The sequence below is a fragment of the Streptomyces sp. NPDC093097 genome (assembly GCF_044754325.1).
In the GTDB taxonomy this organism is placed as follows: Bacteria; Actinomycetota; Actinomycetes; order Streptomycetales; family Streptomycetaceae; genus Streptomyces.
Genome location: NZ_JBIVOW010000011.1, coordinates 57,672 through 115,342, shown reverse-complemented (window position 1 = coordinate 115,342; position 57,671 = coordinate 57,672). Strand labels below are relative to the sequence as shown.

Here is a 57,671-nt window from a genome sequence, read left to right as displayed (position 1 = left end):
CTCGCCAAGTCCCTGCGGGACGTGTCCGATCCGGACGGCGCGTTCTCCCTCTACGAGGCGTGCCGTCGCCCGCGCGTGGAGTACAACACCGCCGTCAGCGGGCAGATCTCCCGCGGTGCCCGCAATCCGGCGCGCACCGGGCAGGCTCCGTCCTCCCAACGCCCCGGCGACGACACGCTGGTTGCCCAGTTGGCATGGGACACCGACATGCGCGCGGTCTCCGGTGGCGCGAACTGACCCCGTCCGAACGCGGTCGGTGCCGGTTCGTCCGCCACATTCGGAACGGCTCAAAAGCGATGCCACCAGCGGTCATTACCAATCCATGGTTGTCACATGACCATTCCTTTTCCTAATCTGCTGGTGCGGAGCTCGGCAGCCGCGCTCCGCACGAGCCGGCCCAGACAGCACAAGACCGGGGGCACGCCACTCAGGCATGCCCCCGGTCGGTTCGGCCCGTGACGCATCGCACCGACCACCAGCTCTGGCAGGCAACGGGTCGGCCGCGACGCGCAGTCCACGCGACCACGCATCGGAGGGTACCGTGAACCACCCCAACCGGTTAAGAGCCGCGATACAGGCGGACGGAACCACCCCGCTGATCGGCGTCTTCGACATGTTCTCCGCGTCCCTGGCGGCGCGTCACTACGACGGGATGTTCATCTCCGGCTTCGGCTTCGCCGCCTCCCACTACGGCCTGCCGGACATCGGTTTCATCGCCTGGCCCGACATCGTCTCCTTCGTACAGCGGCTCCGACTGGCCTTCCCCCAGCAGCACTTGCTGGTGGACATCGACGACGGCTACGTCGATCCGGAGACCGCATGCCACGTCGTCCAGCAGTTGGAGGCCGCCGGCGCCTCCGGGGTGATCCTGGAGGACCAGCAGCGTCCCCGGCGCTGCGGCCACGTCGACGGCAAACAGGTCCTGCCGCTGGAGGAGTACCTGGCAAAACTCGACCTGGTCCTCCGGTCCCGCCGGGACCTGGTCGTCGTCGCCCGCACCGACGCCACCGAAGAGGAGGAGATCCTGCGCCGGGCCAAGGCACTGGCCGCGACCGACGCCGATGTGATCCTGGTGGACGGCGTCCGCAGCGTCGACTGGATCCACAAGGTGCGCCGCGTCATCGACGACAAGCCGCTGCTGTTCAACCAGATCGCCGGCGGCAAGTCACCCCGGCTGTCCCTGACCGAACTGCACCGGCTCGGCGTGGACGTCGCGATCTACAGCACCCCCTGCCTCTTCGCCGCCCAGTCCGCCATCGACCAGGCGCTGGGCGCGCTGAAGGAGGCTGACGGGCGCCTGCCGGAGCACCGTTCCGGCGCGATCGGCGTCACCGAGTGCCTGGCTCTGCTGGAGCAGAACATCAGCCGCCACCACGACCGCGTCCCGGCCGACGCCGCACACTGACACCCGGCCGCAGCACCCGCGCAGGGGCCGCGCCGCCCTCCCCGACCGGAGACCGTCACACGGCGCGGTCCCTGCCCCGGCCGCTGCGCCCACCGTCCTCGCACCGCTCCCCTCCCGCTCCGACGGAGGAATCCGTGCCGCACCCCTCTCCCGGCGCCGCCCGCCGGGTCCTGCGCCGCGTCGACTGGTACATCGTCGCCCTCTTCTGCGTCATCGGACTGGCCGCGCTCGTCCCGGCCCGCGGCGCCGCGGCCGACGGCGTCTCGCTCACCGCCCGCGTGGCGGTCGGGCTGCTCTTCTTCCTCTACGGCGCCCGCCTCTCCCCCCAGGCCGCCCTCGACGGCGTACGGCACTGGCGGCTGCACCTCCCCGTCCTGGCCCTCACCTTCCTCGCCTTCCCGGCCGCCGGCCTGGCGGCGGGGCTGCTGCCGCACGGCGTGCTCAGTCCCGAACTGGCCGCCGGTGTCCTCTTCTTGACCGTGCTCCCCTCCACCGTCCAGTCCTCCATCGCCTTCACCTCCATGGCCCGCGGCAATGTGGCCGCCGCCATCTGCTCGGCGTCCTTCTCCACCGTCCTCGGCGTCGTCCTGACCCCACTGCTGGCCGTCACCCTGCTGCGGCAGACCGGAGCCGGCGCCGCCGACGCCCCCCTCACCCCGTCCCAGCTCACCGACATCGCGATCCAGCTTCTGCTGCCCTTCCTGGCCGGCCAGGCAGTGCGCCGCTGGATCGCCGACTGGCTGGGCCGGCACCGGGCCCTGACCACCCTCTGCGACCGCGGCTCGATCCTGCTCGTGGTCTACTCCGCGTTCAGCCGGGGTGTGACCGCCGGCATCTGGCACCGCGTCCCGCCCGCCCGGCTGCTGCTCCTGGCGGCGGTCTGCGCGCTGCTGCTCGCCTTCGCGCTGTCCGCCGCGCACGGCACCGCCCGCCTCATCGGCCTGCCCCGCGCCGACCGGGTCACGGCCGTCTTCTGCGGCTCCAACAAGAGCCTGGCCAGCGGACTTCCGATGGCCACCGTGCTGTTCCCGCCCGACCGGATCGGCATCACGGTGCTGCCGCTGATGCTTTACCACACCCTCCAACTCGTGGTCTGCGCCTACCTGGCCCGCCGCTGGCCCGCACCACCGACGCCTCTGGCCACCCCTGCCTCACCACCACCCCTGCGTCTCGTTCGCGTACAGGAACCGGAGCAGGTCGACGAGAAGAACGCGCGATGAGGGGGCGATGAGAGGCGATGGGCGGGCGCAGCGCACGTCCGCGGGCCGGTCAAGCCGGCCGATCCGCCGTGCCGGCGGGGGCCGTTCCTCTTCCGGTTCCCCTCGCCGCCCCCTCCCCCTGCTGCCGCTGGAGTTTCTCCACGACGCGGTCGCGGAGAAGCTCGTACTCCTCCCGGAGCCTGCGCAGCACGGGCGGGCGAGGTATGACGATCCCCTCGGTGACGATCTCCTCAGGCCCGAACTGCTCGCGCGTGAGGTCGATTTCGACGCCCGCGCCCAGGCGGTTCCACCAGTGGTAGTCCACCCGCTCACCGTCGACATGGACCTCGCCCCGGAGGAGCTCGCCCCCCAGCAGGTCGTTGAGCACCATGGCGGTCACCCCGCACTGGTCGCGGGCCGGGTTGTCCGCGCTCCACTGGGAGCGGAACTCGGGGGTGCACGTCTCGGCACTCCAACTGCTGCGAACGGCTCGTTCGACGTCGGTGAGCAAAAGCGGCTTCGTCATACCGACCATCCTGCCGGCGACCACTGACAACGCCCCGCAGACGACCGGCGATGCCCCGCGGTCGCGGTGCGGCGCGCGATGCGGAGATCCGCCTCTGGACCGCCCGCTGTCACGAACTGGCACAGATCGCACTCGCCCGCCGGGACGACTGGGTGCCGACGCACGGCGAGCCGCACCATGCCAACCAGGTCATCGGTCTCTTCGGCCTGCGGCTGGTCGACTGGGAATCACTGGCGCTCGCACCGCGCGAACGCGACTACGCCGACCTGCTCGCTGCGGGCGCTACGGTGCGCCACGATCCGGCGTTGGTGGAGTTGTTCGCCCTCGACTGGCGGCTGTCGGAGATCGCGGAGTATGGCAGGTGGTTCGCCGCGCCCCACACCGACAGCGACGACGACCGCACGGCGCTCGGCGGGCTGTACGAGGAGTTGAACGGGTAGCAGCCGGTCCGGGGCCGCGGCCCGGTCAGGCGGGCACCGCCTCCACCATGGACAGCACCGTGGGCGTGGGCAGCACGCGGGACAGCCGGAGGCCCGCGGCCTCGAAGAGCGCGGCGAAGTCCGCCTCGGTGCGCTCCCGGCCGGGGAGCACCCCCATCAGCATCAGGTCCACCACCTTGGCCTGGTGCGGTGCGTTGCCCGGGGGCACCACCGCGTCCAGGACCAGGATCCGGCCGCCGGGGCGCAGCGCGCGGCGGCAGTGGCCGAGGATGACCGCGCTGCGCTCGTCGTCCCAGTCGTGCAGGATCCGCTTGATCAGGAGGACGTCGCCGGAGGGTACGGAGGCGAAGAAGTCGCCGTTCGCCAGCGTCCACCGGCCGGCGATCGCCGCATCGCCGTTCAGGCGGTGTCCGGCCAGGACGTGCGGTTGGTCGAAGAGGACGCCGTCCAGGCCCGGGTGGTGGCGCAGCACCTCGGTGAGCAGGCCGCCGTGGCCGCCGCCGACGTCGACGACGGTGCCGGTCGCCGGGAAGTCGTAGGCGGTGGCGAGCGGGGCGTTCTCCGGGTCGGACGTCGCGGCCATGCCGACGTGGAAGACGGCGGCGGTGCGCTCGTCCTGAGCGAAGTGGTCGAAGAAGGGCATGCCGAAGATGTCGTCGAAGGCGGGGGTGCCTTCGGTGAGGCAGTGGCTCATCGCGTGGGCGGGCAGCCACATCGTGCGGTCGGTGAGCATCAGGACGGCGGTGCGGACGGAGTGCGGGGCGTCGCTGCGGAGTGCCTGCCCGGACTCGGTCAGTGCGAACCTGCCCTGCTCGTCCTCCGCCACCACGCCCCGGGTGGCGAGCAGGCGCAGCAGCCGGTGGAGGTTGCGGGCGTCGGTGCCGGTCGCGGTGGCGAGGTCGGCGGGAGCGCGGGGGCCGTCGACGAGGTGGTCGGCGATTCCCAAGTCGGCGGCCGCGCGGAGGGCTGCGGGGTAGAGGAAGCCGAGTGCCTCGTCGACGAGGAAGCCGGCGGAGCGCCGGAGGCGGGTGTCTGCGTCGTCCGAGGCGGCGCCGCCTTCGGTATCGGGGGCGGTCGGGCTCGCGGTGGCCTGGCGGGCCTCCTCGTCCGACGCCGGCGCTCGGCCGTCCGCACCGCTGCCGTTGATGTTGCCCGCGTCCTGCCGCACGCCGTCCTCCTCCTCGATCCGCCCGGCACGGGCGGGATCTGCGACGAAACCTGGTCCCGCTTCACCGGGCGGCGCCGCGCGGGTCGCCGCCCGCCCGTGAGGATGCCCCGCCGCGGCTCTCCGATGCATCACCCTCACCCGCAGGGACGGTAGATGACGATGCGTTCGGGCCAAATCGGCCCGAACGGCGGCCGGTGTTGATGCCGGTGGGCACACGGCCGGGCGGCGTGGGCGGGGCGGATATCGTGCGTCGTGCGGTGCTTCTTCGCCCGGGTCAGGAAGGCGGCTGCTCCGGTGTCCGGCGGGTCGGCGTCTCCTCGCGGCGTACGGCGATCAGGTGCAGCAGGGCCGCCACCTGCCGGTAGGGGTCGGTGCGGCCGGCGCGTTCCTCGGCGCGGAGAATGGCCTGGAGCGTCTCCTCGTCCGGCAGCTCCGTGCTCGACGCCACGGTGTCGGTGAAGACCCGGACCCCGTACCACTCGCGCACGTCCATCTCCCGCCGGGCCAGCGCCGCGGTGAGGTCCGCGCGGCGGTCGGCGCGGGCGTGCACACCGATCCGGTTGCGGTAGGAGTCCTCCCCGAACGCCTTCTCGGCCTCGTCCCAGTCGCCCAGCAGGCCGGGGCGCATCGCCAGGGCGTCGCCGTTGCGCACGAGCACGGAGGCGATCCCGCCCGGCGCGAGGAGGTGTCCGATGGCGTCCAGCAGCGGCCCGGGGTCGGGGAAGTACATCAACACGCCCTGGCACAGCACCACATCGAAACTCGACGCCGCGAACAGGTCAGTCAGTTGCCCGGCGTCGCCCTGGACCAGCCGTACGCGGTCGCCGACCTCCGCCGGTTCCGCGGCCATCGCGGCGCGGAAGTCGTCAAGGAGCCGGGTCGAGGCGTCCACTCCGGTGACCTGGTGTCCGCGTCGGGCCAGGCGCAGCGCCTGGGTGCCCTGGCCGCAACCGACGTCGAGCACGCGTCGGGGCGGCAGATCCGGCAGATGGGCCGCCAGCTGTCGCGACACCAAGTCCTGGCGGACGACTTCCCGCAACGTCCCCAGGCGAGCCCGCCATTGCTCCTCCCCCGCCGAGAATCCGGTGTCCACGCTGTCCACATCGTCTCCTTGCCGCTCGATCGACGTCGCGGAGCTTAGACGAACGACGGCCGGGGTGGGGGTGGGTTGGCGTGTGCTTCGGGCGTTCAGGGGGCGGGCGGTACGGGCAGGAGCTCCGCGCCGGCGCCCGCGGCGAGTCCGCCGGGCGGGATCACCGCGAGGGCGTCCGCGGTGGCCAGTCCGCGCAGCATCGCGGGGCCGTCGTAGGCGACCGGCACCGCGCCGTCCTCGGTGAGTCGGACCGGCAGCAGGCGGGTGTCCCGCGGGTGTCCGGGCAGGGCCGAGGCGAGGGTGGCGCGGCGTGTCGTCCCGTCGCGGTGTCCGCCCAGGCGTCGCAGCAGCGGTGCGACCAGGGTGACGGTGCCGGCCACGGCGGCCAGCGGGTTGCCGGGCAGGCCCGCGAGGAGTGTGGGCGGGGTGTTGGCGGTGGCGGGCAGTTCGGCGAGGAGCATGGGGTGGCCGGGCCGGACGGCGACCGAGTCGACGTGGAGGCGGGCGCCCGACTCGGCGAGCGCCCGGTGCAGGAAGTCCGCCGGTCCGGCGGCGGTGCTGCCCGTGGTGACCACGAGGTCGGCGGGCGAGCGGCGCACCGCGTCCCGGAGCGGCCCGAGGGCGTCGGGCACCCGGTGGACGGCGGTCACTTCGGCGCCGTTGTGGCGGAGCCAGGGCGGCAGCAGCGGGCCCAGTGCGTCGCGGACGTGCCCCGCGCGTGGCAGGCCGTGGTCCAGCAACTCGTCGCCCAGGAGCAGCAGTTCGACGGTCGGGCGGCGGTGTACGGCCAGGCGGTCGTGGCCGGCCGCTGCCGCCAGGCCCAGTACGGCCGGTGTGACGGTGGTGCCGGCCGGCAGGAGGGGTGCCCCGGAGCGGCATTCCTGACCGCGGGGCCGGATGTCGCGGCCCGGGGCCGGCGGGCCCGGCGCGCGGTGGTGCAGGGTGCCGTCCGGGGGCCGTATCTCCCCGTGCTCGCGGCGCAGTACGGCGGTTGCGCCGGGTGGCAGCGGGGCGCCGGTGGCGAGGGAGACGGCGGTGCCCGGGGCCAGTGGCCCGGGCTGCGCGCCGGCCAGGACACGGCCGCCGTGCAGCCGCCACGGCCCCGGTCCGGCCACGGCCCAGCCGTCCATCGCGGCGGTGTCGAACGGCGGCAGGTCGGTGTGGGCCGTCAGCGGTTCGGCCAGGGCGTGGCCGAGGGCCTCGGGGAGTTCGCGGTGGACGGGCGGCAAGGGCATTGCGGCGCTCTCGCGTGCGACCGCTCGTGCCTGCTCCCAGGCCATGGCCGGGGTCGGGCCCGTGCTCGGAGCCGGGGTGCCAGGGGACGGTGTGCCGGGGGTCGGGCTTCCGGGCGTCGGGGTGTCGACGCGGCATGCCGTGCTGTTCATGCGGCCTCCGTTCGGTCCGGCCGCTCGCTCGCCCAGCGTTCGGCCGGCGCTGCCGCGCGGCGGCCGGCCTCGGTGACCGCCGCCGGGCCGCCACCGGCCCGCGCGGCGCCGTAGCCGACGAGGGACGAGGTCAACGGGGCCGCGGGGCACGCCACTTCGTGCGCGACGGTCTTGGTCATGTCGAGCGGCTCTGCGATGTCGACCTCCAGGTCGATGCCGAGTTCGGCCGGCGGCGCCGGTCGGTCGGGGACTGTGGCACCGGCTCGCCTTTTCGTCTGCCCGGGGGTGGTGTCCACGTGGTTATCGCGTATCGAATTCCCTTCGGCCGTCATCATCGAAGCAATAGACGGCGGATGTCAAAAAGGAATTGCGGATCGCCGGACAAGGGGGATCTATCGCGTCGCCGGGCGACCTCTTCCGCCTCTCCCGCCCCGTTCGGCCTCCGCGGCCACGGCCGCTCACCCGCGTCACTGCCCTCTCCAATTCCCCGCCGCACCACCTCCGTTGCCCGCCTCCCGACGCCTCAGACCGACGCGATAAGCGGCGATATCCCCACAGAACGCATGCCCCGGAAGGGTTGATAGGCGCGCTTTATCAGTTCACAAGAAACACCTCTTTGACTTCTTCCGTGAGCGAATGGAGACTCGTCTTCGGTCGACCGGAAAACGTCTCGGAGCGAAATTCAGGCGCACCCTCCACATGCACGACCCGCGGGCGACGACCTGCGGGAGAATCCGAACCTCAGCCGCACTTCGGCGATATCGACCGACCCGGCACGGCGTACCCGCACAGCGACATGCGGACGCGTGCCTCACAGCAGCAGAAGGGGACGGAGCACACCATGAGCACCATCGAGGGCCCGATCGAGGACCCGGTCGACGACCTGTCGGTGACTCCGCCCAAGACGTGGGCGACCGGTGTGCCCGCGGTCGCCCATGCGCTGGAGTACTCGCTGTCCCAGACCTCGGTGCGGCGCACCGCGCTGACGCTGCTGAACATCAACCAGACCAAGGGCTTCGACTGTCCGGGCTGTGCCTGGCCGGAGCCGGCACCGGGGAAGCGTCATCGCAACGAGTACTGCGAGAACGGCGCCAAGCACATCAACGACGAGGCGACCTCGCGGCGGGTCACCACCGACTTCTTCCGTGCGCACTCGATCGCCGAGCTGGGCCGTGCGTCGGACTACTGGCTCAACCAGCAGGGCCGCCTGACCGAACCCATGGTCAAGCGGCCGGGTGCGAGCCACTACGAGCCGATCGGCTGGGACGAGGCGCTCGGCCTGATCGCCGACGAACTGCGCCGGCTCGACTCCCCCGACGAGGCGTTGTTCTACACCTCGGGGCGGCTCAACAACGAAGCCGCCTTCCTGCTGCAGTTGTTCGCCCGTGCCTACGGCACCAACAATCTGCCCGACTGCTCCAACATGTGTCACGAGTCCAGTGGGGTCGCGCTCCAGGAGACGTTGGGCATCGGCAAGGGCAGTGTCTCGCTGGACGACATCCACACCGCCGACCTGATCTTCGTCGTGGGGCAGAACCCCGGTACCAACCACCCGCGGATGCTCACCGCGTTGGAGGAGACCAAGCGCAACGGCGGGCGGGTGATCGCGGTCAACACGCTGCCCGAGGCCGGTCTGATCCGTTTCAAGCACCCGCAGAAGGCGCGCGGTGTGGTCGGTCGGGGCACGCCGATCGCCGACCAGTTCCTGCACATCCGTGCCGGTGGAGACCTGGCTCTGTTCCAGGCACTGAACCGCTTGCTGCTGGAGGCGGAGGACGCGGCCCCGGGCACCGTTGTGGACCATGCCTTCGTCGACGCCCACACCACCGGTTTCGCGGACTTCGCCGCACGGGCGCGGGAGGTCTGCTGGGACGATGTCCGCGCCGCCACCGGGCTGTCCCGCGAGGAGATCGAGGAGGTCCGCGACCGGGTCCTGGCCAGCGAGAAGGTCATCGTGTGCTGGGCGATGGGCCTGACCCAGCACAAGCACGGCGTGCCCACCATCCGTGAGATCGTCAACTTCCTGCTGCTGCGCGGCAACGTCGGCCGGCCCGGCGCGGGGGTGTGCCCGGTCCGCGGCCACAGCAACGTCCAGGGCGACCGCACCATGGGCGTGTGGGAGCAGATGCCGGAGGAGTTCCTGGACGCCCTGGGGCGGGAGTTCGACTTCACCCCGCCCGCGCGCCACGGGCTGGATTCGGTGAACGCCATCCGGGCCATGCGCGACGGCGACGCCTCGGTCTTCCTCGGCGTCGCCGGCAACTTCGTGCGGGCCACCCCGGACAGCGACGTGACAGAGGAGGCGATGCGGCGGTGCCGGCTCACCGCGCATATCTCCACCAAGCTCAACCGCTCGCACGCCGTGTGCGGTGAGACCGCGCTGATCCTGCCCACGCTGGGCCGCAGCGACCGGGACGTCCAGGCCGGCGGCGAGCAGTTCTACACGGTCGAGGACTCCATGAGCGAGGTGCACGCCTCCCGTGGCAAGCTGCCGCCCGCCTCCCCGCACCTGCTCAGCGAGGTCGCCATCATCGCGCGGTTGGCGCGCCGGACCCTGGGGTCGGATCCGGCCATCCCCTGGGAGGAGTTCGAGGCCGACTACGGCACCGTCCGCGACCGGATCGCCCGTGTCGTCCCGGGCTTCGAGGACTTCAACGCCCGGGTGGCCCGGCCCGGTGGGTTCCGCCTGCCCAACCCCGTCAACCAGGGGGTCTTCCGCACCCAGAGCGGGAAGGCGGTCTTCTCCCGCAACGCGTTCACGATGCCGGACATCCCCGAGGGGCATCTGCTGCTCCAGACACTGCGCTCCCACGACCAGTGGAACACCGTCCCGTACGCGATGAACGACCGCTACCGCGGCATCCACAACGCCCGCCGGGTCGTGCTCGTCAACCCCGACGACCTGGAGGCGCTGGGGCTCGCCGACCGTGCGGTGGTGGACCTGGTGAGCGTGTGGCGCGACGGGGTGGAGCGCCGCGCGGAGCGGTTCGTGGCGGTCGCCTATCCCGCCACGCGCGGCTCGGCTGCCGCATACTACCCGGAGACCAACGTCCTGGTCCCCCTGGACAGCGTGGCCGACTTCAGCAACACGCCCACCTCGAAGAGCGTACTGGTCCGCCTGGAACCCGCCCGGGCCGCCTGAGCTTCCGGCACCGGTTCCGGCCCCGCCCACCGGCGTGGTCGCGGCCCGGCCTCCGTAAGCTTGCGGTGTCCCAGGCATGAGCAACGTCCCGCCGCCGGCATGTCCCTCTCCCCGGACGGTCCGCGGCACCGGACGGGGAGCCGCGCGGCAGCGCACCGAACGAGTAGGAGAAGGAGCCGACCATGGGTCGAGTGACCGTACGGCGGCGCGTGCTGCGCATCCGGGAGGGCGCGTCCGCGCCGCGCCCGGACACCCTCGCCGCCGAGGAGCCGATGGAGATCCGGGTCGGTGGGCGGCCGCTGACCGTGACCATGCGCACTCCCGGCGACGACTTCGACCTGGCGGCCGGATTCCTGGTGAGCGAGGGCGTGCTGCACGGCGCCGACGACGTGGCCGGTATCCGGTACTGCGCCGGCGCGACCGGTGGGGGCGCCTCCCGGTCGAGCGAAGCCGAGACTGGGGGAGGCGGCAACAGCTACAACGTGGTGGACGTCGTCCTCTCCCCCGGTGTCGCCGCGCCCGACGCCTCGTTGGAGCGCAACTTCTACACCACCTCCTCGTGCGGGCTGTGCGGCAAGGCCAGTCTGGACGCGGTGCGCACCACGGCCGCCTGGACCGTCGACGAGGATCCCCTGCGCGTCTCGCCGGAGGTGCTGGCGGTCCTTCCCGACCGGCTGCGCGCGGCCCAGCGGGTGTTCGAGCGGACCGGGGGTCTGCATGCCGCCGGGCTGTTCGACGCCGACGGCACGTTGCTGTGCCTGCGCGAGGACGTGGGTCGGCACAACGCGGTGGACAAGGTCGTCGGCCACGCCCTGCGGGCGGGCCTGCTCCCGCTGCGCGAGACCGTGTTGATGGTGAGCGGGCGGGCCTCCTTCGAACTGGTCCAGAAGGCCGTGATGGCGGGGATTCCCCTGCTGGCCGCCGTCTCGGCGCCCTCCTCGCTCGCCGCCGACCTCGCCGAGGAGAGCGGCCTGACTCTCGTCGGTTTCCTCCGCGGCCACTCGATGAACGTCTACACGGGCGCCGAACGGCTCCGGTGACCCGGGGAGAACGCGATGTTGTTCCGTCAACTTGAGTACCTGGTGGCACTGGCCCGGGAGCGGCACTTCGCCCGGGCCGCCCAGTCCTGCTACGTCTCCCAGCCGGCCCTGTCCGAGGCGCTGCGCAAGCTGGAGGAGGAGTTGGACGTGCTGCTGGTCCGGCGGGGGCGGACCTATGAGGGCCTCACCCCCGAGGGCGAGCGCATCGTGGTGTGGGCGCAGCGCATCCTGGCCGACCGCGACGCCCTCAAGGACGAGGTCGACGCCCTGCGCACGGGCTTGAGCGGGCGCATCCGGATCGGCTCGGTCCCGACCGCCTCGGGTGCCGTCTCCCTGCTCACCGCGCCGTTCTGCACGGCGCATCCGCTGGCCACCGTCGAGGTGCGGGCGGATCTGCGCGCGGAGGAGATCCTGCGGCAGTTGCAGAACTTCGAGATCGACGCCGGGATCACGTATGTGACCGGGGAGATGTCCGAGCAGTTCCAGACGGTCGCGCTCTACGAGGAGCGGTATGTGCTGCTGACCGGTGTGGCCGACGACCTCGCCCGCCGTCCGACCGCGACCTGGACCGAGGCGTCACGGCTGCCCCTGTGCCTGCTGACCACGCGGATGCAGGGGCGGCGGGTGCTGGACGAGGTGTTCGCCGGTGGCGGTCTGCAACCGGTGCCCCGGGTCGAGACCGATTCGGTGGCCTCGCTGTTCGCGCACGTCAGGACCGGTCAGTGGGCCAGTATCGTGCCGCATGCCTGGTTGCACGTCTTCGGTGTGCCGCACGGGATGCGGGCGGTGCCGTTGGTGGAGCCGGTCCACACGACTCCCATCGGGCTGGTGATCACCGCGCGGGAGCCGGGCTCGGTGATGGCCCGCGCGCTGCTGGAGACCGCGCGGCGCACCGACCTCGCCGCGGCCCTGGAGACCCTGCCCGGACGCCCGCCCCTGTGAACGTCCCTTCTGAACGCCCTTTCTGCACGCCCCCCTGAGAACGCCCCCTGATCAGCAACGCCTCGTGCAGGCCCCGACCTCGTATTCCGCCGCGTCGTCCGCGACGCGCAACGGCTCCGCCGCCCCGGTGGCGTTCGCGGACAGGCAGGCCTCCGGCCTCGCGTATCCCGTTCCTGACGGATGCCCACATGGTTGGGTGAGCACGGAATGTCCCGGTGAGCCACCGTGTGATCGGCCCCCTGCGTGGTCGGCCCGAGAAGAAACAGATGAGTACCTCCATGACGTCCGTTCCCTCCCTCCCCTTGCTGCCGTGACCGGGAGTCGCCGGTGCTCGCCGGCCCGCGCGGCCCGAGCGCTGTCCCCGCGCGGCGCGCTCACCCTCCACCGGGTGGACGGCGCCCTGTCGTTCGCGCTGCGCGCCGCGCTCGCCATGGCGCTGCCGGCCGTGCCGCTGGCGCTGGCCGGGCAGCCCGGGCAGGCCGGCTACGCGATGCTGGGCTCCTTCACCACGACGTTCGGCCGCAATCTGCCCTATGCGCACCGGGCGCGCAGCCTGGCGCTGGTCGCGGTGGCCATGACGGCGTGTGTGGGCGGGGGTTCGGCCCTCGCCATGTGGGCGCAGCCGCGGCAGAGCACGGCCGGTGCGGCGTTGACGGTCGCGGCCATGGCGGTGGTGGCCGGGGTGGCGAAGCTGGCCTGTGACGCGGCGCGGCTGAGCGGATTGGGCGCGATCCTGCTGCTGTTCTCGTTCGCGGTGGCGGCCAACGGCGCGCCCGCGCCGGCCGATGTGCTTCCCCAGACCGCCCTGGCGGCGGTGGGCGCGGCGGTGGCGTGGCTGCTGGCCGTGTCGGGCTGGCTGGTGCACCCGGACCGGCCGCAGCGGCTCGCGGTGGCGGCGGCGCTGCGTGCCCTCGCGGAGTTGTGGGAGGCCCCGGGCGACGGGGGTGCCGAGTGGCGGCTGCGGCATCGGGCGACCGCCGCCACATTGCGGGCGTACCGGTGCCTGGGGCTCGCGCCCCCGACGGCCGCCGGGCGGCACGGCCGGGACGAGGTGTGCGTGCGCCTCGCCGATCTGTCCTGGTCGCTGCTGATCAGCTCCGCCCCCCGGCCGCCGGAGGTGCCCGCTGACCTGACGCACCATCTGCGCCGCCAGGTCCGTCTGCTCGTGATGCGGCGGCACCGGGTCCCGCCGCTGCTGCCGGAGTTGTCCCTGCCGTCCCTCGTCACGCCGACCGGGGAAGCCGCCGCCTCCCCGTACGTCGCCGAACTGCGCGCCGCCGCACTGGTGGTGGGGCGGCGCCCCCGGGGTCCCGGTCACCGGGCGGCGCTGCTGGTGCCCGCCGTGCGGATCGTCCTGGGCACCGGGCTCGCGGGTGGGCTGGGCCTGCTGCTGGGTCTGGGCCACGGCTACTGGGCGGCGATCACCGCGGCCGCGGTGCTGCACTCGATCAATGTGCGGACGGCGGTGCAGCGGGCCGTGCAGCGCACCCTGGGAACCGGCGCCGGGCTCGTGCTCGCCCTCGGGGTGCTGGCCGCGCGGCCGGACCCGGTCGTGCTCGTGGTCGTGATCGTGCTCCTGGAGTTCCTGTTGGAGTACGTGGTGGCGCGCAATTACGGGCTGGGCGTCGTCTTCCTCACCCCGCTGGCGCTGCTGATGGCCGATCTCGCCGCTCCGATGCCCGCCGGGACGCTCGTCCAGGACCGGGCGCTGGCCAGTCTGCTGGGGATCGCCGTCGGGCTGGTCTGCGGTCTCCTGGTGGTGCACGGCCGGGCCGCGGTACGGGCGCAGCACGCCCTGGTGGCGTGTACGGAGGCCGCGGAGCGGGCGGAGCGGGCGCTGGCCGCGCGGGCGGAGCCGTCCCTCCCGGTGGTCCAGGCGCAACTGGCCGCGGCGGTGGTGGAGTTGCGGGTGGCCGACGACGCCGCGGCGGGCGAGCTGTGGCAGGCGGAGGTCGACCCCACCGAGCTCGCCGCCGCGGAGCGGCGCGCCTACGTGCTGCTGGAGCGGCTCGCCCGCCGGGGGTGATCCCTGCCGCGGGTCCGTGCGCCGAGCGGGCCCGCTCCCCCGGTCAACCGGCGGGGTCGATGATGACCTTGAGGTGCTTCATGATCGGCTGGTCGCTCTGCCGGCTGTAGTCGCCGATCGCGCACAGCACGTTCATCTCGGGCATGTACCCGGCCGCGCAGCCGCGGGGCAGGTCGTAGGGGATGGCGAGATAGCCGTTGAGGTGGCGTCGGCTGCCGTCCTTGGCGGTGCTGGTGATGTCGACCGGGTCGAACGGTGAGATCCCGCGTTCGCGCATGTCCGCCTGGTTCATGAAGACGAGGGTGCGCAGGTGGCTGATGCCGCGGTAGCGGTCGTTGTCGGAGTAGATGGTGGTGTTCCACTGGTCGTGGGAGCGCATCGTGCCCAGGGCGAGGGTGCCTGGCGCCGGGACGACGTCGGGCAGCGGGGCGGTGGAGAACTCTGCCCGGCCGGACGGGGTGTGGAAGACCAGTTCGCGGGCGGGCTGCTTGATGCGGAAGCCCAGGGGCAGGCGGACGCGCCGGTTGAAGTCCTCGAAGCCGTCGAGGACTTTCGCCATGGTGTCGCGGATGCGGTCGTAGTCCTCGACGTACCACTCCCAGGGGGTGTCGCTGTCGGGCAGGGCGGCGCGGGCCATGCCGGCGATGATCGCGGGCTCGGAGAGGAGGTGCGGTGAGGCGGGCCGCTTCATGCCGACGGAGCGGTGGACCATGCTCATCGAGTCCTCGACGGAGGTGCTCTGGATGCCTGTGCGCTGGTGGTCCTTCTCGGTGCGTCCCAAGCAGGGCAGGATGAGTGCCCGGCGGCCGTGCACGAGGTGGCTGCGGTTGAGCTTGGTGCTGACCTGGACCGTGAGGTCGCAGTTGCGCAGTGCCGTGAAGGTGTAGGGGGTGTCGGGTGCGGCGAGGGCGAAGTTGCCGCCCATGCCGACGAAGACCTTCACCTCGCCGCGGTGCATTGCCTGGACGGTGCCGACGGTGTCCAGGCCGTGTTCCCGCGGGGGTTGGATGCCGCAGACCTGCGCGAGGCGGTCCAGGAACTCCGCACCGGGGCGGTGGTCGATACCGCAGGTGCGGTTGCCCTGGACGTTGCTGTGGCCGCGGACCGGGGAGGGGCCGGCCCCTTCGCGGCCCAGGTTCCCGCGCAGGAGAAGGAGGTTGACGATCTCCCGGACGGTGTCGACGCCGTGTTCGTGCTGGCTGATGCCCAGGCACCAGCTGACGATGCTGCGGTCGGCGTCGCGGTAGATGCGTGCTGCCTTGAGGATGCCGGCGCGGTCGATCCCGGACTGGCGCTCCAGCTCTTCCCAGGGCGTGGCCTCGCACAGGGCGCGGTAGTCGGCGAAGCCGGTGGTGTGGCGGTCGATGAACTCCTGGTCCAGTGCCTTGGTGTCGGTGCCGGCCTGCTCCAGGATCGCCTTGGCGATGCCGCGCAGCAGCGCCAGGTCGCCGCCGATGCGCGGTTGCAGATTCAGGGTGCCGGTCCGGGTCGCCTGGAAGGTCGCCATGTCGGTGAACTCGTGCGGGATGATGGTGCGGGTGGCGGCCGCCTCGACCAGCGGATTGATGTGCACGATCTGGGCGCCGCGCCGGTATGCCTCGGCGAGGGAGGTCAGCATCCGCGGCGCGTTGGAGGCCGCGTTGACGCCGAGGATGAACAGCGCGTCGGTGGCCTCCCAGTCCTTGAGGTCGACGGTGCCCTTGCCCGTGCCGAGCGCTGCCTGGAGCGCGCGTCCACTGGCCTCGTGGCACATGTTGGAGCAGTCGGGCAGGTTGTTGGTGCCCAGTTCGCGGGCCATCAGTTGATAGAGGAAGGTGGCTTCGTTGCCCAGCCGCCCCGACGTGTAGAAGGACGCCTGGTGCGGGCTGTCCAGCTCCCGCAGCGCACGTCCGACCGTCGCGAAGGCGTCCTTCCAGCTGACCGGGACGTAGTGGTCCGACTCGGGGTCGTAGGCCATCGGTTCGGTCAGGCGCCCCTGGTTCTCCAGTGCGTGGTCGCTCCATCCGGACAGCTCGGTCACCGAGTGCGCGGCGAAGAACTCCCGCCCGACCCGTTTGCGGGTCATCTCCCAGGTGACGTGCTTGATCCCGTTCTCGCAGATGTCGAGGTGGAGTCCCTTGGTGTCGTCCGGCCAGGCACATCCCGGGCAGTCGAAGCCGCCGTTCTCGTGGTTCATCCGCATGATCGCCCGGGGGCCGTCCCTCAGCGCGCCCTCGCGCACCATGAACCGGGTGACGCTCTTGGCGGCGCCCCAGCCCGCGGCGGGGTGGCGATACGGCTGGAAGTGCGGTTCGCCCTCGGGGACGGGACCCACTCGGGGCTCGGGCCGCCCCGGTTCGTCACGGGAGGCGCTCATGACACTCACCCTTCCGCCGCGCGGTGCGGTTTCGGCACACGACACCTCCGCTCAGGCTAGGCCCGCCAGTCACACCCCGCCAATGAGAGATCACGGAACGTAGCCGCAGTCCGAGGTGGCCCGGTCCGCACGTCGTCGGTCGGGAGGGCCCCCGCCCCGCCGGGGGAGGGCGCGGCGGCGGTGCGTACGATCAGCCGATCCGCCTCGTGAGGAGCCTGCCTGGTGTCCGCCGTCATCCCGCCGCCCCGCGCCGCCGCGCCCGTGCTGACCGTGCGGCAGCTGGCCCGCACCGAGGACGGCGAGCAGCTCAACGCCCTGTTGTGGGACGCCGGTCCGGGCTGGCGGATGATCAGCTCCGCGGTCCTCGGCGGCGGCATCGGCGCACGTGCCTGGGTGCTCAACGCCCAGGTCGCGCACGGCTATCGGCGCACCGACCCCGACCGGCACCTGGCCGAGCTGGCCCGTGACGCGGGCGTGCGGGGCAGCGGTGTGGGGCTGATGACGGCCGCCGACGTCACGCGACGCGGCCAGGCACACGACGACGGCGCCGAGGCCGTCGCCACCGCGGGCATCAGCGTGCGCGGTTGGGCCGCGGCGCCCGGAGCGGGCACGGGTCTGCCGACCGCGCCGGGCACGATCAACATTGTCGCCGCGCTCCCGGTGGCGCTGACCGATGCCGCGTTGGTGAACGCGGTGGCCACCGCCACCGAGGCCAAGGTGCAGGCCCTCCTCGACGTCGGATACGACTGCTCCGGAACCCCCACCGACGCGGTCTGCGTCGCCGCGCGCCAACCCGGGCCCGGCGACGAGGTGCACGCCTTCGCCGGCCCCCGTTCCCTGTGGGGTGCCCGACTGGCGCGGGCCGTCCACCAGGCCGTACGCGCCGCCACCCCCAGTCCGTGAGGGCCTGGGCAGTGTAGGGGCGGTGGCGCCCGCGTCAGCGGGCGAGGCGGGGGAAGAGGGCTTCGGCGTTGCCGCGGTTGATGGCCTGGGCCTGGCCGGGGGTGTAGTCGGGGTAGGTCTCCAGGAAGTGGTTGTAGTAACTGCCGGCTTCCTGGGGCGCGAAGGGCCAGTCGCTGCCGTAGAGGACGTGGCCGGGTTCGGCGAAGGCGAGGAGCGCGGGCAGGGCGCTGGGGCTGGCGGACAGAGCGGTGTCGAAGAAGAACCGCTTGAGGTCGGACAGGACGTCGTCGGCGTCCCGGTCGGGGTCGGTGGCCAGGGGCGTCAGGCCGGCGAAGCGGTAGGCGGCGTAGGGCAGGAAGCCGCCGCCGTGGGCGAGGATCACGCGGACGTCGCGGTGGCGGCGCAGGACTCCGTTGAGCACCAGGTTCAGTGCGGTGCGGGTGGTGTCGAAGACGAAGTCGGCCAGCGGGGCGGGGGTGCCTGGCAGCCGGGGCATCGGCGGCTGGTTGGGATGGACGAAGACGGTGGCCCGGCGGCGGTCGAGTTCGGCCCAGAGGGGTTCGAAGTCGGGGTCGCCCAGATAGCGGCCGTGGACGTTGGACATCAGCACCACGCCGTCGGCACCCAGGGTGTCCAGGGCGTGGACGGCCTCGGTGACGGCCGCGTCGACGTCGGGCAGGGGGATGCCGGCGAAGTGACCGAAGCGGTCGGGGCGGTCCTTGACGACCTCGGCGCCGTACTCGTTGACTGCGCGGGCGAGGGTGCGGGCAGCGGCGTCGGAACCGAGGTGGACGCCGGGGGCGGTGACCGAGAGCACGCCGGTGGCGATGGATTGCCGGTCCATCATGGCGATGGCGCTGCTCGGGCTCCAGGCCGGGACGGGCCAGCCGCCGGAGTCCAGGCCGCCGGCGGCGAGGGCGTCGGCCCAGACCGGCGGGACGATGTGCTGGTGGACGTCGATGCGGGCGGGGAGGTCCATGGCCCTTGCTCCGTTCCCTCTTCAGGAGTGCGCTTGTCGAGGAAGGTATTCCGCGAATCCGCGGCGGGACGCGTCTGACGGGACATCCCTGGCCGGGCACGGCGGCTCACGCCGAGGTGCCGGGCTCGTCGCTCAGGGCGTTTCGGAGGTCCGCCGCCGGGAACGGGGTCTGCTTGCTCCGGGTGAGCAGCCGGTGGTGGAAGTCGTCGAGGAGGAGCGCGGACCGGGCGTGCCGGTCGAGGAGAGCGGCGATCCGAGCCGGCACGTCCGGTCGGTGGCCCGTGGTCCAGGCGCGGAGGAACGCCTCGGGGGTGCTGCCCTCGCACAGGTCGGGGAGCGCATGGTGGCGTAGCAGATGCCAGAGAACGTAGCAGCGGTCGTAGACGAGGTGGTCCGTCAGGAAGTCGGCTTCCTGGGGCGAGAGGGCGAAGTCGCGGCTCAGGGCGAGGCCGAAGTCGGCGAAGTACACCTGCCGGCCGTCGGTCAGCAGGTTGGCGAAGTGCGCGTCGAAGTGCACCAGTCCACGGGAGCTCAGGAAGTCCGCCCCCTGGGCCACTTCTTCCGCCGCCCAGGAGAAGTGCGCGCCGGGTTCCGACGCGGGATCGGTCGCCGTACGGGCGTCGGCGAGCCAGGCGGCGAGGCTCTGGGGCACGTGCTCCAGGAAGAGCACCAGACTGGCGGGGGCGCGGCCGATCGCCTCCAGTCGGCGGCGTACGGCGGGCGCTCCTTCCCAGTGCGCGACAGCCCCGTCGATGCCGCCGAACGCGTCGGCGAACCCCTGCGGAGGGTCGTCGGGCAGCACCCGCCAGTGGTACAGCAGGGGGAAGCCGGTGTGGGCGCCCGTCAGGACCCATCCGGTGGTCAGCAGGTGTGCGGCCAGTTCGCGCCAGGCGCCGAACCCGGCGGAGCCGATCCCGTACTGGTACGAGAGCGGCAGGTCGAAGAGGTTGGCGGTCGACCGCAGGTGTTCCGGGCGCAGTTCGAGGTCGGTCAGCGGGACCCGTTTGACGAAGACGCGCACCCCCTCGACGTCCAGTTCCGCCGCGCGGCCGCCGATACCGGAGCCCCGCGACGGGGCCGCGGCCACCGCGTCGCGAAGCCGACGATCGCTGAGCAGCGACAGCCGCGTTCCCACCGTCGCATACGTCGACCGGCGCGCCGCGCGCACCGACTCGCTCTCCTCCATCGGCAGCTCCCAGGTGACCGCACCGCACAACCCTCGGCGTCGCATCATGCCAGAGGGGTGGTGCCCCGCCCCGGTAGACCGTCCTCACCAGGAGTACCGGGGCGGGAGTCCGGAAGAGCACCGTGCGGAGGGCGTCCGGCGGATCGTCACACGCCGAGGCTCCGGGAACCAGCCTGCAGGGGCGATTCCTCGCGCAGACACTCGGGGCAGTTCACGGCCCGGAGCCATTCGACGACGTCGTCGTCCGGGTCGGCGTCGCCGCAGCGGGGCCACAACGCGGCACCGGTGGAACGGAGTTCATGAACGGTCAAGACGTCCTTGCCGACGGTCCCCGCGGTCACCAACCGGCCCTCGCGGTGTGATAGGCGAGCAGCCACTGGCAGTCCCGGGCGCGCTGGTGCACCTCGGCGTCCGCGGACAGTATTCCCTTCCCCAGGGGGTCGGCCATGAGCTGCTCGATCCGGCCGACTCGATGCCGGTCCGGAAGGTAACGGCCGGCTGTTTCATGGAGATCGGCGAGCAGCACCGCGACGTGCCCCCGCAGCGCCTCGTCCGTGGCGGCCAGTTCCTCCCGGCTCGGCCGGATCGAGCCGAAGCGGAGCGCTCGGCGGATCGTCTCGCTGATGGTCTCGACGTCCACCGGGGGCGGGCCGCTTGCCGCCGCTACCGTAGAACCTTGTTCACGCTCAGTGCCCATGCCTTCACCATAGGAGCGTGTGACCTGCGCCTCAATGACACTTTGCGGCGGCCCTCAGGGTAAGTGACAAGTCTCAGACGGGAACTGACAGAGCGTCTGCCAGGTCACGCATCTGCGGTGTCAGCGTGCGTCGCCTGCCGATCACGTCAGCCAGGATGTCCTGCGCGTAGCGTTGGCTGGTCAACCACTCCGGTGCCTGTTCCTGGATACCGGAGAGCGTGTCCACCGCCTCGGTGTACTGCCGCAGCAGCGTGTGCGCCTTGGCCACGTCGAGCCGGTGACGCCAATACTCCGTGCTGGCCTTCTGGCTTCCCTTGCCCCGTCGCGCCATTGCGACTACGCGGTCCGGCTGGTCGAGCACCACGTAACGCTCCGCAGCCTTGTAGCCGACCGTGGCCGGGCCCCATGTCGTCAGCCGGTCCTGCCCGCGCGGTAGTTCACGCCCGGTGAGGATCGATACCGACTGGGCCAGTCGCATCATGTCTGCGGCCTCGCCGCGACGGTTGTCCCTGAGGCACGCGGCCGAGGCTTGCAGAAGCAGCCAGCCCCACGCGGCGAGTTCCTCCGGAGTCGCACGGGAGATGCGGGGTTCGGTGTCGTCGGCCCATCGGGTGGCCAGCGTTCGGGCTTCCGCCAGACGCCCCTGCCGCACGAGGAGCCAACTCCACGTCGTGACGACGGCCGCGCCGCGGATCCGGTCGGGAGCGTCGTCCAACGCCCGGCGCAGTGCGCTTTCCGCCGCGTCGAACTCCCGCACCTGCGTCAGCGCCGATCCGGCGATCTGGAGGAGGTGCGCCCTGAGCGTTCTGGCCGGCCGGGAGTCGCCGAGGGCATCGGCGTCGCGTAGCGCCGGCCCCAGCAGGGTGGACAGTTCGGCGAGTCGGTTGGCGAAGTAGCTCTTCCGGATTGCGGGGAGCAGCGCCTGGACCCCTGCGATCGTGGGTTCTTCATCCGGCTCGACGGCCGGCGCCTCGACCGCCTGCCGGAGAGGCAACCACGGTTCGGAAGGTTCCGGGTGCTGAACGTCGTCACGATCCAGGAGTTGGCTCGTGTGCACCCGCATCGCGCGAGCGAGTTTGTGCGCCGTTTCCATGCGTGTCGTGTGCAGCTGCCCCTGCTCCAACTTCCTGATGAGCGACAGGGATACGCCGGCTGCGCCCGAGAGGTCCGACTGTGAGAGACCTCGCCGCTTCCTGATTTCCCGCATGCGTGTCCCGATGTGCGTGTCAGCGTGCTCAGGCATCATTGCTCCGTTCTGACCTCGACACTCAGAACGGTACGCCCTGGCGGGCCCGCGGCGCAGGGATCGGCCCCTCACCACCCGGTGGGGGGCCGAGTCCTTGCCCGCAGCCCGCTTGCGGTCTCCGCCGCACGGCTGCGGAAGGCGATGCGTCAGCAGCCGGCTCCGGCCGCGTCAGGCGTCAGTTGCCGCGCCAGATGTTGTCGAAGGCCGCCTGCTCGATGGCGCGGCGCTGCCGCATGGCCTCCAGTTCCATCAGTGCGCCGTTGACCGCGGCGAGCACCGTGTCGATGCCGTTGTCGTCCACGCTCGGCGCGTTGGACGTGACCTGGTCGTATGCGCCGCCTTCGCCCTCTCCCCCGCCTTCACGCTCTCCCCGGCCTGCGCCGACGATCTCGATGGCCGCCGCGAGGGCCCGGAGCCCAGTGACGGGGCCGCGGCCACCGCGTCGCGGAGCCGACGATCACCGAGCAGCGACAGCCGCGTTCCCACCGCCGAGGCTCCGGGAACCAGGCCGCAGGGGCGATTCCTCGCGCAGACACTCGGGGCAGTTCACGGCCCGGAGCCATTCGACGACGTCGTCGTCCGGGTCGGCGTCGCCGCAGCGGGGCCACAACGCGGCACCGGTGGAACGGAGTTCATGAACGGTCAAGACGTCCTTGCCGACGGTCCCCGCGGTCACCAACCGGCCCTCGCGGTGTGATAGGCGAGCAGCCACTGGCAGTCCCGGGCGCGCTGGTGCACCTCCGCGTCCGCGGACAGTATTCCCTTCCCCAGGGGGTCGGCCATGAGCTGCTCGATCCGGCCGACTCGATGCCGGTCCGGAAGGTAACGGCCGGCTGTTTCATGGAGATCGGCGAGCAGCACCGCGACGTGCCCCCGCAGCGCCTCGTCCGTGGCGGCCAGTTCCTCCCGGCTCGGCCGGATCGAGCCGAAGCGGAGCGCTCGGCGGATCGTCTCGCTGATGGTCTCAGCATCGACCGGCACGCAGGGCACCGTCTCGGCGGGCGTGGGCGCGCCCCGTTGGGGCGAGTGCGTGTCTCGGTTCGTCGTTTGCGCGTGGGCGCGCATCGGTGGTGGGGGCGTCTGCATCATCAATCCCTGATAGGTGTGGCTTGCCTCACAACCCCAGAGTGCCGACATGCCAAGGCCCCAACTATCAAAGGTATTTGATAGTTGGGGCCAATGCTTGACGCGGCGCTACATCACATGCCGATCCAGTGCGCGAAGTTGCTGAAGGAATCCGGCACCGACCGGTGGTGCGACGTCAGATCCTCCATCGTCTGTCGCACCACCGGGCTGTAGCGAGTCTGCTGCGGCGCTGCCACCCGCGCTCGACGCAGCGACGTATAGGCGTCGTCCGGCCGCCCCGACCACAACTGCGCCCGAGCCACTTCGGCGTGATGATGCCCGACTCGCGATGGTGGCAGAGTGCTGAGGTCCACCCCGCGAGCGGCCAGCACTGCCTCGGCATACTGGTCCATCTCGGCCAGGGCTGACACCCGGTGCAGAGTCACGTTCGCCGGGCCGAAGCTGACCCACAGCGCCTGTTCCACTGGGCCGGTTCGCTCGGCGATGCGCTCTGCCTCGGCCAGGTGCCCGGTGACGTCACCTTCGCGCTGGTCCCGCGCCGCCAAGATCGCGGCGCCGAGGTGGAGTTGCCCCGTCACGACGTCCCGCAAGAGGCCGCCCTCGGCCTGCTCGACCGTGCGCAGGCCCATTCCGATCAACCGTTTGCCAGTGGCGTATTGCGCGGACCGTAGATATGCCAAGCCCCGGAGGTACTGCCGCAGCGACCCGAGCACGGCATCCGACGCGCGGCCGGCGGCCCAATCCAGGCGGTCGAGGGCGAGCGTGGCGAGATCGGTGTACCCCAGCTTGGTCGCCACGTCGTAAGCCGTGCGGTAGACGCTGGCCAGCGTCCGCCACATCTCGTCCGACGGGGACGCATAAGCGGCAGACGTCGCCTCGTGGATCAGCGCCGGCAGATCGGCGGCGGCGCCCTTGATGTTCGCCTCCCGGACCTGCGCGCAGAGCTGGTCGGCAGCTGCGCTCAGGGCGATGTGCGAGCGTGGTTGGATCTCCGGGTCCACGCCGAGGTCGTAAACGTCCAGGGCCTCGCGGATGGGTTGAATCAGGCTGTCGAGCTGGTCGGCCCGCAGCTCCTCTATGTACGGCTGGCCGGTGATGTCCGCGGTGGAGAGGCCCATTGCGCGGGCGACGGCGCCGATGAAAGCGGGCGAGGCCGGCGCCTTCCCCTGTTCGACCTTGCTGACCAAGGACGTGGAGACATGGGCGCGTTGGGCCAGCCCGGTCTGGGTGAGGTGGTGAATCTGCCGGAGACGCGCTACACGCGCGCCGGTGTGCTCAGACGGTGATGCAGGCATACTGGACTCCGTTCTGACTCGACACCAGAACGGTACCCTCGGCCGGCCGAGGTGTGCAGCGAGCGGCCCCGCAGGCACCTGCGGGGCCGCCGCTGCGCAGGCGTCAGTTGCCGCGCCAGATGTTGTCGAAGGCCGCCTGCTCGATGGCGCGGCGTTGCCGCATGGCCTCCAGTTCCATCAGTGCGCCGTTGACCGCGGCGAGCACCGTGTCGATGCCGTTGTCGTCCACGCTCGGCGCGTTGGACGTGACCTGGTCGTATGCGCCGCCTTCGCCCTCTCCCCCGCCTTCACGCTCTCCCCCGCCTGCGCCGACGATCTCGATGGCCGCCGCGAGGGCGGCGAGGACCGGCTCCCCCGATGCCAGGCGTTGCGCCGCCGCAGACCGCTCCGGCGACTCGGCGAGCACGATGCGGTCCTTCCGGAAGGAGACGCCCCGGCGTTCCCGTCTGAGCAGTCCTTCCGTTTCGAGGTGCGCCAGATAGGTCGTGGACAGAGCGCGCCCCCGGCGCCACAGCCAGTCGTCGATCGTCTCGTACGGGGCCTCGCGGACCAGCGACGACGCGGCCTGCTCCAGCAAGGGATCGGCCATGGTGGGGTGGTGGCCCGGCACGATGCGCTCGTCGTCCAGGGTGAGCGCGTCGGCGCTGAGCAGGTCGATCGCCTCGGCTCCGGCGAGGGCCAGCGACAGGTTGCCTTGGGGAACGGAGTGGCCGGCCGTCACATCCGTGGCGATGAACGTCAGGTCTCGTGCTGTGGTCATGGATCCGGATCGCCTCGCGCTGGTCGAAGGGTCGTTCTCCTGCTCCGCGGCCCCCGTGGCGTGTGGGGCGCCGCCTGTCGGCTGGAGCGGTGCGCCCGTTCCCGGGGTCCGGGAGCCCGATGCTATCCGGAGAGGCCGAAGGGGGTCGGGAGGTGGTTCTCCCAGATGCGATGGGAGTGCTGTTCGGGATAGGGGACGGTGGTGGACCTGGTGTCCAGGACGCGGGTGAGTCGGCGGTCGGGGCGGTGGGCGGCCCATCCGGGGGTGCCGGTGGTGGCGAAACGGATCCATGCCTGGTGGAGTTCCCGGGACACCGCGCGGGCCTCGGGGGCGGGTGGGTCGCCGAAGAGATCGCGGGCGGTGGGGCTGTCCCATGAGCTGAACGCCAAGGGGACGTCGAGGCTGTGGCAGGCGCCGAGGGCGCCGCCGAGAGCCGGTGCGGCCAGGCACAGCTCGAACAGGAACGAGGTACCGCCGGCCGCGGCGTTGGCCCGGGCCAGGTGCAGTGACGGCATCCGGAAGAGGGCGTCGGAGTACACCGTCTCCAGCAGTTCGCTCGGGGTGGCTTGTGGGGCGGCGGCGCGGTAGCGGCGTGGTCCGTCCGGTGCCGGGGCGAACAGGTCCAGGGCGGTGCGGGCCTCCTCGTCGGTGAACCCGCCCGCCCGTCCGGCCATCACGCTGAACAGGCGGAACTCATCGCGCGTATGGCCCACGAGGAGTTCGGTCCCGGTCGCGCGGCCGTGGGTCAGCGCGGCCCAGGGCGTTTCGGCAAGGACGTCACCGTCGAGGACGGGACAGACGGCGACACCGGTCTGGGCGAGCCGGCCCCAACGCGCGTACCGGGCGGGGAGATCGGCGCTGAGGGAGGTGAGCGCTTCGGCCAGGCGGGCGGGGGCGACCTCGGCGAGGGCGGCGGCGGTGGGTGCGGCGCCGAGCCGGTCGGCGAGGGCGGTGGCGACCTCTTCGGCCAGTGCGCGGGTGCAGAAGTTCCCCGGCACCGAGTGGGTGAGGGCGCGTCGGAACAGGCCGCGCGCCGGTGCCATCGTCAGCAGGGCGGCGATCGATCCCGCCCCGGCGGACTGTCCGGCGACGGTGACGTGCCGCGGATTCCCGCCGAACGAGGCGATGTTGCGCTGGACCCACTCCAGCGCCGCGAGCTGGTCGAGGAGTCCGCGGTTGGGCGGTGCACCGTCGAGGAGCGTGAATCCCTCGGCGCCGACACGGTAGTTGAGGCTCACCACGACGAGCCCCGCCGCGTTCAGGTGGGTCGGGTCGTACATGGGGTCGGCGGCGGTTCCGGCGAGGTAGCCGCCGCCGTGGATCCACACCAGGACCGGCAGCCCCGCGGAGCCGGGGTCCGGCGTGCTGACGTTGAGCGTCAGCCAGTCCGTGTTCTCCCCCGTGCTCGCGCGCACCGGCCCGGACTGCGGCACCGCGGGGCCGAACTCCGTCGCCTGCCGCGTCCCCGTCCAGGGGTGAGGGGGTACGGGCGCCGCGAACCGGAGTGCGCCGACGGGTGGTTGGGCGTAGGGGATGCCGCGGAACACCGCGTTCCTCTGGTCCCAGCGGCCCTGCACCGTACCGTCCGCGGTCCGTACCGTGGGCTGTTCAGGCATGTCGCTTCCTTTCGCAGGAGACCTCCAGCGTTATCGGCCATCCGTATTATGTCAACCGTATGGGAAAAAGGGAGGGTGCTCCGCGCGGGTCGGCGAACGGTGCGGGAAGGCGTGTGGGGGCGAGGACCAGCGGTCCCCGCCCCCACGCGGGGCTCATCCGGCTACGGTCAACTCGCCGTCGTACGGCGGTCGATGACGGTGCGCAGTTTGCCGCTGGTGCGGGTCCGCTCGAAGGCGGAGGTGGCGGCGATCTCGACCGTGCAGGTGAGCAGTTCCTCCGGGCCGACCGCCGAACCGAGTTCGGTGATGTGGGTCAGCAGTGCGGTGCGGGCCACGTCCGGATCCGGTGCGTAGGCGCCGTCCAGGCGGACGATGAGGTGCTCCCGGTCGGCCTGTGACGTCAGGAGGAGCTGCAACTCGCCGCGGTAGCCGAGGTGTTCCTCCGCGGCCTGGGTGAAGCGGCGGTAGTTGAAGTGGTACGAGCCCATGCGGAACACATCGCCGTACCGTCCCAGGAGTTCGATGCGCGGGGTGTGGCTGCCGCAGGGACACACGCCGTCGACGGCCCGGCCCATGTCGCCGATCTGGTAGCGCTCCAGGCGCTGTCCGGCCCGGGTGCGGGTGGTGAAGACCAGCCGGCCCGGCTGCCCGGCGGGCACCGGACGGTCCTGCTCCGGGTCGAGGATCTCCAGGGTGTGCAGGTCGGTCAGGACGTGGTGGACCGTGCCCTGGGCGTGGGTGCACTGGTAGCCGAGCGGGCCCAGGTCGGTGCTTCCGTAGGCGGCCGACCGGATGACCTCGACGCCGAAGTTCTCGGTGAGGATGCGGCGTTGTTCGGTGGTGAAGTGCTCTCCACCGTAGAACACCTTGCGGATGCCGCCGTAGGCGCGCAGCCGCTCGCCCTGTGAGTGGAAGAGCTGCCACAGGTAGGAGGGCATCCCGAAGACGGTGTTCACGCGGTAGGCGACCAGCGCCTTGGCTATCGCCTCGTAGTCGAGGCCGGCGGCGATGGGGATCTGGGTGGCCTCCAGGCGTTCGAGGATGGAGAAGAAGCTGATGAAGCTGCCGTACATCTCCCCGCAGTAGAAGAGGTTGGCGGCGCGGTCGCGGGACGGGTCGAAGCCCGCGGCGAGCAGCCCGTGCGCGGAGGCGCGCATCTGGGTGTCGTAGTCGTCGCAGGTGAAGACGGACAGGGCCGGGGCTCCGGTGGTCCCTCCGCTGTGGAAGTACAGCTGGGCGTTCCGGGGTGCGAGGGAACGCAGTTGCTCCTGGGCCTCCGCCTTGCCCATGAGCGGACCGGTGGGCGGTGCGGGCGTGACGGCCGGGGCGATCAGGTCGTCCAGGCACGGGGTGGTGGCGAAGACGTCCTCGGGGGCCTGCACGCTGACGCGTCGGCTGTAGCGCTGGAGGGCGTAGACACCGTCGTGGGGCTCGCCGTGGTAGCTGTCGAGCATGGCGCCGAGCGGGGTGACGCGCTCCACGCCCGCGGTGATGAGCGTCCTTGCGAGCTGCGCGACGTCCGCGCGGTCACCGGCGACCGAGGCGGTCTGGAGGTAGCGGCGCATCGGTCGCAGGGTGGCGACGATGTCCCGGCGGGGCAGCGGCTTGATCCAGACGGTGCGGTGCAGCGGGGAGGCGGTGAGGGCGGGGCGGGTGTCGGCGAAGACCCGCCAGCTCCCGTCGTCGGCGGTGATGACCTTGGTCAGGCCCAGATGTTGCTCGGCCCGGGTGACCAGCTCGGTGGTGGTGATCTCGGCCTGCTCGGCGGGGTCGGACCCGTCGGTGGGCGGGGCCGGGAAGGTGCCGGAGACCTCCTTGAGCACGATGGCGAACTCCTCGGCGAAGGCGAAGAGTTGTGAGGCCGTCGCGGCGGGCGCGTCCGGTTCGGTGTCGAGGTAGACGACCTGCGGGCTGGAGCATGCCTGCTGTTCGAATCGGCAGACGTCGGCGGCCAGCGCGGTGAGGGCGGAGCGGTCCGCCCAGGCATCGCGGGTCAGATAGGCGAACGAGATCTTGTGTCCCCAGGCGATGAGGCGGCAGCCGGGCGGGACGAGTTCCGCGACGCCTTCCACGGCGCCCTCGCCGCCCCAGACGGCCACGGCGTCCGCGGGCGCGCACAGCAGCCGCATCAGGTCCTGGCGGCTGGAGGGGAAGCGCAGGGCGACGATCCGGCGGGCGAGGGCGCCGGTGGGGTCGGCGGCGGCGAGTTCGGCGAGCAGGTGCTGGGCGAGCGCGGTGTCGCTGCTGCTGGTCTTGAGGACGTTGACGTTGCCCGCGAGGAGGCCCTCCACGACGCTCAGGGGGGCGACGCCGGCGGCGTTGCCGGGGGCGATGTGGACGAGCAGGCCCACCGGTGCCCATGCCTCGTAGACGGTCTCGCGGGCATCGGGGCGGGTGAGGCGTTCGGGGCGCAGCCCGCCGAGTTCGCGCCGCAGTTTGCGTTCCAGGGCGGGGCGGGTGAGGGCGTCGGCGAGTTCGGCGAGGGTGGCGGCGGCCTCCTCGCGGTCGGCGTCCGCCGCGCCGCCGGCGTCGGCGCCGGTCAGGTCGGCCATGAGCCGGGCGTACAGCTCGCCGTCCGGTTGCCGAAGGGCGTGGCTGACGGTGTCGCAGGCCACCAGGACCGTCTCGGTGGACAGCGGCTCGGCCAGGGCGGCTTCGACGAGGGCGGGCAGCTCCGCGAGCCGCCCTGCCACCTGGGCGTCTTCGATGAACGAGCCCTGCCAGTAGTGGAGTTCGCGGGTCATGACATTCCCTTCAGGAGTTCGGCGGCGGCCACCGCGCAGCTTCGGTTGCGGCTCACCCCGGCGCGGCCGTGGATGGTGAACCACGGGGTGTCCAGGGAGCAGTCGCAGGAGTCCCCGGGGTGGAGTGAGGCCAGGTCGCCCATCACGACGCTCTGCGCCGGGACCGAGGTGATGTACGGGGAGACCAGGTGGAGGTAGCCGGGCCGGTCGTACGGCAGGGGCTGCAGGGTCCGGGTGTCCCGGATGGCGACGCGGGACCAGACCGGTACGTGGAGGCGGTGGTGGGTGCACTCGATGTAGGGCACGCAGTGCTCGACGGAGCCGTAGGTGTCCCTGATCCGCTCCGGCGGGATGCCCAACTGCCGGGTGACCTCGGCGTAGAAGTCCTCCTTGGGGATCCTGCGGTCGGCGTGGCCCTTCCAGCCGCCGCCGAGGAGCACCAGGGAGCCGGGCGGGAGGTCCAGGGGCGGCATGCCGGCGGCGCGCATCCGCTCCAGGGTGAAGTGCAGGAACGCCGGGAAGCCCAGGATGCGTACCGGCAGGCCGTCCTCGGCGTAGCGGCGCAGGGCGTCGATGGTGCCGTGCACGTCGAACTCGTGGCCGGTTCCGGTGTGGCGCAGGGCGTGGGTGGTGTGCCGGGCCGGTGCGAAGTCGCACAGGTAGTTGTCGGTGAAGGAGGTGCCCACCCGCAGGTCCGGTGCGGGTTCGTAGCTGTAGAGGAGGTAGTTGACGGGCTGGTCGGGGGTGATCCATCCGTAGTGGTCGAAGATCCGGGCGACCATGCGCTGGGCGGAGCGGATGGTCCACCGGTCGTAGAACATCTGGGACTTCTGACCGGTGGTGCCGGACGAGGTGAGGTGCAGGAAGACCTCCTCGCGCGGGATGGAGAGCACCTCGTGCCGCTTGAAGAAGTTGGCGTGCAGCAGCGGGGTGCGGATCTGCGCGCCGACGGTCGGGGCCGGGGTCTTAGGGGTGTCCGCGAGGAGGGACCGGAAGAGGTCCGAGCGCCCGGCGTGCCAGGCGTGGGACTCGGCCATCGCGGCCTCGAACAGGGCGTCGGCCTCGGGGCCCGTGGTGTAGGGCGCCGGGAGGTCGCAGAGGCGTTGGACGTGGGCGAGGGCCTCGGTGTCGGGGACCTCGACGGGGGCGAGATGGGGGTTCATCGGGCAACCTCGTGCTGGGGCAGATAGGTCGACGCCCAGGCGGTCAGGTACGCGCTCAGGTAGGGCTGGATCAGCGGGCTGACGGCTGTGGTCCGGAAGTCGATCTGGCGGTCGGTACGGGAGAGGACGACGTGGTCCTGGAAGCGGTCGCCGACCCGGCGCATGGCCGGGTAGCAGGCGCTGGGGACGAACCCGGCGCTCAGGAACGCGTGCAGCCCCGCGGTGTCGGACAGCGGCACCAGCGTCTCGACGTAGTCGGCGCCGGCCCGACTGAGCGTGGCCATGAGCGAGTTGAGGGCTCCGGCGGCGGCCGACGGGTACGGGTGCACCGCGACGAGGGCGCAGCTGCCGGCCGCCGGGTCGAGGGCGGCGTAGATCTCGAAGGCGCCGTCCGGTGCCGTGAGGACGGTGTTCGGGCTGCACAGCGGGGTGTAGGCGCCGGCCGGGTCGGGGAAGAGCTCGCGGAAGCGGCGACGGACGAACCCGGGGGCGTTGATCACTTCCAGGGGTGTGTGGGTGCGGGTGGCCGCGGGGGCGGTCAGGGTCGCGGTGCCGGCCGCCGCGGTGGCGGTGGCGGTGGCGGTGCCGCCGGCCGGTGAGGACGCCGGCGGGGCCAGGTCCTCGGTGGCCGGCGCGTGGGCCGCGAGGTAGGGGACGCCGGTGCTCTCCTCGGCCGCTTGCAGCAGGGGCGCCACTGCCCGGGGGACGGCAGTCGCCTGTTCCCGGCGGTCCAGTACCCCTTCCGCGTAGCAGGCGAACAGGGCCAGGGTCTCGCAGCCCGACACGTCGGCGGCGTTGGGCAGCAGGCCCAGCGGGCGGTAGCCGTTGCGGGCGACGACGCGCTGGGGTGCCTGGGTGACCATGCGGACGGTGGTGTAGAGGGAGTCCAGGGCGCCGGTGGCGAAGGCGTCGGCGGTGACCGCGCCGGTCAGCCGGCCGGCCAGGCCGCCCTGGCGGTGGCACGGGTGGACGGCGAGGCCGACGAGCTTGCCGAGGCGGTTGCCGCGGTCGGTCTGGACGACCACGGAGCCGGCCAGTTCGCCGGTGTCGGTCCGGCGCGCGGTGAGCCAATGGCTGTGCGGATCGGTGATCAGGCGGTGCATCACGGCCGGATCGCTGCCCAGGGCCACCGGGTAGCCGTGGCCGTAGACGTCGAAGTAGAGCTGTCTGAGTTCGGCGATGTCCTGGGGCGTCGCCGGTTGGATGGTGCTGTTCACCGGGCCTCCCCCAGCGGTGCGTTGCCGGCCGCGGCCGCGGCGGGCACGGCCGGCTCGGGCGCCGGCGCTCCGGACACCGTCGTGGCGTCCTCGCCGTCGGCGTCCTGCGGGGCCGCACCGCGCCGGCCGTACCACCACAGCGCCGCGGCGAGCGGGATCAGCCCGGCGCCCTGCACCAGGCACAGGGTGCGCGGCGAGAGGTGGTCGCCGAGCGCGCCGAAGACGAGGGAGGACAGCGGGAAGGTGGCGCCGAGGAGCCCCTGCATCATGGCGAAGAACCCCGGCTTGTCGGCCGTCGGGACCAGTCGTTGGAACAGGGCGACGAACCGCACGCCGATGACTCCCACGCACCAGCCCGCCACCACCAGGGCCACGACCGCCGCCGGGCGGTCGGCGAGCACGCCGGGGGTGCCCAGGGCGACGGCCATCAGCGCCAGGCAGGCCCCGCCGATGGTGGTCGGGGATCCCGGCAGTCGTGCGCCGGTGAACGACCCGAGGAGGGTGCCCAGGCCCAGGGCCGTTTCCAACGCGGCCACGGTGGACCCCTGTGCGTGCAGCACGTTCCGCGTATACAGGGGCATGACGACGTAGACGGCGGTGGTGAAGACGTTCACCGCGGTGAAGCAGAGCAACACCCGCCGGATGAAGGGATGGTCGCCCAGGATCTGACGGAGCGTCCGCTGGGCGGGGGCGTCGCCGGACGGGGCGGTCTCCCCCGGTGCGGTGGCCTCCCGGGGGAAGCGGGTCAGGAACACCAGCACGGCGGCCAGGAGGTACGCGCCGCCGCAGCCGGCCACGATGCCCGTCAGGTCCCAGGCATCCACCACCAGCGGTCCGAGCAGTCCGCCGGCCAGGCCGGCCAGGGACTGGGTGGCGAGTTCGAAGCCGGTCGCGGCCTCGATGTCGGCGTCGTCGACGAGTTCGGGCACGGAGGTGGTCAGGCACGGGTCGAAGAGTGCCTGGCAGCCGGCCAGCAGCAGGGCGGCCGCGTACGCGAGGAACGCCGGGGGTGCGGCCAGCGAGGTCCATCCGGCGGTGACGGCCGCGACCAGGCCGGCCACGGCGGCCGCGGAGGCCATCACCGTGCGGTGCGGGCGGCGCGCGATGACGCGGGCCACCAGCGGGGCGAGCGCCACCGCGGGCAGTGTGCTCACCGCGAGGAACGCCCCGGAGGCCAGGCCGCGGCCGTCGCCACCGCCGGTGGCGTGCCCGACCAGCCACCACACCACACCGACCTGGAACATCCGGTTGGCCGCCTGGGTGAGCACCTGTGCCGCCCAGACGGTGCCGAAGGCCGGGTTGCGCAGGACGACCGGGAGTCGGCGCGGAGCCGGGTTCGCGGTCATGCGTGCGGCCGTTCGTCGATGACCCGCGTCAGCTTGCCGGTGCGCGGGTTGACGATCAGTTGGCCGTGCCCCACCCATTCCACCGCTATCGGGTGGATGCGTTCGGCGTCGACCTCGTCGGCGTACATCGGGCGGGCCGCGCCGATCTCCTTGACGATGGCGGCGGCCAGGTACGACAGTTCGCTCGGCTCGCCGTCCTCGCCGGTCGCCGCGCCCGCATCGAGCCCCGGACCGCCGTCGACGGCCAGCCGCAGCACCAGTCCGTCGCGGCCGTCCCAGCGGCGCACGACCAGCTGCATGCCGATCACCAGGCCGGCCGGGTCGGCGGCCCGCACCAGTTCGTGCACGTCCTGGGTGTACAGGGACACCGCGCCCATCCGTACGCCTTCCTCGGTCCGGCCGAGGATGCGGAAGTGTCCGGCGGCGATGTCGGTCCATTCGGCGCGGTCGCCGACGGGGTACCGGATGATGGGCATCAGGCGGCGGCGCAGGTCGGTGACGACGATGCGTCCCGCGACGCCCTCGCGGGTCAGCGGCTCGCCGGTGTTCTCGTCGAGGATCTCGACGGCGGTGTGGGGCGTGAACGCGCGGTGGAGGCGGGGGTCCGGGCCGGGGACGGCCTGGCCCAGGAGTCCGGAGTCGACGCCGGCGTAGCCGATGGAGCGGGCCTGTGCGTGCGGGAACGCCTTGCGCAGCAGCGGCCGTTGGTCCTCGAAGAGTCCCTCGCCGCCGAAGAACAGGATCTCCACCTTGGGGAGTTGGCGCCCCTCGCGCACGAGGTGGTCGGCCAGGCCGCAGAGCGTCGTGGTGGTGCCGGCGACGACGTCGACGTCGAACTCGTCCAGCGTGTGCACGGTCGATTCCAGGGGCGCGGCGCCGCCGATGGGCAGTCGCAGGTTGGCGACGGGTGCCCGGTGGAGGGAGTCCAGGATGAAGTTGAAGCTTGCGTAGAGTTCGCCGGCGTAGAAGAGGTCGGCGACGCGGTGGCCGGGGCGCAGGCCGGCCTCGACGAGTCCTTCACCGAACGCCGAGGTGAATTCTCGCCATTCATCGCGGGTATAGACGGAGAACTTCGGTGCCCCGGTCGTGCCACCGCTCTTGAAAACCACGGCCTCGTCGAGCGGGCCGGTCAGGAGGCGGTTGTCGCGGGGCGTATTGGCCCGCCAGAATGCGTCGTGCGGGATGACGGGGAGTTCGGTTAACTCCTCCACCCTGTCGGGTAGGCCCGCGTAGAGCTCACGGTAGAAGGGTGAGTTGGCGCGCACGAAACGTATGAGTTCCGTTAAATTTTGAACAGGCATTACTTTCCTGCTTTACGGCATTCGGAAGAACCGGAACCGCGGGGTGAGCGGCGCCAGTTCTTGATGTTCATCAGCTGCGAAACGGCATGGGGATGCCCGGTCGGGGTGCCCCAACTGCCACTTCACACGGGGGGTACTTCAGCGGTGATGTTATGCCATGAAAGTTGTTCCAACTAACACGCACTGTCCCCGTGGACGGTATTTTCCCCAACCGAGATCACGCCGGGTGCCGTGTACACGCATCAGGTTCCGCTATTCGCGGTGACGTACCTCACCATCAGGCTTTCGAAGTGAACGGCAGCGGCGGCGACTTCCACCCACCCCTCTCATTGAATCTCAGTCAATAGCCACCGGGGATAGTGCACGAACCGGCCACCGACAAGGCCGATAAGAGCTGTGCGGCCGGGCTGACCGAAATCAGATATCGCCCTGCACCAGGGCGTGCAGATGCTCGTCGTGCCAACCGTCCGCATGCAACAGGGCGCTGCGCAGGGTGCCTTCGAGGGCGTATCCGGCCTTGGTCGCGACCCGGCAGGACGCCTGGTTGGCCACCGAGTGGCACAGCCGCAACCGATGCAGACCGAGGTCGTCCAGGGCCCACCGGCTGACACGCTCGACCGCCTCGACCGCGATCCCGCCACCGCGGGCCGGCGGCAGAATCCAGTAGACGATCTCGGCACCGCCGTTCCTGAGGTCGATGTCGCCCCATCCGATGAGCCCGACGGCCTCGCCACCCGGCCGCGCGATGGCCCACATCGCACTGAGCTCGGCCCGCCAGCGTTCACGCATCGCCTCGATGCGCTTGCGGGCCTGGTCCGTTGCCTCCACCCCCAGGCGGTTCCACAGACGGATCGCCGGATCCTGGCCGGCGGCCACCAGGGCGTCGGCGTCGGAGAGCTCCCAGGGGCGCAGCTCCAGACCACACGGCAGACCGAGCACCGGCTGGGCGCGCCGGGCCATTTCGCCCTCGGGGACGACGGGGGCAGGGACGGGCGGAAGGTTCGTCATTGCGGCATCGTGCCACATGCCCAACTACACGGCCTCTGAGACTCGTTACGTTGTTTGACCAGGCATGCCCGGTCGAACACGCCCCGCCTTCCCTCGGCCGCCGGAGCGTCAGAGACCCGAGCCCGGAAGCCCGGCACCGGGCCTCCCCCACGCCGCCGGGCGACCGACCGCCTCGCACGAACCCACCCACCGCATGCGGCCGTTGCGGAATCAATGGCTCCGCTGGACACCGTCTGGCCGACCGGCTAATTTTTTGGCCATGCGGTTAGAAAATGGTCCGAGCGGCCAACTCGGCGACGGGAACAGCGGGAAGACGGAGCCGGAGCGCTCGCTCATCGAGAAGGTGCGTCGGGCCCAGATCATCGAAGCCGCCATCGAGGTCATTGCGGAACGGGGGTTCGCAAAGGCCTCGATGGCTCAGATCGCGGCACGGGCCGGTGTCAGCAAGGGCGTGATCTCGTATCACTTCGCGGGCAAGAACGAGCTGGTCGAGCGGACCGTCGAGCAGGTCTACGACGGTCTCGGCTCCTTCGTCGCCGCCCGGCTCGCGGGGCAGACCGGCACGGCCGCCTGGCTGCGCGTCTACATCGGCTCGATCGCCACGTACATGGCCGATCACCGCTCCCAACTCACCGCCCTCGGCGAGATCTTCGTCAACTTTCGCGCCGAGGACGGTGGGCTGAGGTACGGCCCCGATTCCAGCGAGCCGCTCTACGCCCACGTCGAGAGCGTGTTCCGCGAGGGCCAACAGCGCGGGGAGCTCCGGGCGTTCGACGCCCGCGTCATGGCCGTCACGCTGCAGGGCGGGATCGACGACATGTTCGCGTACTGGAGCGCCCATCCCGAGCACGACCTGATGGCGCACGCCCACGAGCTCACCGACCTCTTCTGGCACGCCACCCGAGCGGACAGCCGGGCGGCGGGCCAGGCAGCCGACCAGGCGGAGCGCCGGGTCGAATCCTGAACAGACCACCGAACGGGGGAGACAACCGATGGCACACGACCTCGGGCGGGCGATAGCGCCCGCCGGGACACCCGATCCCAGGCCACCGCGCCTGTACTACATCGACAACCTGCGCATCGCGCTGACGGCACTGGTGGTGCTGCACCACACCGCCGTCACCTACGGCAACATCCCCGCCTGGTACTACACCGAGCCCGCCAAGGACTGGACCGGACTGGCGCTGGACGCCTTCGTCGTCCTCAACCAGGCGTTCTTCATGGGCTTCTTCTTCATGATCGCCGGGTACTTCACCCCGGCGTCGTACGACCGCAAGGGTCCGCGGCCGTTCCTCCGGGACCGGCTCAGGCGGCTCGGCATCCCGCTGCTCGTCTTCCTGGTGCTGATCCGTCCGGTCACGGACTTCGGCGGCTTCCTCCATCTGCGGACCGTCTTCGCCGCGCGCGGTGACGCCCTCCCCTACTGGATCTACTACCTCGTGAGCTGGGACCCGGGCCCCCTGTGGTTCGCGGAGGTGCTCCTGGCGTTCGCCCTGCTCTACGTCCTCGTCCGCCGTCGGGCCTCCCGGCGCCACGGGCTCGGGGCCGCGGCCGGCGGGCCCGCGGCCGGCGGGCCCGCGGCCGGCCCGCCGACGATCGACCGGCCGATGCCGCGGCCGCTGCGGCCGCGCGCCGTCGTCCTCTTCACGATCGGGTTGGCCCTCGCCACGTACGGCTGGCGCGTCCTCGTGCCGAACGGCGTGTCCGTCCCCTTCCTGGGCCTGCCCACCCCCGGCTACGCGGTGCAGTACGCGAGTTTCTTCGTGCTTGGCGTCCTCGCGCAGCGGCGCGGCTGGCCGCAGTCCCTCTCCCGCCGGACCGGCCGCCTCGGCTTCGCCGTCGCGACCGTTGCGACCCTCGCCTACCTGCCCGTCCTCGTCACCGCGAAGGACAGCAGGGCGTTCGACGGCCACGGCACCTGGCAGTCACTGGCCGCGGCCGCCTGGGAGTCCGCCTTCGCGGTGGGCGTCGTCCTCGGCCTGACCGTGCTCTTCCGCGAACGCCTCAACCGCCAGGGCCGGTCGGCCGCCTTCCTCTCCCGTCACGCCTTCGCGGTGTACGTCCTGCACGCACCGGTGCTCGTGGCGCTCGGGCATGCCTTCGGCCGGCTGCACGCCCCGGCCGTCGCCAAGTTCGCCGTCGTCGCGGTGCTCGCCCTGCCGTTGTGCTGGGCCCTGGCATACCTCGTCCGGCGCCTGCCGCGGGCGGATCGGGTGCTGTAGCGCGGAAATGCAGGAGCGGGCCCGCGTGCGGCGCCGCCGCACTCGTGCCATGGGTGTCGGTTTCCGGGTGCGGCGCGCCGGGCCTCGCGCGGTTGCTGCGCACGGCCCGGCGCATTCGATCCTCGCGGCGGACGAGGAACTGCCGTGCTGGGCAGGCCGGTTGGGCTCATCGCGGTGGGGCGGCTGCGGCCTGCCGTTCGGCCTGGGCCCGGTACAGGCGGCGCAGCCGTACCACGCCGAGGTCGTGTTGGTAGAGGTTCTCGTGCCGGTCGGCGTCGGCGGGCAGGGCCTCCAGCATGATCCGGTCCTGTTCCAGGACTTCCCAGTGGCGTTCCTCGATGAGCGTCTTGTAGAGGAAGCGCCAGGTGTCGCGCTGCCAGCCCTGGACGCGGCGGTAGCGCCAGAAGAAGACGCCGGTGCGTTCGGCGTCGACCGGGCAGAGCATGCCGACGATGCCGAAGGGGCCGCCGGGGCCCGCGGAGGGCGGGTACGGGATGGAGAGGTCCACCCAGTCGACGCCGGTGCGGCACAGCTCGACCCAGTCGAAGTTGACGCCCCGCTGGTCGGTCTTCTCGAAGACGTAGCCGCGGTCGGTCCCGCGGACGCGGAACGTGGCGGTGGTGTCGCCGTCGTACAGGGAGTGGGACTCGCGGTGCAGGAACGCGCCGTGCATGGGGTCGAGGAGGTTCTCCATGATGAAGCGCCAGGGGGCGTTCCACTGCGCGTGGCAGAGGATCGGTTCGATGCCGGGGTCGTCGAGGGGGTCGGGGACGGTCAGTTCGACCGGTTCGGGGTGGGCGTCGTCGCCGAAGTAGGCGAGGATCGCGCCGGCGACCTCGCGGACCGGGAGCGAGGGGACGAGTTTCCGGCCTTCGAGGTGGCAGCCGGGGAGGCCGGGGACGGACGAGACGGTGCCGTCGGTCGCGACTTCGATGCCGTGGTAGCCGCAGGCGACGCGGTCCCCGAGGTGCTTGCCCAGGGACAGCGGGGCGCCGCGGTGCGGGCAGCGGTCGGCGAGCAGGGCGGGGGTGCCGTCGGCGCGGCGGAACAGCAGCCACTGTTCGCCGAGTGCGGTCACCGTGCGCATGGCGCCGGGGGCGACGGCGGACGAGGGGAGGACCGGGTGCCATTGGTTGCGCAGGCCGGTGGCGTAGATGTGGTCGACGGTGTCGCTGGTGGACAGGGGCATGGTCAGGCTCCCAGGCGGTGCATCTCGGCGCGGAAGGACTCCTCGGTCCACGGGGTGCCGTCGGGGGCAGGGATCTGACGTGCGTTCAATCCCGTGATGACATAGGCGAGTTCGTGGCCGTCGTGGGTGAAGATCTGTTCCAGGGTGGCGGCCAGTCTGCGTTCGTAGGGGGTGGGTTCGCGGGTGCGGGACTGGTGGGGGTCGAGGTGGGGCCGGGGGGTGGTGGTCATCGGGGCCTCCGGGTGGGGTCAGGGAGCGAGGACGAGGCGGGTGGACGCACAGCGCGGGACGCAGCTCTTCACAGTGGCGTTCGCGGGGTGTCCGGCGGCGCTGAACAAGAGGTCGCGGTGGGCGGGGGTACCGGCCGGCACCCGGGTCTCGCAGCTGGCGCAGATGCCGTCCCGGCAGGAGCTGTTGGGTATCTGTTCCCAGTGTCTCCGCAACCTCTCTGCTCGCGGAAGGAATCTCCATGGTGACTATGGCCGGCCGGCCCGGCGTGGGATCAGCGGGATCGATCGCCGCGAGGCTCGAACGACTGCCGCACTCACGCTGGCACATCAAGGTCCGTTTCCTGATCGGGGCCGTCACCTTCTTCGAGGCGTTCGACCAGTTGATGGCCGCCTCCGCGCTTCCCGTCCTGAGCCGGGAGTGGCATCTGACGACCGCGCAGGCCACGTTCGCGGTGACCGCCGGCTCGGTCGGCATGCTGCTGGGCGCGCTGGGGGCCGGTTCGCTCGGCAACCGGATCGGCCGGGTGCGGACCGTGGCGCTCGGGGTCGCGGTCACCGCGCTGGCCAGCCTGGCCGTCGCTCTCGCCGGTGGCATCGCGTGGTTCGCGTTCTTCCGGTTCGTCCAGGGCCTGGGCATCGGCGGCGTCGTCCCGGTCGCCGCCGCCTATATCGGCGAGATCGCGCGCTCGGACCGCCGCGGCCGCTTCGTCCTCCTCTACGAGATGGTCTTCCCGGCCGGGTTGACCGCCGCGAGCCTGCTCGCCGTCTGGGTGGTGCCGCACCTCGGCTGGCGGGCGATGTTCGTGGCCGGTGCGCTTCCCGTACTGCTCGCCGCGGCGCTCCCCCGGTACGTCGTCGAGTCACCGCGCTGGCTGCTGGCGCGCGGCCGGGCCGAGGAGGCCGAGCGCGCCCTGGCCAGGATCGAGGAGGAGGTGGCGCGCAGCACCGCCGCACCGCTTCCGGAGCCGGCCCCCGGCGCCGCGGCCGAGGAGGGCACGCGGGGACGCCTGCGGGAGCTGTTCGCCGGGCGGTATCTCCGGCGCACCGCGGTCGTTTCCGGCCTGTGGTTCGTGGCGTACTACGTCAACTACGGCATCGCCACCTGGCTGCCGTCGCTCTACACCAAGAACTTCGGGCTGGATCTGACCACCGCGCTGGTCTACACGCTGCTCGGGAATCTCGCCGGGCTGCTCGGCACGCTGGTGGTGGCGCTGGTGATCGACCGGATCGGCCGCCGTCCGGCGCTGGTCGTCGCGTTCGCCGGCACCGCGCTGGCACTGCTGCTCCTCACGCTGGTCGGAGCCGCCTCCGGCGGTCGGGTCGCGGTGTTCGCGTCCTGCACGGCGTTCTTCGTGTTCGCCGTCAACGCGGGGCTCTACCTCTACTCCCCCGAGCTGTACCCGACGCGCAACCGGGCCCGGGGCGCGGCCTTCGGTGGGCTGTGGAACCGGGCGGGCGTCATCCTCGGACCGGTTTCGGTGGGCGCGATCCTGGGGGCGGGCGGCGGTCTGGGCCTGGTCTTCGCCCAGTTGGCGGGCGCGGCGGCGGTGGGTGCGGTCATCGCGCTGTTCGCCGTCGAGACCAAGGGCAGGACGCTGGAGGAGCTCAACTCCTGACGCCGCGTCCGAATCAAGGCGTAGGTTCGCCCCAATCCTTGGGAGCGGAACTGGTCAAGTCGAGATCCCCGTGCTGGCATGCACCCGTCACCCACTCCTGGTGTGCCCGCGCCGCGGGTCCAGGACGACCGGAAGGAAGAGCCCATGCTCAGCACGCTCAGTGCTGGTGCCGCTGCGGCAGCCTTGCTCCTCGGTTCGGCATCCCCCACCGCACCGGTCCGATTCGGCGACGACCCGCCGACCGGGAAGATCACCATCGACGTCGCCACGGTCAACGGATCGGGCTGCCGCCCCGGCAGCGCCGCCGTGGCGGTCGCCCCCGACAACACCGCCTTCACCGTCACCTACAGCGAGTACCTCGCGCAGGTGGGCGGCGCCAGCAAACCGACCGACGCCCGCAAGAACTGCCAGATCGCCCTCAACGTGCATGTCCCGCAAGGCTTCACCTACGCCATCGCGCAGGCCGACTACCGCGGCTACGCCTCGCTCGCCTCGGGCGTGAAGGGCCTGGAGCAGGCGAACTACTACTTCCAGGGCCAGCCGGAAACGGCCCGCAAGGGCCACTCGTTCACCGGCCCCTACGACACCGACTGGCAGACCTCCGACCAGACCGACCTCGACGCGCTGGTCTACGCGCCCTGCGGCGAGGAGCGCTACTTCAACATCAACACCGAAATGCGGCTGGACGGTACCGGAGCGGACCCCAAGACCACCAGCTTCATGGCCATGGACTCCACCGACGGCAGCATCAACACCCTGTACCACTTCGCCTGGAAGGAGTGCCCCGCGCGCACGTAGCGGGGCGGCGTGAACGGCCGGTGTGGTGACCGGTCTTGGGCCCGCACGCGGCGGCGTGCGGGCCCTGCCCGTCGATGCGCCGTCGGGCCGCCGTCGGCACCCGCGGGCGGCGGGGCTGTCAGACCTGGATGACCTTGGGCCCCATGAGGTGGTAGCGGTGAGCCTCCGCGCAGGGGAGGCCGGTGCCGGTGACGATCGCCTCCAGGTCGCCCACCTCTCCGAAGCGGCAGAAGCTCGACGCCCCGAACTTGGTGTGCACCCCGGCGAAGACCCGGCGGCGCGCGACGCGGATGGCCTGCGCCTTGACCTCGCCGGCCGCCAGGTCGTGGGCGGTCAGGCCGTAGGTGCGCGAGATGCCGTGGGCACCGAGGTAGGCCAGGTCGATGACGAAGCCGGACAGCATGTGGACGGCACGGTGGTCGGCGGTGGCCATGGCGCCCGGGCGGACCTGGCCGCCGAGCAGCAGCACGGTGGTCTGCCGGCGCGTCGCGAGGGCGCCGACCACCGCGAGCGAGGCGGTGACCACCGTCAGCGGACGATCGTGCGGCAGCGCCTCGGCGATCAGGTACGGGGTGAAGCCCTCGTCGATGAAGACGGTCCGGGCCCCGCCGAGGAGTTCGGCGGCCGCGGCGGCGATCCGGGACTTCTCCGGAGTGTGGCATGGTGTCCCGAAGGTGGAAGCGGCCTCTAAGCCCGTCCTCGCCACGGGGTGGACCCCGCCGTGTTTCCGGCGCACCAGACCGTGGCCCTCCAGGACGTTCAGGTCCCGGCGGACCGTTTCCCTGCTGACGGCGAACTCCTCGGCGAGCCAGCCGACTTCGGCGGACCCGGCGTGCCGTACCCGCTCCAGCATGGCCTTGCGGCGGCCCTCAGCGTCCACGGTGCTCCTCCTGTGCTTCCGGTGCGGCGTGGTGCCGACCGGTCGGGTGCGGGTGTTGCGAACGAGCCTCGCCCCGGAGGGGCGGGCATGGTGGCGGCGGCGGTCCGTTGTGGCCATGAGCGGGCGGCGGGGTCCGGCGTCGCGCGGGCGGCCCGGCGGTGAAAACGGGCGCCAAGTGCACAGTCGGCGGGCCTGCCGGGGCGCAGGGTGGGGGTTCCGCTTGACTGCGGTGGCTCGTGGTCCGGGCCGGGTGTCCCGGTTCGGTCTTCGTTGTGACACAACGGGCGTGGCGCCGCAAGGTAAAGGAGGTGAACTGTGGTATGCGAGATGCGGAAGAATACTCATAGCAGGGAAAAGAGCCGTGGGGGGAGGGGGGTTACCGTAAGTATTTCGTTGGGGGTTCGCGGGTCCGTACGAGCGGCCCGAGGTGCGGGCCGCGGGGCGGCCGGGGGGCCGCAGAAACGGTTTGCCGGAAAGGGTCCAACGGTCGGGCCCAACGGCCCTTGACACGGCCCGACCGCATCTGATGGCAGAATTATTGCGAGCACGTAACGCGGGAATGCATAAACCCGTACCGGAGCCCGACGCGCCCGTGTCGCCGGGCTCGGCCTCACGGGAGGCGGTGCCGGCGACACGGGCGAGAGGGCGGTCGGTGGCAGCGGGCGGCGGCCCGGCCGGGGTCACTTGACGAAGTCGTCCACGACCTTCGGCGGCCAGGTGCCGACGTTCAGGATGCCCATCGAGTAGGCGCGGGAGACCAGCGCGGCGCGGTTGGGCACCCGCAACTTCCGCAGTAGTCCGGTCACGTGGTACTCCACGCCCTGGCGGCTGAGGTAGAGCCGCGAGGCGAGCGGGATGGTGGACAGGCCGGCCGCTATGCCCTCCAGGATCCGCGCGTCGATCTCGGTCAGGAACTTCTTCTGGCTGGTCACGACTCCGGCGTCGGAGGCACCGGAGTCCTCGGACGAGCTCATGAGGACCAGGATCGCGGAGACGTCCGGGGTCACGCCGGTGACCGCGGAGGCGGTGAGGGTGCCGGCGAAGGCCGCGTCCTCGGCGCCGACGGCGACCACGTGCGAGGCGAAGCGGTGGCGCTTGCCCTCGATCAGCCGGGAGAACTGACGCATCAGCGGCTGCTGCACGCTGGGGTGCATCAACTCCCGGAAGCTGCGGCCGCAGACGTCGCCGGCGGAGCTGCCGAAGCGGCGGAGGAACTCCTGGTTGGCCTGCTTGATGGTGAGGTCGCGGTCGAGGGACGCCATCAACCCAGGGCCCGCGGCTCCCCCGGCTGGTGCGGCCTGAGCGGATATCACGCCGCCGTTCTTCGTGTCAGTCGAGTCAGTGAGCTGGGCGCTGGTCACGAGACCGCCATCCTTTCGGATAACCCCCGTCATTTTCTGATTTCTAAGAAGCGGAATCTGAAATTCGATCGAAGATCGGTGCGAATCTTCGATCGAATCGCTTCGAAGAGTTTCAATTTCTAGAAACGGAGCGTAGTTAGCCCCAGCTCGACGCGTCAACGCGAGACATCTCCGCACCCCTAAATCCGTGGTCCGCACTTCACGGGGTTCGGTCCGCAAGAGCGAAGCTACGGTGGGACAAATCCGACCTATCGGGCATGACCGCGCACGGGCAGCGCCGCGCGCCGCTTCCGCTTGAGATTTCCCCGGATTGTTGTCATGCCCGAACGGGCACGGTGATGGCGGTCCGGCACGGACGGCACCGGCTGGGCGCGGTCGACGACGTGTCCAAAACGTGTCGCCGCGAACGTCACCGGCCCGGGAGCGCGTTCACCAGTTCACGTCGGCCGGAGACACCGAGCTTCCGGTAGACACTGGTGAGGTGCTTCTCCACCGCCCGGGAACTGACGCCGAGTTCGGTGGCGATGGCCTGGTTGGTCAGACCGCGCCCCACCAGGGACACCACACGCCGCTCGCTGGGGGTGAGGGTGGCGGTCGGTGGCACGGTGGCGCTGTCCAGGCCGTGCTCGGCGCGTTCGGCGAGCCACGGCACGCCGCAGGCCGCCGCGATCCCCGCCGCCTCCCGCAGCACCGACTCGGCCTCCGGGCCGCCGCGTAACCTGCGCCCGAGCACCACGAGGGTACGGGCGAGTTCCCCCTCGTAGGGCGAGCCGCGGAAGACGGCGACGGCCTCCCGCAGCAGGTCGAGTCCGTCGTCCTGGAGCAGCCAGCCCTTCAGCCGCAGGGCCCGTCCCAGGTTCGCCGGCGCGCCCCAGTAGCGGGCCCAGTCCAACTCCTCCTCGGCCAGGCGCAGCGCGGCGGCGCTCTCGCCGAGCCGCTGGTGCAGGCCGATCGCGTAGGGCCGCCACGGCAGCAGCGCGGAGTTGCACCAGCCCGCGGTCTCCAGACGGCGGCCGCAGGCCAGCAGTCCGTCCAACGCCTCGCGTCCGCGGCCGCGTTGGGTGTCGACGCCGGCCTGGAGGATCTGCCGGGTGGCGCTGAGGGCGAGCCCGGTCGGCCGGCGCTCGCGGATCCGCTTCAGGATGCGTTCGCTCAACTCCTCGTCGCGCAGCTCGCAGGCGGCCGAGGTCAGCAGCACCACCGCCGGTTCCGTCCAGGTGCTCGGGTTCCTGGCGAGGGCGCGTTCGACGTGTTCCCGGGCCGCGGCCGGCCGGCCCTGCGCCATCAGGACGAAGGCCCGCTCGGCCGCCAGCAGCACATCGTCCGCACCGGTGGCGTACAGGCGCCGGGCGCGCTGTTCGCTCGACAGCCAGGAGGCGACGCTCGGCACCGACTCCGCGACGAACAGCGCCATCATCACCAGCGGCAGGGTGGTGTGGGCGTGGGCGGCGGTGGCCGGTTCGCGTTCGAGGATGCGGTTGCCGGTCCGGGACACCTCCTCGGCGCGGAGCCGGCCGCTGAGCGCTCCCGCACACAACAGGACGGAGACCAGCTCCCGTTCGGCGACGGTGTCCACCGGCGGGGTCGGGCCCATCTGCCGCAGCCGTTCGACGGAGGACGTCAGCTCGACGGGGTTCTCGTGGCCGGAGTGCCGCAGCCGTGCCTCCAGGCGCAGGGCGAGATCGCCGACGCCCTCCTCCGGCCCGGTCGGGCCGTCGAGCGCCGCGGCGCTCTGCCGCAGCAGCCCGACGGTGGACGGACCGGGGGCGGCCAGCAGGCTCGGGGGGATGCGCAGGACGGCGGCGGCCCGGTCCCTCGCGGTGTCCAACAGGGCGATCGCCTGGCTCACATGGCGTTCGCAGGCGTCGGGGTCGATGGCGCGCTCGGCGGTGGCCAGGTCCATCAGGACGCGGGCGCGGCCGTCGTCCTGGGTGCGGTGGTGCAGCAGGGCCCGCCGCAGGTACCGGGCGGCGTCGGCGGGGCGGCCGGCGCGCAGTGCGTTGAGGGCCGCGGCGCGCAGCACCGTCTCCGACCAGGGGCGGCCGGGGTGGGCGACGGCGAGCAGGTGGGCGGCGACCTGTTCGGCGGGCCGCCCGCAGCGGTACAGCAGGTCGGCCGCGGCGTTGTGGGAGCGTTCGCGTTCGTCGAGGGTGAGGAGGGAGTCCGCGGCGTCGCGGACGACCCGGTGGACGAAGCGGACGTCCCGTCCGCGGGCAAGCAGGCCGGCCGCGACCAGGGCGCGGCGGGCGCCGGAGAAGCCGATCTCGTCGACGCCGGCGAGCTGGGCGAGGAGTGCGGGGTCGCTGTGGTCGCCGAGGGCGGCCAGCGCGGCGACGACGTCGCGGACCGGCTGCGGCTGGATCCGCAGATGGCCCGCGATCCGGCTGCGCAACTCCATCGGGCTCAACATCCCTGCGGTCCCCGCGAGTTCGCGGGCGGCCGGTCGCGCGGGCAGGCGCAGGGCGCCGTGTAAGGCGGTGAGGAAGAGCGGGTTGCCGCCGGACGCGTCGTGCAGGGCGCGTACGAGCGCCTCTTGTGGCGGGCGACCGTGCGCCCCGGTGAGCAGGGTGCGGGTGGCGTCCTGGGTCAGTGGTGCCAGGCGCAGTACGGTGCGGGCGGCGCCGGCGACCTCGCGCACCAGGGGGTGGCGGGCCCGGTGGTCGCCGTCGGCGAGCGTGCACACCAGCAGGGCGCGGCGGCCGCGGAGCCGTCGGGTGAGGTGGGCCAGCCAGCGCAGGGAGGGGCCGTCGGCCCACTGGAGGTCGTCGACGAGGATCAGCAGTCGCCGGTCCCCGCCGGCGTCGGTGAGCAGCGACTGCGCGCCCTGGAGGACGACCTGGGGGACGGCGGGGCCTGCGTCGGCAGGATCGGCGGTGCCCGGGTGGGCGTCGGTGTCGGTGAGGCGGAGGAAGTGCTCGGCTTCGGTCGGGTGTTGGGGTCCCCCGGCGCTGCCGTCTCCGGCCGGCAGGTGCTCGAAGAGCTGGCGGGCGACGCCGAAGGCGTAGTCGCGCTCCCGCCACGCGGCACTGGCCCGCAGGACCCTGGCGCCGTCGCCGGCGAGCTCGGGCAGCCGGCGCAGGAGTGCCGTGCGTCCGCTGCCCAGGGGGCCGGTGACCAGGAGGAGCGAGGAGTCGCCCCGGTCCGCCGCGGCGAGGGCGGCGCGGAACCCGGCCAGTTCGTTCGCGCGCTCAAGAAGCATCCGCGACCGGCCTTTCCAGCGCCTCCAGCAGTCGGTGGAGCTCCTTGCGGCCGTCGATCTGCAGCTTGCGGTAGGCGTTGCTCAGCCGGAGTTCCACGGTGCGTCTGCTGACGGCGAGTTGTTCGGCGATCTGGCGGTTGCCGTGGCCGCGCGCGGCGAGCAGCACGGTGCTCTTCTCCGCCTCGGACAGGGCGCGCCAGCCGGAGGGGACGACGACGGCGGGTGAGCGGGCCGGGGCGGCGACGGGCGGGATCGTCAGGGCGCGGGCGGCGGTGGCCAGGCGGCTGGTGGGGTGGGCGGCGGCCATGCGGGAGACCTCCGCCAGGGAGCGGACGGCCGCGGCGGTGTCTCCCCGGGCCGTCTCGGCGCCGAACTGGTGCAGCCGGCTCCAGAGGTAGGCGAGGCGGGCCGGGGAGTCGTGCAGCAGGGCGGCGGTCTCGCGGGCGCGGGCGACGGCCCGGTCGCGGTCGTCGTCGAAGAGGCGTTGGGTCCACAGGCGGGCGCTGCCGCGGGCGCCCGCGGTGCCCCAGCGGTCGGCGAGGGACAGTTCCTCGTCCCGCAGCCGGTGGGCCTCGGTCCGGTCGCCGGTCTCCAGGCACGCCTCGGCGGCCAGTGGCCGCCAGCCCAGTAGTGCGGGGTTCGTCCACTGCCGGCGCAGCAGCCGGCGCCCGCACTCCCGGGACAGCCGCAGGGTCTCCTCCCAGTCACCGTCGTCGGCGGCCAGGCGGGCTCGGGCGAACAGCAGCATGGGCCACCAGGTGCCCTCCTCGCCGACGGCGGGCACGGGGGTGGCGGCGATCTGGCGGGCCCGGTCCGAGCGGCCGGCCTCGATGCCCGCCACGATGCGGGTGGCCAGCAGGTTGGGCAGCGCCCGGGGGTGCCAACTGGCCGGTGGCAGTGCGCGTTCGGCGCTGTCCAGGTCGCGTTCGGCGGCCTCCAGCCGGGCCGCGCACAGGTGCACCCGGGCCCGCAGGGTGAGCACCCGGGCGCCGATGCTGCGCAGGTGGGCGCGGCGGGCGGTGACGAGCATGGTGTCGAGGGCGTCGACCGCCTCGTCGTGGTCGTCGGTGGCCAGCAGCGCCGCGCAGGCCGCCAGCCGCGGCATCATCGGGCTCTCCCGTCCGTCTCCGGCGAGGGCGATCCGCGCCAGTTTCCTGGCCTTGTCCGCCTCCGCCCCCGCCGTGGCGAGCTGCCAGGCACGGACGCCCGCCTGGGCCGGCGACACCGGCCGGTCGGGCAGGGGGGCCACCTCGGGGATCGTTGGTTCGTCGTCCCGGGCGGAGGCCAGCCAGAACAGCGCGACCAGCGCCTCCCGGTCGGCGGGCGCGGCGTGCGGCAGGGCCTCGCCCGTGGTGCGGCGCGCCCATTCGCTGTCGCCCCGGGCGTATCCCAGGTCGATGGCGCGGACGCACAACCCCGCGTCGGACGACGGCGGTTCGGCGGCGCCGGCGGCGCCGCGGGCCAGTTCCGCCAGGCGCCGGTCGCCCGCTTCGGGACGGACGACGGCCTCGGCGGCGGCCAGTTCCAGGGTCAGTCGGCTGCGGGCGAGGGGGTCGAGGGGTTCCTGCATCGCCCGGGACAGACAGGCACAGGCACGGTGGCGGTCCTCCCGGCGCAGTGCGGCGGTGAAGCTGCGGTGCAGCAGCGGCACGACCCAGGGGGCGCCGAGCGGCGGTGAGCGCAGCAGCAGGTGGGCGACGTCCTCGTCGTTGGCGCCGGCGTCGTGGGCGAGTTCGGCGGCGCGGGAGTACAGCTCGGCGCGTTCGCCGGCGGGCATGTCCTCGATGACGCGTGCCTTGGAGGCGGGGAAGCGGATGTGTGCCTTGTCGCCGACGGACACCGTCAGGCCGACGCTCTCCAGCAGGTCGCGGATCCGGTCCTCCGGTGTGGTGCGGGCGCCGGCGAGGGCGCGGATCCGGGAGAAGTCGAGGAGGTCGCCGCAGACGGCCAACGCCCGCAGGACGGAGTTGGCTTCGGCGGGCAGGCCGTCGAGGGCGCGCACGGTGTGCTCGCCGACGACGCCGGCGGTCAGCGCGTGCAGTTCGGGGAGGTGGTCGGCGTCCGGGGACAGGCCGAGGTCGGTGAACTCGCGCAGGACGTCCCGCAGGACGGCCGGGTTGCCGGCGGTGGCGGAGGTCAGCGCGGCCACGAACTCCTCGTCGCCCGGGATGCCGCAGCAGGCGCGCACGGTGGCGGCGACCCCGCGGCCGGTGAGCGGCGGCACCACGAGGTGGTGGACCGGTAGGGCGGCCGGGGGCGCCGGGTCGTCGTCTCCCCCGGTGTCCCAGATGGTGGCCGCGCCGCAGCTGCTGGCGAGCACGGCGAGCGGGGTCCGCGGGTCGAGGCGGCGCAGCAGGTACTGGAGCCAGGTCCGCGAGGCCGGGTCCAGCCACTGGACGTCCTCGATCACGAGCAGGGCGGGCGCGGTGCGGGCGGTGCGCAGCACCACGTCGGCCCCGGGCGGTGGTTGGCGGTCGTCGGGGGCGATCAGTGCGGCCTGGGCGGCGGGGGCGGTGTCGGCGAGGGCGTCGAGGAGTTGGAGGACGACGCCGTACCTCAGCTCCCGTTCGGCGGGGGTTGCCTGGGCGCGCAGGACGCGCAGGCCGTCGTGCCCGGCGCGGCAGGCACCCCAGCGGACGAGAGCGTTCTGGGCGTGGCCCGGACGTCCGGTGAGGGTGAGGACCGACCCGGCGCCCTGGTCGAGGCGGTGCAGGAGGTCGCCTATGAGGTCTTGCTCCCGGCCGCGTTCGAGGAGCATGGCCGGGTCGCCGTGGGCGTCGGGTGCGCACCCCGGCGTGCAGGTGATCGGTTGGTTCCGCTCCTTGCTCCGGGGCACCACTACCTCGCGTCCTGTTCGTCCCCACCGCGTCCGCGTGCCTGGGAGACCCAGGCCGGTGGCCGCGCGCCGAAGGTGACCCTGGTCTCCAGGACGGCGGACAGTTCCGTGCGTCCGGTGACCCCGAGTTTCCGGTAGGCGCTGGTGAGATGCGTTTCGATGGTCCGTACGGTGACGAAGAGTGATTCCGCGATGGCGCGGTTGCTTGCGCCGTTCCGCGCCAGGTCCGCCACCGTGCGCTCCATGCCGGTGAGCATGTCCAGCGGTGACGCGGTCTTGCGGCGGAGCCGCCCGCCCGCGCTCACCAGCAGTTTCCTGGCCGCGTCGCCGATCGCCACGGCGCCGCAGCGCTGGGCGAGGTCGCCGGCGGCGCGCAGGTGTTCCCGGGCGGCGCGCTGGTCGTCGGCCTGCAGGTGGGCGGTCCCGAGAAGGAGTTCGGCGCGGGCCTCCAAACCGCGGGCCGGCGAGTCGGCGAGCAACGCGACCGCCTCGGTGAGGTGCTCGATGCCGGCGCTGCCCGGGAGAGCGAAGCCCTGTGCCATGCGCGCGGTGCCCAGGCTGCTCGCAGTGCCCCAGCGCTCGGCCGACTCAAGGCCGGATGCGGCGAATTCGCGTGCCTGGCCGTGTCGGCCGAGCACCGCCAACAGCACCGCGGCCTCGGCCGCCCACGGTACGAACGCCGGGTTGCTGATGCGTGCCTCCTCCAGGGACCGGCCGCAGGCGAGGAAGAAGGCGAGGGCGCCCTCGTGGTCGCGGCGGGCCCAGCGGGCGTGGGCCCGGGCCACCAGGTACCAGTGGTACTCGATGGCGAAGCGTTCGAGACCGTCGCGGGTGATGCCGTCGAGGACCCGTTCGGCGCGGTCGGGTTCGCCGTGGTCGACGAGGGCCCTGGCCAGGGCGACGCGGGGCAGCACGGAGCGGTCGCCCCAGCGTTCCCCGCCGATGATCTCCATGGCGGTCCGGGCGTCGGCGAGGGCGTCGGGGTAGGCGCCGACCCCGTGGTGGACCAACGCGCGGGTGGAGAGCGCGAGGACGTATGTCCAGACGGCCGCGTTGTCCTGCCCGTACTGGAGCAGGAGGTCCAGCGCGTACTGGGCGTCGGTGATCTCGTCGGCCAGGCAGAGTGCGAAGGAGGTGGAGAGCAGCGACCAGGGTTCCCGTTCGACGCCGGGTGCGCGCAGGGCGCGCCGGGCCTGGTCGACGGCGGACTCGGCGTCCCGGCCGGCCATCGCGGTGAGGGCGGTGGTCATGGCCAGCAGTTGGCGTTCGGCGGGGGTGTCGCCGGGCGGCACGGTGAGCCGGGCCGCCCGGTCGAGGACCGTCCCGAGGGTGGACTTCTCGTCGGCGCCGACGATGAGCAGGACGGACTCCACCTGGGTGCGCAGTTCCCGGTCCGCGGGGCCCGGTTCGGGGCCGATCGCGGCCTCCAACTCGGCGAGCGCCTCCTCCAGTAACCGCATCCCGGACGGGGATTGCTGTGCGGCGAGGCAGGTGAGGCCGTACTGCACGGCGACCTGGGCGCGGGTGCGCACGTCGGTGGCGCGCGAGCGGGCTTCGGTGAGGAGGCGGATGGCCTCCGGCGGGTTGATCTCGGCGAGCGCGCGGGCCATCTGGATGCGCACGGCAACGTTGTCCGGCTCCATCTCCAGGACCCGGTCGAGGCAGCGCACGCCGGCCTCCGGGGCGCCGCGGCTCTCGGCCTGGGCCGCCGCGTCGCGCAGCACCCCGGCCATCCAGTGCTGGTCGAGCACGGGGAGCAGCATCAGCTGGCCGGCGAGTTCTTCGGCGGGCCGGCCGGCGTCGCTGAGCAGCAGCGCAGCGCGGGTGCGCAGTTCGGCCAGGGCGGGCCGGGCGAGGCCGTCGAGCACGGCGCGGCGGACGACGTCGTGCACGAAGTCGCCGCGGTCCAGGGCCAGGATGCCGGCCCGGCGGAGCACCAGCAGGGCCTCCTCGACCGTGGTGGCGGGCACGTCGGCGAGGGCGGCCAGCAGTTCGGTGCACACCTCGCCGAGCACGGCCAGCGCGCGGGCGACGTCGCGCACCCAGGGCGGCCGGCGTTCCAGCAGGCTGCGCACGGAGTGGGCGAGGACATGGCTGCCCACCTCGGCGGCGCGCCGCTCCCCGGTGTCGTCGGGTGCGACGCCCTCGGCCCGGAGTTCGTCGAGGAGGCGGGCGAGGGTCAGGGGGTTGCCTCCGGAGACGGCGGCGACGCGCTCGACGAAGGAGGGGGTGGCCGGGCCGCGGAAGGCCCGGCGCACCAACTCCCTGACGGCGTCCGGGCCGAGCGGGTTCAGTCCGAGCACGGTCGGGCGGCGCTGGGCGACGAGGTCGGCGAGCACCGCGGGCGCGACCGGTTCGGCCTCGCTGCGCTGGGCCAGGACGATCAGCAGCGGCAGGTCCTCGGCGCGGCGCAGCAGGAAGTCGAGCCAGGTCAGGGAGCGTTCGTCGCACCAGTGCACGTCGTCGAGGACGAGGACGAGCGGTCGCTCGGCCATGAGGCGGGCGGCGAGCCAGTACAGGCCGTGCAGCACCGGGTAGGCGGTGGCGGGGGCGTCGTGGTCGCCGGGGTCGGCGGTGAGGGCGGGCAGTGCGCGGGCGGCCAGTCCCTCCAGCAGCGGTGAGTGGCGGGCCTCGCTGTCGTCGAGGCCGAGTCCGCCGAGGAGTTCGCGCACACCGCTGTACCCGGCGCCCGCGGTGTGCTCCGCGCAGGTGCCGTACAGGACGGTCATGCCGTGGCAGGCGTCGCCCGTGGTGAAGGCCCGCAGCAGACTGGTCTTGCCCATGCCGGCGGGGCCGTTCAGCAGTACCAGGCCCGCCTGTCCGCCGCGGGCGTCCTCGGCGCGCCGGGCGAGGGTGCGCAGTTCGTCGTCGCGTCCCACCAGCGTGGTCGGCGGGTCGGGCGCACCGGACTGGTTCCGCATCACGCGTTCCTCCACGTGGGGGTGACAACAGGAGCCGACCTCGCGCCATGGTGTTCCGCATCGGGGCCGACCGGAGGCGCGCAGGGCCGGGCCGCCGAGGCGACGCTTGCAGAGCAGACCGGTGGCACCCTCCGTACATGCCCCGGAGCAAGATCATATAGCGCGTTGTGAGGTGAACGGTGAGTGCCAGTCAGACAATTGACGCACTCTGTACGCGAGTCGACAGTCACCCGCCGACTGCTCCGCACCGCCGACGAGGACCCCGTGGCGCGCCCTGTGCACCGACGTCTCCCGCGGGACGCTCGTACGGGTCGGCGCGGCCCGGGGCGCCGGGTGCCTGGCTCCCGCTCCCCGGACACGCGGGCAGCGCCAGGCCGCCGTGACGGCCCTCCGAGGAGCCGGTGCCCGCCGGGATCGGCCGGCGGATCCGGGGCGGCTGGATCGGGGGCGGATGGATTCGGACGAAGCCGGATGGGGCCGGTGGCCCGTCCGGTGGTTCGGCGCGGCGCTAGCCGTGTGAGGTGAAGTGCTCCCGCAGGAGGCCCAGGACCGCCGGGGCCTCGGAGCTGACGAAGAAGTGCCCGCCCGGGTAGACCTTGAGGTCGAAGGCCCCGGTGGTGTGGCCGCGCCACGCCTCGGCCTCCTCCAGGGAGGTCTTGGGGTCGCGGTCGCCGGTGAGGACGGTCAGGGGCGCCCGGACGGTGACGTCGGCACCGCAGCGGTAGGTCTCGACGGCCCGGTAGTCGCTGCGGATCGCGGGCAGGATCATGCGCAGGATCTCTTCGTCGCCGAGCAGGGCGGTGTCCGTCCCGGCGAGCAGCTTCAGCTCGTCCACGATGCCGTCGTCGGTCCGCTGGTGGACGGTCTCCTCCCGCACGCGGGAGGGTGCGCGGCGCCCGGAGGCGAAGAGATGGGCCAGTTCACCGCCGTCGGCCTCGAACCGCCGGGCCACCTCGAACGCCAGGGTCGCGCCCATGCTGTGCCCGAAGAACGTGCTCGGCCGCTCCTCCAGCAGCGGCCGCAGCGCCTCGTACACCTGGTCGGCCAGGGCGCCGAGGTCGCCGATGCCGGCTTCCTTGCGCCGGTCCTGACGCCCTGGGTACTGGAGCGCGAACACCTCGGTGACCGAGGAGAGTTGTGCGGACACGGGGAAGTAGAAGGAGGCCGAGCCGCCCGCGTGCGGGAAGCAGAAGAGCCGGGTGGGGGCGGCCGGTGCCGGATGGAAGCACCGAGCCCACAGGCTCTCCTCGGTGGACGTCGTCATGGGGGAACTCCTAGGGGGACGAACCGGCAGCACACATCACCGGACGGCAAGGGCTGGACGCCTCGGCCGGGGAGTTGCCGTGGCGCCCCGGTGACGCCGCCGCTGTGGCTCGGACGCGTGCACGCCGTAACTCCGCAGCTCGCAACAGGTTTTCCGAGCCGCGGAAATCATTGGACATGATCGGACTGTGGGTAAATCCCTAGTTCTCCGCCTTTTTCGAAAGAGGCCGGAAAAGGCCGCACGGTGGCCGGAATCTTGCGTCCGGCCACCGTGCCATGGCGTTCTCGACGAAGCGGAACCCGAAGCGTATCCGCTCAGTTCAGCCCGAGTTCATCATCCAGCAGGGCGAACATGTCGTCATCGGACGCCCCTTCGATGTCCAGCTCCTCGGTGCCGTCGGATGCTCCCGTCTGCCGCAGTCCGGCCCACTTCGCCTTGAGGACCTCCAGCCGGCCGGCCACCAACTGGTGCTCGCCCTCGTCGTCGAGGGCCAGTCCGGCGATGGCCGCCTCCAGGCTGTCGAGCGCCGCGAGTACCGATCCCGCACCCGGCGCCTCGTCGGTGACGAGCCGGCCGCACAGGTGCCGGACGACGTCCGCGGGCGTCGGGTAGTCGAACAGCAGGGTCGCCGGCAGACGCAGGCCGGTGGCCGCGTTGAGCCGGTTCCGGAACTCCACGGCGGTCAGCGAGTCGAAGCCCAGCTCCTGGAACTGCCGGTTCACGCCGACCGCCGAGCCGTCGGCGTGCCCGAGCACCAGCGCGGCCTGCCCGCGCACCAGCGTGAGCAGGACCTCGTCCCGCTCCGCCGCGCCGAGCCCGGCGAGCTGCCGGGTGAGCGCGTCCGCGGAGGGCGCCGTACCGGCCGCCGCCGCACGCCGCACCGGCGTCCGGATCAGCCCGCGCAGCAACGGCGGAACCGCACCGAGCCGGCGGAGCACGGCGAGGTCCAGCCGCACCGGGACCACCAGCGCCCGGTCTCCGGCCGTGGCCGCGTCGTACAGCGCCAGCCCCTGCTCGACCGCGAGCGGCGGCATTCCGGCGCGCGCGAGCCGTTCCGCCTCGGCGTCCGAGAGCGTCCCGGTCATGCCGCCGGTGCGGTCCCACGGACCCCAGGCCAGCGACAGACCCGGCAGCCCGGCCGCGCGGCGCTGCGCCATCAGCGCGTCCAGGAACGTGTTGGCCGCCGCGTAGTTGGCCTGCCCGGCACCGCCGAGGACACCGGCCGCGGACGAGAAGACCACGAAGCTCTCCAGCTCCAGGTCGCGGGTCGCCTCGTGCAGGTGCCAGGCCGCGTCCGCCTTCGGCCGCAGCACTGCGGCCAGCCGCTCCGCGGTGAGCGAGCCGACCACACCGTCGTCCAGCACACCGGCCGTGTGCACGACCGCGGTGAGCGGACGCCCCTCCGGGAGGCCGGCGATCAGCTCCGCAACCGCCTCCCGGTCACCGACGTCACAGGCCCGTACGGACACCTCGGCGCCGAGTGCCTCCAGGTCGGCCACCAGCTTCTCCGCCCCGTCGGCCGCGAGCCCGCTGCGACTGGCGAGGACCAGGCTCCGCACGCCCCGCTCGGCGACGAGGTGCCGGGCGAACAGTCCGCCCAGGCCGCCGGTGCCACCGGTGACGAGCACGGTGCCGGGCCGCGGCTCCCGCTCGTCCGTCGCCTCTTCCGCGGCGCCGACGGCGGCCTCCGGTACGGCGGTCCGGGCCAACCGGGTGGCCTTCACCGTCGTTGCGCGCAGGGCGAGTTGCGGTTCGTCGGCCGCGGCGCGCAGGGCCGCGACCAGGGGGGACTGGGTGAGCGTGTCGGCCGCCGGGTCGAGGTCGAGCAGGCCGAAGCAGCCGGGGTTCTCCGACTGCGCGGACCGGACGAGGCCCCAGACGGCGGAGGCCGCCAGATCGGTGGTGCCGGCTCCGTCCACGGAGACGGCGCCACGCGTCACGAACACCAGCCGCGCTCCCGCGAACCCGTCGTCCGCCAACCATTGCTGGACGTGCTCCAGCGCCCGTGCGGTGGTCTCCCGTACGGCGTCCAGCACGTCCGTGGAGGCCGGGGCACCGCCCGTGACCGGGACGAGGACCAGGTCCGGCACCGGATTCCCCGACGCGGCGAGCGTGGTGAGCCCGCCGGGCTCCGCGACCACGGCCAGGGAGTCCGCGAGCGCCTCGGCGAGACCGAACGGGTCGGGACCGGCGATGGCCACGGACGCCGGGTCGGCGGGGTGGGTGCCGGAGGCGGAAGCGGGGATCTCGGTCCAGTCCAGGTGGAACAGGGAGTCCTGGAACGCGCCTGCTTCATCGGCGGCTTGGAGCTGCCCGGGGGTGAGGGTGCGGGTGCGGAGGGCGTCGATGGCGATGACCGGCGCACCCGTCGGGTCCACCGCACTCACCGAGACCGCACCCTCGCCCGCACCGTCACCGGTGGGCGCCAACCGCACCCGGAGCACCGAGGCACCGGACGCGAACAGCGACACACCCTCCCACGAGAACGGCAACGCAGGACCGTCACCAGAACCCTCGCCATCAAGAGCAGCGAGCAACGAAGCATGCAGCGAGGCGTCCAGCAGCGCCGGGTGGAATCCGAAACCGGTAACGGTCTCGGCAGCCTCAGCGGCCTCCTCCGGCAGCGCGACCTCGGCGAACAACTCCTCGCCACGACGCCACACCGCACGCAACCCACGGAACACCGGCCCATAACCGAACCCGGCATCCGCGAACGCCTCGTAGCAGCCTTCGGCGTCCACAGCCACGGCGCTTTCCGGCGGCCACACCGCACCAAGGAACGGATCAGCCGCAACCTCGATCGGCGCTTCGGCGGCAAGAACGCCGGCCGCATGCTGCGACCAGACCGTCTCGACTGAACCGGCCGGGCCGTCCGGGCCGCTCGGGATCTCCGGGGACGAGTACACGCCGACAGTGCGGCGGCCCGCCTCATCGGCATCCCCGACCACGACCTGGACCCGCACCGCACCACGCTCAGGCAACACCAACGGCGCCGCCAGCGTCAGCTCCTCCACACGAACACAACCCACCTCATCCCCAGCACGCATCACCATCTCCAGCAACCCCGTACCAGGGACGACCACACGCCCCATCACGGCATGGTCAGCCAGCCACGGATGCGACTGCACCGACAACCGACCCGTGAACAACACCCCATCACCCGAGGCCAGTTCGACCGCCGCACCCAACAACGGATGCTCCGCCGCACCCAACCCCGCAGCACGCACATCACCACCGCGACCCAACCGCCCCACCGGCCAGAACCACTGCCGCTGGAACGCATACGTCGGCAACTCCACCCACCGCGCACCCGAACCGGCGAAGAAGTCCCGCCAGTCCGCGGTGAGTCCGCGGGTGTGGAGGTGGGCCCGGGCGGTGAGGGCCGCGGACTCCTCATCGCGGTCCTTCCGCAGGACCGGGACGGTGACGGCTTCGCCCGCGAGGGACTGCTGGGCCAGGGCGGAGAGGACGCCGTCGGGTCCCAGTTCCAGGAAGGTCCGCACGCCCTCGGCTTCGAGGGTGGTGATGCCGTCGGCGAAGCGGACCGCTTGCCGGACGTGTCGAACCCAGTAGTCGGCCGAGCAGATTTCGTCGGCCGGGGCCAGCCGGCCGGTCAGGTTCGACACCACCGGGATGGACGGGGCGGCGTACGACAGCACCTCGGCAACGGCCCGGAACGCGTCGAGCATCGGGTCCATCAGCGGGGAGTGGAAGGCGTGCGACACCTGGAGCCGGTTGGTACGGCGCCCCTGGTCGGCGAAGTGTTGTGCGACGGCCAGGACGGCGTCTTCCGCACCGGAGACGACCAGGGAGGTGGGGCCGTTGACGGCCGCGATGGAGAGGTCGTCGGTGAGATGCGGGGTGATCTCGTCCTCGGTTGCCTGGA

At 72.4% G+C, this 57,671-nt stretch carries 43 protein-coding genes and 1 pseudogene (2 of these 44 cut by a window edge); 13 read left to right on the top strand and 31 right to left on the bottom strand.

Translation table 11 applies throughout. The features are described 5' to 3' along the window. The 3 genes from ACIQE0_RS20110 to ACIQE0_RS20100 form a co-directional block, all read left to right on the top strand. On the top strand, positions 1–237 hold the final stretch of the coding sequence (locus ACIQE0_RS20110) for an FAD-dependent oxidoreductase (RefSeq protein ID WP_402333878.1). It extends 936 nt beyond the left edge of the window; the window shows 237 of its 1,173 coding nt (coding positions 937–1,173); its start codon lies off the left edge, out of view; the stop codon is at positions 235–237. Between the two features lie 304 nt (positions 238–541). Then, a complete protein-coding gene (locus tag ACIQE0_RS20105) occupies positions 542–1,405 on the top strand; it encodes an oxaloacetate decarboxylase (protein ID WP_402333875.1) in 864 nt (287 codons plus the stop codon). A 134-nt stretch (positions 1,406–1,539) separates the two neighbouring features. Then, entirely contained in the window at positions 1,540–2,625 is a 1,086-nt protein-coding gene (locus ACIQE0_RS20100) for a bile acid:sodium symporter family protein (RefSeq protein WP_402333872.1), read from the top strand. Positions 2,626–2,674: 49 nt separating this feature from the next. Here the strand turns inward: ACIQE0_RS20100 and ACIQE0_RS20095 are convergent, their stop codons facing one another. After that, positions 2,675–3,130, bottom strand: coding sequence for a hypothetical protein (locus ACIQE0_RS20095; protein WP_402333869.1), 456 nt, complete (start codon positions 3,128–3,130; stop codon positions 2,675–2,677). Between the two features lie 50 nt (positions 3,131–3,180). On the opposite strand from ACIQE0_RS20095, the gene ACIQE0_RS20090 reads away from it, so the two are divergent. Continuing rightward, a complete protein-coding gene (locus ACIQE0_RS20090; protein WP_366332226.1) occupies positions 3,181–3,570 on the top strand; it encodes a hypothetical protein in 390 nt (129 codons plus the stop codon). A 25-nt stretch (positions 3,571–3,595) separates the two neighbouring features. Here ACIQE0_RS20090 and ACIQE0_RS20085 read toward each other — a convergent pair whose 3' ends face one another. The 4 genes and pseudogenes from ACIQE0_RS20085 to ACIQE0_RS20070 all read right to left on the bottom strand — a co-directional run. Beyond that, complete coding sequence (locus tag ACIQE0_RS20085) at positions 3,596–4,738, bottom strand: methyltransferase (protein WP_402333866.1); 1,143 nt, start codon at positions 4,736–4,738, stop codon at positions 3,596–3,598. 274 nt (positions 4,739–5,012) lie between these two features. Further along, positions 5,013–5,840: a methyltransferase domain-containing protein gene (locus tag ACIQE0_RS20080; RefSeq protein ID WP_366332228.1), complete on the bottom strand. Its 828-nt coding sequence runs from the start codon at positions 5,838–5,840 to the stop codon at positions 5,013–5,015. A gap of 86 nt (positions 5,841–5,926) precedes the next feature. Next, positions 5,927–7,216 carry a molybdopterin molybdotransferase MoeA gene (locus ACIQE0_RS20075; RefSeq protein WP_402333863.1) on the bottom strand — a complete coding sequence of 430 codons (1,290 nt, stop codon included), beginning with the start codon at positions 7,214–7,216 and terminating at the stop codon, positions 5,927–5,929. Further along, positions 7,213–7,452: pseudogene (locus tag ACIQE0_RS20070) on the bottom strand (DUF6457 domain-containing protein); the annotation flags it as partial. The pseudogene ACIQE0_RS20070 and the gene ACIQE0_RS20075, both read right to left, overlap by 4 nt. Before the next feature lie 605 nt (positions 7,453–8,057). Here ACIQE0_RS20070 and ACIQE0_RS20065 point away from each other — a divergent pair. From ACIQE0_RS20065 to ACIQE0_RS20050, 4 genes are all read left to right on the top strand, one after another. Further along, positions 8,058–10,358: an FdhF/YdeP family oxidoreductase gene (locus ACIQE0_RS20065; RefSeq protein WP_402333861.1), complete on the top strand. Its 2,301-nt coding sequence runs from the start codon at positions 8,058–8,060 to the stop codon at positions 10,356–10,358. A gap of 182 nt (positions 10,359–10,540) precedes the next feature. Further along, positions 10,541–11,398 carry a formate dehydrogenase accessory sulfurtransferase FdhD gene (gene fdhD / locus ACIQE0_RS20060; protein ID WP_366332230.1) on the top strand — a complete coding sequence of 286 codons (858 nt, stop codon included), beginning with the start codon at positions 10,541–10,543 and terminating at the stop codon, positions 11,396–11,398. A 15-nt stretch (positions 11,399–11,413) separates the two neighbouring features. Next, a complete protein-coding gene (locus tag ACIQE0_RS20055) occupies positions 11,414–12,340 on the top strand; it encodes a LysR family transcriptional regulator (protein ID WP_366332231.1) in 927 nt (308 codons plus the stop codon). Positions 12,341–12,650: 310 nt separating this feature from the next. Further along, positions 12,651–14,366 carry an FUSC family protein gene (locus ACIQE0_RS20050; RefSeq protein ID WP_402333857.1) on the top strand — a complete coding sequence of 572 codons (1,716 nt, stop codon included), beginning with the start codon at positions 12,651–12,653 and terminating at the stop codon, positions 14,364–14,366. 43 nt (positions 14,367–14,409) lie between these two features. Here the strand turns inward: ACIQE0_RS20050 and ACIQE0_RS20045 are convergent, their stop codons facing one another. Continuing rightward, on the bottom strand, positions 14,410–16,722 hold the full coding sequence (locus ACIQE0_RS20045) for an FdhF/YdeP family oxidoreductase (RefSeq protein WP_402333854.1): 2,313 nt from the start codon (positions 16,720–16,722) through the stop codon (positions 14,410–14,412). 222 nt (positions 16,723–16,944) lie between these two features. Here ACIQE0_RS20045 and ACIQE0_RS20040 point away from each other — a divergent pair, with 222 nt between their 5' ends. Further along, positions 16,945–17,625 (top strand): adenosylcobinamide amidohydrolase, encoded by a 681-nt coding sequence (locus tag ACIQE0_RS20040; protein WP_402333848.1) that lies wholly within the window; start codon positions 16,945–16,947, stop codon positions 17,623–17,625. A gap of 34 nt (positions 17,626–17,659) precedes the next feature. Here the strand turns inward: ACIQE0_RS20040 and ACIQE0_RS20035 are convergent, their stop codons facing one another. From ACIQE0_RS20035 to ACIQE0_RS19965, 15 genes are all read right to left on the bottom strand, one after another. Beyond that, positions 17,660–18,604, bottom strand: coding sequence for an amidohydrolase family protein (locus tag ACIQE0_RS20035; protein WP_366332235.1), 945 nt, complete (start codon positions 18,602–18,604; stop codon positions 17,660–17,662). Between the two features lie 106 nt (positions 18,605–18,710). Then, positions 18,711–19,790 (bottom strand): protein kinase family protein, encoded by a 1,080-nt coding sequence (locus tag ACIQE0_RS20030; protein WP_402334210.1) that lies wholly within the window; start codon positions 19,788–19,790, stop codon positions 18,711–18,713. A gap of 337 nt (positions 19,791–20,127) precedes the next feature. After that, positions 20,128–20,487, bottom strand: a complete 360-nt coding sequence (locus tag ACIQE0_RS20025) for a DUF6415 family natural product biosynthesis protein (RefSeq protein WP_402333845.1) — start codon at positions 20,485–20,487, stop codon at positions 20,128–20,130. Positions 20,488–20,560: 73 nt separating this feature from the next. Beyond that, a complete protein-coding gene (locus ACIQE0_RS20020) occupies positions 20,561–21,730 on the bottom strand; it encodes a helix-turn-helix domain-containing protein (protein WP_402333842.1) in 1,170 nt (389 codons plus the stop codon). Positions 21,731–21,908: 178 nt separating this feature from the next. Further along, positions 21,909–22,034 carry a hypothetical protein gene (locus ACIQE0_RS20015; RefSeq protein ID WP_402333839.1) on the bottom strand — a complete coding sequence of 42 codons (126 nt, stop codon included), beginning with the start codon at positions 22,032–22,034 and terminating at the stop codon, positions 21,909–21,911. Positions 22,035–22,405: 371 nt separating this feature from the next. Then, positions 22,406–22,714, bottom strand: coding sequence for a DUF6415 family natural product biosynthesis protein (locus ACIQE0_RS20010; RefSeq protein ID WP_402333836.1), 309 nt, complete (start codon positions 22,712–22,714; stop codon positions 22,406–22,408). Between the two features lie 218 nt (positions 22,715–22,932). Then, entirely contained in the window at positions 22,933–24,114 is a 1,182-nt protein-coding gene (locus ACIQE0_RS20005; RefSeq protein WP_366338454.1) for a helix-turn-helix transcriptional regulator, read from the bottom strand. A gap of 103 nt (positions 24,115–24,217) precedes the next feature. After that, a complete protein-coding gene (locus ACIQE0_RS20000; RefSeq protein ID WP_402333832.1) occupies positions 24,218–24,874 on the bottom strand; it encodes a GPP34 family phosphoprotein in 657 nt (218 codons plus the stop codon). Positions 24,875–24,996: 122 nt separating this feature from the next. Then, on the bottom strand, positions 24,997–26,490 hold the full coding sequence (locus ACIQE0_RS19995; RefSeq protein WP_402333829.1) for a carboxylesterase/lipase family protein: 1,494 nt from the start codon (positions 26,488–26,490) through the stop codon (positions 24,997–24,999). Between the two features lie 167 nt (positions 26,491–26,657). Beyond that, positions 26,658–29,234, bottom strand: coding sequence for an acyl-CoA reductase (locus tag ACIQE0_RS19990; protein WP_366338460.1), 2,577 nt, complete (start codon positions 29,232–29,234; stop codon positions 26,658–26,660). Next, positions 29,231–30,397, bottom strand: a complete 1,167-nt coding sequence (locus ACIQE0_RS19985) for an acyl-protein synthase (protein WP_402333826.1) — start codon at positions 30,395–30,397, stop codon at positions 29,231–29,233. Before ACIQE0_RS19985 ends, ACIQE0_RS19990 begins: the two co-directional genes overlap by 4 nt. Continuing rightward, positions 30,394–31,614 (bottom strand): GNAT family N-acetyltransferase, encoded by a 1,221-nt coding sequence (locus tag ACIQE0_RS19980; RefSeq protein ID WP_402333823.1) that lies wholly within the window; start codon positions 31,612–31,614, stop codon positions 30,394–30,396. The genes ACIQE0_RS19985 and ACIQE0_RS19980 overlap by 4 nt, the downstream gene beginning before the upstream one ends. Next, on the bottom strand, positions 31,611–32,960 hold the full coding sequence (locus tag ACIQE0_RS19975; RefSeq protein ID WP_402333820.1) for an MFS transporter: 1,350 nt from the start codon (positions 32,958–32,960) through the stop codon (positions 31,611–31,613). Before ACIQE0_RS19975 ends, ACIQE0_RS19980 begins: the two co-directional genes overlap by 4 nt. Beyond that, positions 32,957–34,261, bottom strand: a complete 1,305-nt coding sequence (locus ACIQE0_RS19970; protein ID WP_366338468.1) for a phenylacetate--CoA ligase family protein — start codon at positions 34,259–34,261, stop codon at positions 32,957–32,959. The genes ACIQE0_RS19975 and ACIQE0_RS19970 overlap by 4 nt, the downstream gene beginning before the upstream one ends. A 417-nt stretch (positions 34,262–34,678) precedes the next feature. Next, complete coding sequence (locus ACIQE0_RS19965; protein WP_402333817.1) at positions 34,679–35,269, bottom strand: GNAT family N-acetyltransferase; 591 nt, start codon at positions 35,267–35,269, stop codon at positions 34,679–34,681. A 259-nt stretch (positions 35,270–35,528) separates the two neighbouring features. Here ACIQE0_RS19965 and ACIQE0_RS19960 point away from each other — a divergent pair, with 259 nt between their 5' ends. Further along, a complete protein-coding gene (locus ACIQE0_RS19960; protein WP_402333815.1) occupies positions 35,529–36,233 on the top strand; it encodes a TetR family transcriptional regulator in 705 nt (234 codons plus the stop codon). Positions 36,234–36,261: 28 nt separating this feature from the next. Then, entirely contained in the window at positions 36,262–37,491 is a 1,230-nt protein-coding gene (locus ACIQE0_RS19955; RefSeq protein ID WP_402333812.1) for an acyltransferase family protein, read from the top strand. Positions 37,492–37,657: 166 nt separating this feature from the next. Here ACIQE0_RS19955 and ACIQE0_RS19950 read toward each other — a convergent pair whose 3' ends face one another. Genes ACIQE0_RS19950 through ACIQE0_RS19940 form a run of 3 tightly spaced genes read right to left on the bottom strand, consistent with a single transcriptional unit; the run spans position 37,658 to position 39,123 of the window. Next, positions 37,658–38,680 (bottom strand): Rieske 2Fe-2S domain-containing protein, encoded by a 1,023-nt coding sequence (locus ACIQE0_RS19950; RefSeq protein ID WP_402333810.1) that lies wholly within the window; start codon positions 38,678–38,680, stop codon positions 37,658–37,660. 2 nt (positions 38,681–38,682) lie between these two features. Then, positions 38,683–38,910 (bottom strand): recombinase-like helix-turn-helix domain-containing protein, encoded by a 228-nt coding sequence (locus ACIQE0_RS19945; RefSeq protein ID WP_402333807.1) that lies wholly within the window; start codon positions 38,908–38,910, stop codon positions 38,683–38,685. Between the two features lie 18 nt (positions 38,911–38,928). Beyond that, complete coding sequence (locus tag ACIQE0_RS19940) at positions 38,929–39,123, bottom strand: 2Fe-2S iron-sulfur cluster binding domain-containing protein (protein WP_402333804.1); 195 nt, start codon at positions 39,121–39,123, stop codon at positions 38,929–38,931. Positions 39,124–39,149: 26 nt separating this feature from the next. Between ACIQE0_RS19940 and ACIQE0_RS19935 the strand changes: the two genes are divergently transcribed. Both ACIQE0_RS19935 and ACIQE0_RS19930 read left to right on the top strand, forming a co-directional pair. After that, positions 39,150–40,526: an MFS transporter gene (locus ACIQE0_RS19935; RefSeq protein ID WP_366338479.1), complete on the top strand. Its 1,377-nt coding sequence runs from the start codon at positions 39,150–39,152 to the stop codon at positions 40,524–40,526. A gap of 144 nt (positions 40,527–40,670) precedes the next feature. After that, positions 40,671–41,324: a DUF4360 domain-containing protein gene (locus ACIQE0_RS19930; protein ID WP_366338481.1), complete on the top strand. Its 654-nt coding sequence runs from the start codon at positions 40,671–40,673 to the stop codon at positions 41,322–41,324. A 118-nt stretch (positions 41,325–41,442) separates the two neighbouring features. Here ACIQE0_RS19930 and ACIQE0_RS19925 read toward each other — a convergent pair whose 3' ends face one another. From ACIQE0_RS19925 to ACIQE0_RS19895, 7 genes are all read right to left on the bottom strand, one after another. Next, on the bottom strand, positions 41,443–42,204 hold the full coding sequence (locus ACIQE0_RS19925) for a DeoR/GlpR family DNA-binding transcription regulator (RefSeq protein ID WP_402333799.1): 762 nt from the start codon (positions 42,202–42,204) through the stop codon (positions 41,443–41,445). 680 nt (positions 42,205–42,884) lie between these two features. Beyond that, positions 42,885–43,466: a LuxR C-terminal-related transcriptional regulator gene (locus ACIQE0_RS19920; protein ID WP_384097966.1), complete on the bottom strand. Its 582-nt coding sequence runs from the start codon at positions 43,464–43,466 to the stop codon at positions 42,885–42,887. A 508-nt stretch (positions 43,467–43,974) separates the two neighbouring features. Further along, positions 43,975–46,764 (bottom strand): AAA family ATPase, encoded by a 2,790-nt coding sequence (locus ACIQE0_RS19915; protein WP_402333795.1) that lies wholly within the window; start codon positions 46,762–46,764, stop codon positions 43,975–43,977. After that, on the bottom strand, positions 46,754–49,600 hold the full coding sequence (locus tag ACIQE0_RS19910; RefSeq protein ID WP_402333792.1) for an AAA family ATPase: 2,847 nt from the start codon (positions 49,598–49,600) through the stop codon (positions 46,754–46,756). Before ACIQE0_RS19910 ends, ACIQE0_RS19915 begins: the two co-directional genes overlap by 11 nt. A gap of 2 nt (positions 49,601–49,602) precedes the next feature. Beyond that, entirely contained in the window at positions 49,603–52,521 is a 2,919-nt protein-coding gene (locus tag ACIQE0_RS19905) for an AAA family ATPase (RefSeq protein WP_402333790.1), read from the bottom strand. Positions 52,522–53,029: 508 nt separating this feature from the next. Then, entirely contained in the window at positions 53,030–53,785 is a 756-nt protein-coding gene (locus tag ACIQE0_RS19900) for an alpha/beta fold hydrolase (protein ID WP_366338492.1), read from the bottom strand. 314 nt (positions 53,786–54,099) lie between these two features. Further along, on the bottom strand, positions 54,100–57,671 hold the end of the coding sequence (locus ACIQE0_RS19895) for an SDR family NAD(P)-dependent oxidoreductase (protein ID WP_402334207.1). 29,431 nt of this gene lie beyond the right edge of the window; only the last 3,572 of its 33,003 coding nucleotides appear in the window; its start codon lies off the right edge, out of view; the stop codon is at positions 54,100–54,102.

Bases quoted from the DNA above. Each gene is read 5' to 3' on its own strand.
- ACIQE0_RS20005 (WP_366338454.1), bottom strand. From the start codon at position 24,114: ATGCCTGCATCACCGTCTGAGCACACCGGCGCGCGTGTAGCGCGTCTC.
- ACIQE0_RS19930 (WP_366338481.1), top strand. From the start codon at position 40,671: ATGCTCAGCACGCTCAGTGCTGGTGCCGCTGCGGCAGCCTTGCTCCTC.
- ACIQE0_RS20095 (WP_402333869.1), bottom strand. From the start codon at position 3,130: ATGACGAAGCCGCTTTTGCTCACCGACGTCGAACGAGCCGTTCGCAGC.
- ACIQE0_RS19945 (WP_402333807.1), bottom strand. From the start codon at position 38,910: ATGACCACCACCCCCCGGCCCCACCTCGACCCCCACCAGTCCCGCACC.
- ACIQE0_RS19905 (WP_402333790.1), bottom strand. From the start codon at position 52,521: ATGCGGAACCAGTCCGGTGCGCCCGACCCGCCGACCACGCTGGTGGGA.
- ACIQE0_RS20025 (WP_402333845.1), bottom strand. From the start codon at position 20,487: ATGGGCACTGAGCGTGAACAAGGTTCTACGGTAGCGGCGGCAAGCGGC.
- ACIQE0_RS20065 (WP_402333861.1), top strand. From the start codon at position 8,058: ATGAGCACCATCGAGGGCCCGATCGAGGACCCGGTCGACGACCTGTCG.
- ACIQE0_RS19975 (WP_402333820.1), bottom strand. From the start codon at position 32,960: ATGACCGCGAACCCGGCTCCGCGCCGACTCCCGGTCGTCCTGCGCAAC.
- ACIQE0_RS19985 (WP_402333826.1), bottom strand. From the start codon at position 30,397: ATGAACCCCCATCTCGCCCCCGTCGAGGTCCCCGACACCGAGGCCCTC.
- ACIQE0_RS20090 (WP_366332226.1), top strand. From the start codon at position 3,181: ATGCCCCGCGGTCGCGGTGCGGCGCGCGATGCGGAGATCCGCCTCTGG.
- ACIQE0_RS19970 (WP_366338468.1), bottom strand. From the start codon at position 34,261: ATGCCTGTTCAAAATTTAACGGAACTCATACGTTTCGTGCGCGCCAAC.
- ACIQE0_RS19965 (WP_402333817.1), bottom strand. From the start codon at position 35,269: ATGACGAACCTTCCGCCCGTCCCTGCCCCCGTCGTCCCCGAGGGCGAA.
- ACIQE0_RS20035 (WP_366332235.1), bottom strand. From the start codon at position 18,604: ATGGACCTCCCCGCCCGCATCGACGTCCACCAGCACATCGTCCCGCCG.
- ACIQE0_RS19960 (WP_402333815.1), top strand. From the start codon at position 35,529: ATGCGGTTAGAAAATGGTCCGAGCGGCCAACTCGGCGACGGGAACAGC.
- ACIQE0_RS19900 (WP_366338492.1), bottom strand. From the start codon at position 53,785: ATGACGACGTCCACCGAGGAGAGCCTGTGGGCTCGGTGCTTCCATCCG.
- ACIQE0_RS19935 (WP_366338479.1), top strand. From the start codon at position 39,150: ATGGTGACTATGGCCGGCCGGCCCGGCGTGGGATCAGCGGGATCGATC.
- ACIQE0_RS19915 (WP_402333795.1), bottom strand. From the start codon at position 46,764: ATGCTTCTTGAGCGCGCGAACGAACTGGCCGGGTTCCGCGCCGCCCTC.
- ACIQE0_RS19955 (WP_402333812.1), top strand. From the start codon at position 36,262: ATGGCACACGACCTCGGGCGGGCGATAGCGCCCGCCGGGACACCCGAT.
- ACIQE0_RS20000 (WP_402333832.1), bottom strand. From the start codon at position 24,874: ATGACCACAGCACGAGACCTGACGTTCATCGCCACGGATGTGACGGCC.
- ACIQE0_RS20045 (WP_402333854.1), bottom strand. From the start codon at position 16,722: ATGAGCGCCTCCCGTGACGAACCGGGGCGGCCCGAGCCCCGAGTGGGT.
- ACIQE0_RS19995 (WP_402333829.1), bottom strand. From the start codon at position 26,490: ATGCCTGAACAGCCCACGGTACGGACCGCGGACGGTACGGTGCAGGGC.
- ACIQE0_RS20055 (WP_366332231.1), top strand. From the start codon at position 11,414: ATGTTGTTCCGTCAACTTGAGTACCTGGTGGCACTGGCCCGGGAGCGG.
- ACIQE0_RS19990 (WP_366338460.1), bottom strand. From the start codon at position 29,234: ATGACCCGCGAACTCCACTACTGGCAGGGCTCGTTCATCGAAGACGCC.
- ACIQE0_RS20020 (WP_402333842.1), bottom strand. From the start codon at position 21,730: ATGCCTGAGCACGCTGACACGCACATCGGGACACGCATGCGGGAAATC.
- ACIQE0_RS19950 (WP_402333810.1), bottom strand. From the start codon at position 38,680: ATGCCCCTGTCCACCAGCGACACCGTCGACCACATCTACGCCACCGGC.
- fdhD (WP_366332230.1), top strand. From the start codon at position 10,541: ATGGGTCGAGTGACCGTACGGCGGCGCGTGCTGCGCATCCGGGAGGGC.
- ACIQE0_RS20075 (WP_402333863.1), bottom strand. From the start codon at position 7,216: ATGAACAGCACGGCATGCCGCGTCGACACCCCGACGCCCGGAAGCCCG.
- ACIQE0_RS19920 (WP_384097966.1), bottom strand. From the start codon at position 43,466: ATGGCGTCCCTCGACCGCGACCTCACCATCAAGCAGGCCAACCAGGAG.
- ACIQE0_RS20030 (WP_402334210.1), bottom strand. From the start codon at position 19,790: ATGGAGGAGAGCGAGTCGGTGCGCGCGGCGCGCCGGTCGACGTATGCG.